The sequence below is a fragment of the Pseudomonas sp. Pseusp88 genome (assembly GCF_047303955.1).
Classification (GTDB): domain Bacteria; phylum Pseudomonadota; class Gammaproteobacteria; order Pseudomonadales; family Pseudomonadaceae; genus Aquipseudomonas.
Genome location: NZ_JBGLYM010000031.1, coordinates 1 through 54789 on the forward strand (window position 1 = coordinate 1; position 54789 = coordinate 54789).

Annotated in this window: 56 protein-coding genes and 2 pseudogenes (1 of these 58 only partly in view); 40 read left to right on the forward strand and 18 right to left on the reverse strand. The window is 59.2% G+C overall.

Features of this window, described 5'->3' with window-relative positions:
- Positions 1-84 precede the first annotated feature (84 nt).
- On the forward strand, positions 85-1149 hold the full coding sequence (locus tag ACCD02_RS26520) for a 2,3-butanediol dehydrogenase (protein WP_413308746.1): 1065 nt from the start codon (positions 85-87) through the stop codon (positions 1147-1149).
- 174 nt (positions 1150-1323) lie between these two features.
- On the opposite strand, the gene ACCD02_RS26525 is transcribed toward ACCD02_RS26520, so the two are convergent.
- Positions 1324-2220 (reverse strand): LysR family transcriptional regulator, encoded by an 897-nt coding sequence (locus ACCD02_RS26525; RefSeq protein ID WP_413308622.1) that lies wholly within the window; start codon positions 2218-2220, stop codon positions 1324-1326.
- Positions 2221-2320: 100 nt separating this feature from the next.
- Between ACCD02_RS26525 and ACCD02_RS26530 the strand changes: the two genes are divergently transcribed.
- The 8 genes and pseudogenes from ACCD02_RS26530 to ACCD02_RS26565 all read left to right on the forward strand — a co-directional run bounded on the left by ACCD02_RS26530 (position 2321) and on the right by ACCD02_RS26565 (position 7652).
- Positions 2321-3268 (forward strand): NAD-dependent epimerase/dehydratase family protein, encoded by a 948-nt coding sequence (locus ACCD02_RS26530; RefSeq protein WP_413308624.1) that lies wholly within the window; start codon positions 2321-2323, stop codon positions 3266-3268.
- 216 nt (positions 3269-3484) lie between these two features.
- Complete coding sequence (locus ACCD02_RS26535; RefSeq protein ID WP_413308626.1) at positions 3485-3760, forward strand: DUF2282 domain-containing protein; 276 nt, start codon at positions 3485-3487, stop codon at positions 3758-3760.
- The gene (locus tag ACCD02_RS26540; RefSeq protein ID WP_413308628.1) at positions 3760-4173 is read left to right on the forward strand and encodes a DoxX family protein; all 414 of its coding nucleotides are present in this window, start codon (positions 3760-3762) and stop codon (positions 4171-4173) included. Before ACCD02_RS26535 ends, ACCD02_RS26540 begins: the two co-directional genes overlap by 1 nt.
- Before the next feature lie 49 nt (positions 4174-4222).
- Positions 4223-4987, forward strand: a complete 765-nt coding sequence (locus ACCD02_RS26545; protein ID WP_413308629.1) for an alpha/beta fold hydrolase — start codon at positions 4223-4225, stop codon at positions 4985-4987.
- A gap of 202 nt (positions 4988-5189) precedes the next feature.
- Complete coding sequence (locus ACCD02_RS26550; protein ID WP_413308631.1) at positions 5190-5459, forward strand: hypothetical protein; 270 nt, start codon at positions 5190-5192, stop codon at positions 5457-5459.
- A 194-nt stretch (positions 5460-5653) separates the two neighbouring features.
- Positions 5654-6103: pseudogene (locus ACCD02_RS26555) on the forward strand (thioredoxin family protein); the annotation flags it as partial.
- On the forward strand, positions 6103-6918 hold the full coding sequence (locus ACCD02_RS26560) for a DUF692 domain-containing protein (RefSeq protein WP_413308633.1): 816 nt from the start codon (positions 6103-6105) through the stop codon (positions 6916-6918). The pseudogene ACCD02_RS26555 and the gene ACCD02_RS26560, both read left to right, overlap by 1 nt.
- A complete protein-coding gene (locus tag ACCD02_RS26565; RefSeq protein WP_413308635.1) occupies positions 6915-7652 on the forward strand; it encodes a DNA-binding domain-containing protein in 738 nt (245 codons plus the stop codon). Before ACCD02_RS26560 ends, ACCD02_RS26565 begins: the two co-directional genes overlap by 4 nt.
- A 197-nt stretch (positions 7653-7849) precedes the next feature.
- Here ACCD02_RS26565 and ACCD02_RS26570 read toward each other — a convergent pair whose 3' ends face one another.
- Both ACCD02_RS26570 and ACCD02_RS26575 read right to left on the reverse strand, forming a co-directional pair.
- Entirely contained in the window at positions 7850-9154 is a 1305-nt protein-coding gene (locus tag ACCD02_RS26570; RefSeq protein WP_413308637.1) for an ATP-binding protein, read from the reverse strand.
- Positions 9151-9891: a response regulator gene (locus tag ACCD02_RS26575; protein WP_413308639.1), complete on the reverse strand. Its 741-nt coding sequence runs from the start codon at positions 9889-9891 to the stop codon at positions 9151-9153. The genes ACCD02_RS26570 and ACCD02_RS26575 overlap by 4 nt, the downstream gene beginning before the upstream one ends.
- A gap of 111 nt (positions 9892-10002) precedes the next feature.
- On the opposite strand from ACCD02_RS26575, the gene ACCD02_RS26580 reads away from it, so the two are divergent.
- Positions 10003-10380: a DUF2790 domain-containing protein gene (locus tag ACCD02_RS26580; RefSeq protein WP_413308641.1), complete on the forward strand. Its 378-nt coding sequence runs from the start codon at positions 10003-10005 to the stop codon at positions 10378-10380.
- A 126-nt stretch (positions 10381-10506) separates the two neighbouring features.
- Here the strand turns inward: ACCD02_RS26580 and ACCD02_RS26585 are convergent, their stop codons facing one another.
- Positions 10507-11055, reverse strand: coding sequence for a TetR/AcrR family transcriptional regulator (locus ACCD02_RS26585; RefSeq protein ID WP_413308643.1), 549 nt, complete (start codon positions 11053-11055; stop codon positions 10507-10509).
- A gap of 147 nt (positions 11056-11202) precedes the next feature.
- Here ACCD02_RS26585 and ACCD02_RS26590 point away from each other — a divergent pair, with 147 nt between their 5' ends.
- The 5 genes from ACCD02_RS26590 (at position 11203) to surE (ending at position 19054) form a co-directional block, all read left to right on the forward strand.
- Positions 11203-12120 carry a LysR family transcriptional regulator gene (locus ACCD02_RS26590; protein WP_413308645.1) on the forward strand — a complete coding sequence of 306 codons (918 nt, stop codon included), beginning with the start codon at positions 11203-11205 and terminating at the stop codon, positions 12118-12120.
- A gap of 151 nt (positions 12121-12271) precedes the next feature.
- Positions 12272-13477, forward strand: coding sequence for an efflux RND transporter periplasmic adaptor subunit (locus ACCD02_RS26595; protein ID WP_413308647.1), 1206 nt, complete (start codon positions 12272-12274; stop codon positions 13475-13477).
- Between the two features lie 5 nt (positions 13478-13482).
- A complete protein-coding gene (locus ACCD02_RS26600) occupies positions 13483-16617 on the forward strand; it encodes an efflux RND transporter permease subunit (protein ID WP_413308649.1) in 3135 nt (1044 codons plus the stop codon).
- The gene (locus tag ACCD02_RS26605) at positions 16617-18107 is read left to right on the forward strand and encodes an efflux transporter outer membrane subunit (protein WP_413308651.1); all 1491 of its coding nucleotides are present in this window, start codon (positions 16617-16619) and stop codon (positions 18105-18107) included. The genes ACCD02_RS26600 and ACCD02_RS26605 overlap by 1 nt, the downstream gene beginning before the upstream one ends.
- A gap of 155 nt (positions 18108-18262) precedes the next feature.
- Positions 18263-19054, forward strand: coding sequence for a 5'/3'-nucleotidase SurE (gene surE, locus ACCD02_RS26610; protein WP_413308653.1), 792 nt, complete (start codon positions 18263-18265; stop codon positions 19052-19054).
- Here surE and ACCD02_RS26615 read toward each other — a convergent pair.
- A complete protein-coding gene (locus ACCD02_RS26615) occupies positions 19035-19601 on the reverse strand; it encodes a TetR family transcriptional regulator (RefSeq protein ID WP_413308654.1) in 567 nt (188 codons plus the stop codon). The genes surE and ACCD02_RS26615 overlap by 20 nt on opposite strands.
- A gap of 112 nt (positions 19602-19713) precedes the next feature.
- On the opposite strand from ACCD02_RS26615, the gene ACCD02_RS26620 reads away from it, so the two are divergent.
- Positions 19714-20487, forward strand: a complete 774-nt coding sequence (locus ACCD02_RS26620; protein ID WP_413308656.1) for an SDR family NAD(P)-dependent oxidoreductase — start codon at positions 19714-19716, stop codon at positions 20485-20487.
- A gap of 118 nt (positions 20488-20605) precedes the next feature.
- Here the strand turns inward: ACCD02_RS26620 and ACCD02_RS26625 are convergent, their stop codons facing one another.
- Positions 20606-21334: a DUF2092 domain-containing protein gene (locus ACCD02_RS26625; protein ID WP_413308658.1), complete on the reverse strand. Its 729-nt coding sequence runs from the start codon at positions 21332-21334 to the stop codon at positions 20606-20608.
- Positions 21335-21461: 127 nt separating this feature from the next.
- On the opposite strand from ACCD02_RS26625, the gene ACCD02_RS26630 reads away from it, so the two are divergent.
- Positions 21462-21866 (forward strand): SRPBCC family protein, encoded by a 405-nt coding sequence (locus tag ACCD02_RS26630; protein ID WP_413308660.1) that lies wholly within the window; start codon positions 21462-21464, stop codon positions 21864-21866.
- 56 nt (positions 21867-21922) lie between these two features.
- Here ACCD02_RS26630 and ACCD02_RS26635 read toward each other — a convergent pair whose 3' ends face one another.
- Both ACCD02_RS26635 and ACCD02_RS26640 read right to left on the reverse strand, forming a co-directional pair.
- Complete coding sequence (locus ACCD02_RS26635; protein WP_413308662.1) at positions 21923-22618, reverse strand: lipopolysaccharide kinase InaA family protein; 696 nt, start codon at positions 22616-22618, stop codon at positions 21923-21925.
- A 237-nt stretch (positions 22619-22855) separates the two neighbouring features.
- Complete coding sequence (locus ACCD02_RS26640) at positions 22856-23080, reverse strand: DUF6555 family protein (RefSeq protein WP_413308664.1); 225 nt, start codon at positions 23078-23080, stop codon at positions 22856-22858.
- 174 nt (positions 23081-23254) lie between these two features.
- Here ACCD02_RS26640 and ACCD02_RS26645 point away from each other — a divergent pair, with 174 nt between their 5' ends.
- The 4 genes from ACCD02_RS26645 to ACCD02_RS26660 all read left to right on the forward strand — a co-directional run bounded on the left by ACCD02_RS26645 (position 23255) and on the right by ACCD02_RS26660 (position 27556).
- Positions 23255-23683 (forward strand): low affinity iron permease family protein, encoded by a 429-nt coding sequence (locus tag ACCD02_RS26645; protein WP_413308666.1) that lies wholly within the window; start codon positions 23255-23257, stop codon positions 23681-23683.
- 170 nt (positions 23684-23853) lie between these two features.
- Positions 23854-24372 carry a (2Fe-2S)-binding protein gene (locus ACCD02_RS26650; RefSeq protein ID WP_413308668.1) on the forward strand — a complete coding sequence of 173 codons (519 nt, stop codon included), beginning with the start codon at positions 23854-23856 and terminating at the stop codon, positions 24370-24372.
- Positions 24369-25355, forward strand: coding sequence for an FAD binding domain-containing protein (locus ACCD02_RS26655; protein ID WP_413308670.1), 987 nt, complete (start codon positions 24369-24371; stop codon positions 25353-25355). Before ACCD02_RS26650 ends, ACCD02_RS26655 begins: the two co-directional genes overlap by 4 nt.
- The gene (locus ACCD02_RS26660; RefSeq protein WP_413308672.1) at positions 25355-27556 is read left to right on the forward strand and encodes a xanthine dehydrogenase family protein molybdopterin-binding subunit; all 2202 of its coding nucleotides are present in this window, start codon (positions 25355-25357) and stop codon (positions 27554-27556) included. Before ACCD02_RS26655 ends, ACCD02_RS26660 begins: the two co-directional genes overlap by 1 nt.
- A 96-nt stretch (positions 27557-27652) precedes the next feature.
- Here the strand turns inward: ACCD02_RS26660 and ACCD02_RS26665 are convergent, their stop codons facing one another.
- Both ACCD02_RS26665 and ACCD02_RS26670 read right to left on the reverse strand, forming a co-directional pair.
- Complete coding sequence (locus ACCD02_RS26665; protein ID WP_413308674.1) at positions 27653-28384, reverse strand: DUF72 domain-containing protein; 732 nt, start codon at positions 28382-28384, stop codon at positions 27653-27655.
- A 13-nt stretch (positions 28385-28397) separates the two neighbouring features.
- Positions 28398-29255, reverse strand: a complete 858-nt coding sequence (locus ACCD02_RS26670) for an SDR family oxidoreductase (RefSeq protein ID WP_413308676.1) — start codon at positions 29253-29255, stop codon at positions 28398-28400.
- Positions 29256-29442: 187 nt separating this feature from the next.
- Between ACCD02_RS26670 and ACCD02_RS26675 the strand changes: the two genes are divergently transcribed.
- Both ACCD02_RS26675 and ACCD02_RS26680 read left to right on the forward strand, forming a co-directional pair.
- Positions 29443-30543, forward strand: a complete 1101-nt coding sequence (locus ACCD02_RS26675) for a DUF3182 family protein (protein WP_413308678.1) — start codon at positions 29443-29445, stop codon at positions 30541-30543.
- Complete coding sequence (locus tag ACCD02_RS26680; protein WP_413308679.1) at positions 30533-31291, forward strand: alpha/beta hydrolase family protein; 759 nt, start codon at positions 30533-30535, stop codon at positions 31289-31291. Before ACCD02_RS26675 ends, ACCD02_RS26680 begins: the two co-directional genes overlap by 11 nt.
- Positions 31292-31428: 137 nt before the next feature.
- On the opposite strand, the gene ACCD02_RS26685 is transcribed toward ACCD02_RS26680, so the two are convergent.
- The gene (locus tag ACCD02_RS26685) at positions 31429-32346 is read right to left on the reverse strand and encodes a LysR substrate-binding domain-containing protein (protein WP_413308681.1); all 918 of its coding nucleotides are present in this window, start codon (positions 32344-32346) and stop codon (positions 31429-31431) included.
- Positions 32347-32490: 144 nt separating this feature from the next.
- Here ACCD02_RS26685 and ACCD02_RS26690 point away from each other — a divergent pair, with 144 nt between their 5' ends.
- Genes ACCD02_RS26690 through ACCD02_RS26710 form a run of 5 tightly spaced genes read left to right on the forward strand, consistent with a single transcriptional unit; the run spans position 32491 to position 36731 of the window.
- Positions 32491-33393 (forward strand): amino acid ABC transporter substrate-binding protein, encoded by a 903-nt coding sequence (locus ACCD02_RS26690; RefSeq protein ID WP_413308683.1) that lies wholly within the window; start codon positions 32491-32493, stop codon positions 33391-33393.
- A gap of 8 nt (positions 33394-33401) precedes the next feature.
- Complete coding sequence (locus ACCD02_RS26695; RefSeq protein ID WP_413308685.1) at positions 33402-34169, forward strand: amino acid ABC transporter permease; 768 nt, start codon at positions 33402-33404, stop codon at positions 34167-34169.
- Positions 34166-34852 carry an amino acid ABC transporter permease gene (locus tag ACCD02_RS26700; RefSeq protein WP_413308687.1) on the forward strand — a complete coding sequence of 229 codons (687 nt, stop codon included), beginning with the start codon at positions 34166-34168 and terminating at the stop codon, positions 34850-34852. Before ACCD02_RS26695 ends, ACCD02_RS26700 begins: the two co-directional genes overlap by 4 nt.
- Before the next feature lie 43 nt (positions 34853-34895).
- Entirely contained in the window at positions 34896-35630 is a 735-nt protein-coding gene (locus tag ACCD02_RS26705; protein ID WP_413308688.1) for an amino acid ABC transporter ATP-binding protein, read from the forward strand.
- Positions 35631-35642: 12 nt separating this feature from the next.
- Positions 35643-36731 carry a threonine aldolase family protein gene (locus tag ACCD02_RS26710; protein WP_413308690.1) on the forward strand — a complete coding sequence of 363 codons (1089 nt, stop codon included), beginning with the start codon at positions 35643-35645 and terminating at the stop codon, positions 36729-36731.
- Positions 36732-36957: 226 nt separating this feature from the next.
- Here ACCD02_RS26710 and ACCD02_RS26715 read toward each other — a convergent pair whose 3' ends face one another.
- Complete coding sequence (locus ACCD02_RS26715) at positions 36958-37317, reverse strand: winged helix-turn-helix transcriptional regulator (RefSeq protein WP_413308692.1); 360 nt, start codon at positions 37315-37317, stop codon at positions 36958-36960.
- Between the two features lie 99 nt (positions 37318-37416).
- On the opposite strand from ACCD02_RS26715, the gene ACCD02_RS26720 reads away from it, so the two are divergent.
- Positions 37417-38166: an SDR family NAD(P)-dependent oxidoreductase gene (locus tag ACCD02_RS26720; protein WP_413308694.1), complete on the forward strand. Its 750-nt coding sequence runs from the start codon at positions 37417-37419 to the stop codon at positions 38164-38166.
- A 132-nt stretch (positions 38167-38298) separates the two neighbouring features.
- Here the strand turns inward: ACCD02_RS26720 and ACCD02_RS26725 are convergent, their stop codons facing one another.
- Complete coding sequence (locus tag ACCD02_RS26725) at positions 38299-38670, reverse strand: VOC family protein (protein ID WP_413308696.1); 372 nt, start codon at positions 38668-38670, stop codon at positions 38299-38301.
- 137 nt (positions 38671-38807) lie between these two features.
- Positions 38808-39719, reverse strand: a complete 912-nt coding sequence (locus ACCD02_RS26730) for a LysR family transcriptional regulator (protein ID WP_413308698.1) — start codon at positions 39717-39719, stop codon at positions 38808-38810.
- Between the two features lie 110 nt (positions 39720-39829).
- On the opposite strand from ACCD02_RS26730, the gene ACCD02_RS26735 reads away from it, so the two are divergent.
- From ACCD02_RS26735 to ACCD02_RS26760, 6 genes are all read left to right on the forward strand, one after another.
- Positions 39830-40942, forward strand: coding sequence for an alkene reductase (locus ACCD02_RS26735; protein WP_413308700.1), 1113 nt, complete (start codon positions 39830-39832; stop codon positions 40940-40942).
- Entirely contained in the window at positions 40939-41487 is a 549-nt protein-coding gene (locus ACCD02_RS26740; RefSeq protein ID WP_413308702.1) for an ester cyclase, read from the forward strand. Before ACCD02_RS26735 ends, ACCD02_RS26740 begins: the two co-directional genes overlap by 4 nt.
- 215 nt (positions 41488-41702) lie before the next feature.
- The gene (locus ACCD02_RS26745; RefSeq protein WP_413308703.1) at positions 41703-42128 is read left to right on the forward strand and encodes a hypothetical protein; all 426 of its coding nucleotides are present in this window, start codon (positions 41703-41705) and stop codon (positions 42126-42128) included.
- Between the two features lie 14 nt (positions 42129-42142).
- Entirely contained in the window at positions 42143-42757 is a 615-nt protein-coding gene (locus ACCD02_RS26750; RefSeq protein ID WP_413308705.1) for a hypothetical protein, read from the forward strand.
- Positions 42758-42831: 74 nt separating this feature from the next.
- On the forward strand, positions 42832-43377 hold the full coding sequence (locus tag ACCD02_RS26755) for a glutathione peroxidase (RefSeq protein WP_413308707.1): 546 nt from the start codon (positions 42832-42834) through the stop codon (positions 43375-43377).
- Positions 43378-43604: 227 nt separating this feature from the next.
- The gene (locus ACCD02_RS26760; RefSeq protein WP_413308709.1) at positions 43605-43904 is read left to right on the forward strand and encodes a hypothetical protein; all 300 of its coding nucleotides are present in this window, start codon (positions 43605-43607) and stop codon (positions 43902-43904) included.
- An 18-nt stretch (positions 43905-43922) separates the two neighbouring features.
- Here the strand turns inward: ACCD02_RS26760 and ACCD02_RS26765 are convergent, their stop codons facing one another.
- A complete protein-coding gene (locus tag ACCD02_RS26765; protein WP_413308711.1) occupies positions 43923-44366 on the reverse strand; it encodes a hemerythrin domain-containing protein in 444 nt (147 codons plus the stop codon).
- A gap of 153 nt (positions 44367-44519) precedes the next feature.
- Between ACCD02_RS26765 and ACCD02_RS26770 the strand changes: the two are divergent.
- Positions 44520-44701 (forward strand): annotated as a pseudogene (locus ACCD02_RS26770) (thioredoxin); the annotation flags it as partial.
- Positions 44702-44715: 14 nt separating this feature from the next.
- Here ACCD02_RS26770 and ACCD02_RS26775 read toward each other — a convergent pair.
- Entirely contained in the window at positions 44716-45756 is a 1041-nt protein-coding gene (locus ACCD02_RS26775) for a zinc-dependent alcohol dehydrogenase family protein (protein ID WP_413308713.1), read from the reverse strand.
- A 250-nt stretch (positions 45757-46006) separates the two neighbouring features.
- Between ACCD02_RS26775 and ACCD02_RS26780 the strand changes: the two genes are divergently transcribed.
- Entirely contained in the window at positions 46007-46489 is a 483-nt protein-coding gene (locus ACCD02_RS26780) for an Lrp/AsnC family transcriptional regulator (protein WP_413308715.1), read from the forward strand.
- 149 nt (positions 46490-46638) lie between these two features.
- Here the strand turns inward: ACCD02_RS26780 and ACCD02_RS26785 are convergent, their stop codons facing one another.
- The gene (locus ACCD02_RS26785) at positions 46639-47733 is read right to left on the reverse strand and encodes a Gfo/Idh/MocA family protein (RefSeq protein WP_413308717.1); all 1095 of its coding nucleotides are present in this window, start codon (positions 47731-47733) and stop codon (positions 46639-46641) included.
- Between the two features lie 223 nt (positions 47734-47956).
- On the opposite strand from ACCD02_RS26785, the gene ACCD02_RS26790 reads away from it, so the two are divergent.
- Positions 47957-49177: an MFS transporter gene (locus ACCD02_RS26790; protein WP_413308719.1), complete on the forward strand. Its 1221-nt coding sequence runs from the start codon at positions 47957-47959 to the stop codon at positions 49175-49177.
- 2 nt (positions 49178-49179) lie between these two features.
- Here the strand turns inward: ACCD02_RS26790 and ACCD02_RS26795 are convergent, their stop codons facing one another.
- Positions 49180-50067 (reverse strand): LysR family transcriptional regulator, encoded by an 888-nt coding sequence (locus tag ACCD02_RS26795; protein WP_413308748.1) that lies wholly within the window; start codon positions 50065-50067, stop codon positions 49180-49182.
- Between the two features lie 438 nt (positions 50068-50505).
- Here ACCD02_RS26795 and ACCD02_RS26800 point away from each other — a divergent pair, with 438 nt between their 5' ends.
- A complete protein-coding gene (locus tag ACCD02_RS26800) occupies positions 50506-51612 on the forward strand; it encodes an alkene reductase (RefSeq protein WP_413308721.1) in 1107 nt (368 codons plus the stop codon).
- A gap of 543 nt (positions 51613-52155) precedes the next feature.
- Positions 52156-54789, forward strand: the 5' portion of a protein-coding gene (locus ACCD02_RS26805) for an Ig-like domain-containing protein (protein ID WP_413308723.1). It continues 2493 nt past the right edge of the window; only the first 2634 of its 5127 coding nucleotides appear in the window; it begins with the start codon at positions 52156-52158; the stop codon falls past the right edge of the window.

A 54789-nucleotide genomic window follows, 5' to 3' on the forward strand; every position in this document is an offset into this window, starting at 1 on the left:
GGCAAGCCTCGCTCCAACGGAAAGAAATTCTACTAACAAAAAAGAGAATCCAATATGAACACTCCAGTCACCCCAACCAAAAGCATGCGCGCCGCCGTCTGGCACGCTCGTAACGATATTCGCGTCGAAGACGTGCCCCTGCCAGGTTCACCTCCCGCCGGTTGGGTGCAGATTCGCGTGCAGTGGTGCGGCATCTGCGGTTCCGATCTGCACGAATACGTGGCCGGGCCGGTATTCATTCCGGTGGACGCACCGCATCCGCTGACCGGAATCAAGGGGCAGTGCATTCTCGGCCATGAGTTCTGTGGCGAAATCGTTGAACTGGGTGAGGGCGTCGAGGGTTATAGCCTCGGCGAGCCGGTGGCAGCTGATGCCTGTCAGCACTGCGGTACCTGCTACTACTGCACTCATGGCCTGTACAACATTTGCGAGAACCTGGCCTTTACCGGGCTGATGAACAACGGTGCCTTTGCCGAACTGGTCAATGTCCCGGCCAACCTGCTGTACAAGCTGCCTGCGGGCTTCCCTGCCGAAGCCGGGGCGCTGATAGAGCCCTTGGCCGTGGGCATGCACGCAGTGAAAAAGGCCGGCAGCCTGCTCGGTCAGAATGTCGTGGTGGTGGGCGCGGGTACTATCGGCCTGTGCACCATCATGTGCGCCAAGGCGGCCGGTGCGGCGCAAGTGATTGCCCTGGAAATGTCCGGCGCACGCAAGGCCAAGGCCAAGGAAGTGGGGGCCACTCACGTGCTTGACCCCAACGAGTGCGACGCCCTTGCCGAAGTCAAACGCCTGACCGGTGGCCTCGGCGCCGATGTCAGCTTCGAATGCATCGGCAACAAACGTACCGCCAAGTTCGCCATCGACCTGATCCGCAAGGCCGGTAAATGCGTGCTGGTGGGGATTTTCGAGGAACCCAGCGAGTTCAACTTCTTCGAACTGGTGGCCACCGAGAAACAGGTGTTGGGATCCCTGGCCTATAACGGCGAGTTCGCCGACGTCATCGCCTTTATCGCCGACGGACGTCTGGATATCACGCCCTTGGTCACCGGACGGATTCAGCTGGAGCAGATCGTGGGGCAGGGCTTCGAGGAACTGGTCAATAACAAGGAGCACAACGTGAAAATCATTGTGTCGCCTGCGCGGCTCTGACGAGCGATCGCAGGTTTTTGTGGGGGCGAGGCTTGGCTGCAAAGAGGCTCGTGAATACCCTGAATTTTTCGAGACCGAAAAATTGTATTCGCGGGCAAGCCTCGCTCCAACGAAATCTCCCAGGGTCGGTGGATACGCCTTAACCTGACCTGACCTGATGCTGATCGGTGCAGCCTATTGACGGGCCAAATGGGCGCTCAGCCCCGCCACCAGGGCGGCGAAGGTCACAGCACAGCGTGGGCTTTGCCGCAGGTCTTCGTGCATGGCGATCCAGGTATCCATTCTCAGCGAGAAGCTGTTCTTCAGTACCCGCACCAACGCCGGATCCCCGGCTGCCAGGGCGGCCTGACAGACGCCAATGCCCAGGCCTGCGCGTATCGCGCCCAGTTGCGCCAGGTCGCTGTCGGCACGAAAGGCCAGGGCGGCCCGGGAGAACACCGGGTATTGCTGTTGAAACTGGCGGATAAACGCGTTTTCCTGGTCGTAGCCGATGATTGAATGGCCGGGCAACTCGTCCAATGACTGCGGCACACCGCGCTTGCTCAGGTAACGCTGGTGGGCGTACAGGCCGGCTTCGATGCCACCAATCTGCCGGGCGATCAAGGCATCCTGGATGGGCCGCACCATGCGCACGGCGATATCGGCCTCGCGGTGCAGCAGGTCCTCGACCCGATTGGACAGCACCAGCTCGATGATCAGCTCGGGATGTTCTTCGTGCAGCGCGGCAAGGATCGGCGGCAGCACCTCGACACCGATCACTTCGCTGGCGGTCACCCGTACTACCCCACGCACACCACTGCCATGGCTGCTGGCCATTCGGCGCAGGGCGGCGGCAGTGGATGCCAGCTGCGTCGCGCAGGGCCGCAGTTCAAGGGCCGCGTCCGTGGGCGCGAAGCCGTCGGAGGAGCGGGTAAACAGCTTCAAGGCCAGCGCCGCTTCCAGGCTGTCGATATGTCGACCCACGGTGGGCTGGGTCAGGCCCATGGCGCGGGCGGCAGCGGACAGGGAACCCGTATCCAACACCTTGAGGAATGTTCGGTACCACGCCCAGTTGGGTTCGCTGTTGTTCATGCTATACATTTTCGTTTAGAGGGAATGCACTTGTAGGCAATTTTCATTTAATCGTCAATTGAGCAAGCTGAACGCAATCTAGTGCTTCAGGAATGTCTTCATGCCCAAAACAGCATTGTTCGGCGCCTCCGGCGTCATTGGCCAAACCGTTGCCGATGCGCTTTCGCGCAAGGGAGAAACCTATCGAGTGGTGGGCCGAAACGAAGCGAGCCTGAAACAGACCTTCGGCGGGGATCCCCTCGCCGAGATCTTCACCTGGAACCCCGATTCGCCGGAGTCGGTGCAGGCCGCAGCCACCGGCGTCGAGACTCTGATCTATATGGTTGGGGTCAACTACTGGCAGTTCGAGCTGCACCCGGAACTGATGCGCAAGACCCTCGTTGGCGCCATCGCCGCCGGGGTCAAAAATATTCTGCTGATCGGCACCGTGTATCCCTACGGCAGGGCGCTGAGCAATCCGGTGCGGGAGGATCAGCCCCGCGCGCCGCATACCTTCAAGGGCCGCATGCGCAAGGCCCAGGAGGAGTTACTGATGCAGGCCCACGCAGATGGTCATATCAATGCCACGGTCCTGCGCTTGCCGGACTTCTACGGTCCCGGTGTGACGGCCAGTCTGTTGCACGGTGCCGCAGTGGCTGCGGTCAACGGCGGCACGGCGGAGATGGTCGGGCCTCTGGACCCGCCCCACGAGTTCGTCTTTGTCCCCGACGTCGGCCCGGTTGTGGCTCGACTGCTGGATACGCCAGCCGCCTACGGCAAGATCTGGAACCTGGCGGGTGCGGGTGTCACCTCGCAGCGGCAAATTGTCCGGGAGATGGAGCGCCAGACCGGCAGGCCACTCAAACTCCGGGTCGCCGGCAAGACGTTGCTGCGCCTGATCGGCCTGTTCAAGCCCATGGTGCGGGAGATGGTGGAGATGCACTACCTGCTGAGCGAGCCGCTGATCATGGACGATACAGCCTTGCAGCAGTTGCTCGGGCCGCTGCACAAGACCCCTTACGGCGAGGGGATTCGTCAGACCCTGGCGGCGATAGGTGCACCTCGATAGGCACCCTCAGGTCTTGCCCCGCAATCCACGGGGCGTTGTGCGTTCTGCGGTCAGGTTCTTCAGCGACTTTGTATCGCAGTGTATGTCAGCGCAGCCTAGATACATCAGCAGGGAGTCCAGGGGGGGGCGGGGACACAGAAGGGATACAGCATTGCGGTTGAATCTGCTCACCGAAAGGCGCTGCCGGTTCAACCTCAATCCCTGCTGGAGAACATCATGAAACACACCTACGCCGCCCTCGCTGCAACCGTCGCTCTGTCCCTCGGCGCCATGGCTGGTGCTGCCCATGCCGAAGACGCACCCAAGGCCATGGAAAAATGTTATGGCGTCTCCCTCGCGGGGCACAACGATTGTGCCGCCGGTGCCGGAACGTCGTGTGCGGCCACCGCCAAGGCGGACTATCAGGGTAATGCCTGGGTATTGGTGGAGAAGGGCACCTGCACCCAGATCAAGACGCCCAAGGGCTATGGTTCGTTGACGGAACAGCCGTAATGGGTGGCGTGCCCAGCATGTTATTGCTGGTTGCCCGCCTGGCCATGGCCTCCGTGTTCTTCCTGTCGGGGCGGACCAAGGTCAGCGGCTGGCTGACAATCAAACCCTCGACCTACGAGCTGTTCCGCACCGAGTACGTGCTACCGCTGCTGTCTCCGGAACTCGCCGCGCACCTGGCTACTTACGCTGAACACCTGCTGCCGTTGTTACTACTGGTGGGCTTACTGACCCGCCCGGCTGCGGCGGGGCTGCTGGCCATGACCGCAGTGATCGAGATCTTCGTCTATCCGGATGCCTGGCCGACGCACCTGACCTGGATCGGCTTGCTCCTGCCCCTGGTGGTGTACGGCGGCGGAGGCTGGTCCCTTGACCGACTGCTGATTCGCCTGCGCAGCCGTCTGCGCAGCGCCTGACAGCTCAACCATTACTACTCGATAGGCCTCGCCGGCCTGGAGAAACATTATGCGTACGCTTTCCAAACTGGCCCTGGGCGTCATGGCCCTGGCCGCGCCGATCCTGGCTTCTGCCGCCGCTCCTGCGGCTCCTGTCGGGGCCAAGAATATCGTCATCGTTCATGGCTCATTCGTCGATGGATCGGGCTGGCGGGTGGTTCACGACATCCTGATTCACAAGGGCTACAAAGTCACCGTGGTGCAACAGCCCGCCACCTCCCTGGATGACAATGTCGCTGCGACCCGGGAGATCCTTGATCAACAGGTCGGCCCCGTGGTGCTGGTCGGGCATAGCTCCGGCGGCGGCGTTATCAGCCTTGCCGGCGTGCGGGACAAGGTCAAGGCGCTGGTGTATGTCGCCGCGCTGCAACCGGAAGTCGGCGAAAGCATGAGCCAGTTGCTCGGTTCCATGCCCGCGCCCAGCAATGACGTGCGCCCGACCCGGGACGGCCATCTGTTTTTTGATCGCAGCAAGTTCGCCAGCGACTTCGCCGCTGACCTGACCAGCAATCGCACGGATTTCATGGCCGCCTCCCAGCCAGCCGCTACCGCCGCCACCTTTGGCACCCAGTCCTGGGCCGCAGCCTGGCACAACAAACCCAGCTACGGGATTGTCGCCACCGATGACCACGCCCTGAGTCCGGACCTGCAGCGCTGGATGTACCAGCGCGCCGGTTCCCACATCACCGAAATCAAGGCCAGCCATGCGGTGTACATCTCCCAGCCGGAGGCGGTGGCCAAGGTGATTGAAGAGGCGGCCTTGGCTGTGAAATAGGCGTGTTGTGCAACTCATTACATGAATTGGAATGAGATTTATGGGAGCCGGCTTGCTGGCGATGGCGTCGGATAATTCACCAGCGTTATTGCGGGCGCTTCGCACTCGAACGCCACCCAGGCGGCTCCTGCGGATCTTTTTTCAGAGCCATCACGACAATGTGTATCGCTGTAAACCAACCTAAACAACCCCGGAGAACACCATGACCATCAGCACCACCTCCCGTTTCAGCCTGGCAGCCTCTGCCGCTCTGCTTGCCCTGGCGTCGGCCTCCTTCACTGTCGGCGCGTCTGCCGCCGATGCCGAGCAACTGGATCGCTGCTACGGCGTAAATAATTGCAAGGGCGAAAGCCTGTGTGCCACAGCCAAGAATGACTGCAAGGGCCTCAACAGCTGCAAGGGCCAGGGCGTGGTCGTGAAGACCAAGACCGAATGCTTGAAGGCAGGTGGCACCTGGACCGAACCGAAGTAAGCCTGGCCGCCGGGTTGCGTGTCTGGCGCAACCCGGCAGTTGTTACTCAGTCCTGCAGGTGAATTATGCAAGCTTATGTGTTCATCAAACGGGTGAAAGGACGCGCCCGCGCCTTGATCCTGTTGACCCTGGCCGGGATCAGCCTGGCCCTGGCATTGTTCGCCAGCCTGGGTGCTGCCAGCGTTTCATCAACGGGCCAGGGAGCCATGCCATCCCTGGCGGGGGCCGTCGAATGGCTGAACTCCCCGGAGCTGAGCACCGAATCACTGCGCGGCAAAGTCGTGCTGGTCGACTTCTGGACCTACGACTGTGTCAATTGCCGGCGCGCGCTGCCCTATGTAAATGCCTGGGCGAAGAAATACGCGGCCGACGGCCTGGTAGTGATCGGCGTACATACCCCCGAATATGCCTACGAAAAAATCAGTGCCAACGTGCGCCAGCAGGTGCGCCAGTTGGGAATCGAATATCCGGTGGCCATTGACAGTCAAAACCGCATCTGGAACGCCTTCCATAACCAGTTCTGGCCCGCCCATTATCTGATCGACGCCAAGGGGCAGGTGCGCTACAGCCATTTCGGTGAAGGCAGTTATGCAGAGCAGGAGCAGGCGATTCAAAGTCTGTTGCAAGAAAAGGAGGCACGCTGATGGCCGTAGTTTTTTCCGGCTACGGCCTGGGTCTGCGTCGCGAGCACTACCGCGACTTCCTCGAAGGCTCGGTAGGGGTGGATTTTGTCGAAGTCATTTCCGAGAACTTCATGGTCCCAGGCGGCCAGCCACGGCATATCCTGCGGCAGATTCGCCAACGTTATCCGGTGGCCCTGCATGGTGTCTCGATGTCCATCGGATCAGCGGATGGCCTGGATCGTGACTATTTATTGCGGCTCAAAGCCCTGGTGCAAGAGATAGAACCGCTATTCGTCTCCGATCATTTGAGCTGGTCGCGTATTGGCGCTTTCAATTCCCATGACCTGCTTCCCGTGCCCTATACCGAAGAGGCCCTGTCGATCGTCTGCGCCAATATCGATCTGGCCCAGGAGCTGCTTGGACGCACCCTGTTATTGGAAAACCCGTCCAGCTACCTGAGCTTCGCCGATGCGGCTATGAGCGAGTGGGCGTTCATCAGCGAAATGTGCAGACGCACAGGCTGCGAGCTGCTGCTGGACATCAATAACGTATTTGTCAGCGCCAGTAATCATGGTTTTGCCACCGATGCATTTCTCGACGGTATTCCTCTGGAATGCGTACGGCAGGTGCATCTGGCCGGGCATAGCCAGGGGCCTGAACTGTTGATTGACACCCACGACCGTGCTGTATGTGAGGAAGTCTGGGCGTTATATGCCCGGGCCATGACCCGGTTGGGACCGGTGGCGACCATGATCGAGCGCGACGACGATATCCCGCCCCTTGGCCAGTTGCTTGACGAACTGGCTATGGCACGGCGCATTGGAGCGGGCGTATGAGACTTGCCGAGATACAGGAGGATTTTCAACGCTGGCTGGTAGCGGCTTCACCGCAAGCTGCCGAGCGTATTGGCGCGGCTGCGGGGCTGGCGGTGTATCAGAATAACTACCGGGCACAGTTGATGGGCTGCCTGGAAACCGCCTTCGTGCACCTGCGATCCTGGCTGGGTGCTGACGAATTTCGCGACGCTGCCATCGCCCATATCAATCGCTGCCCACCCCATGCCTGGACCCTGGATGCCTACGCCGAGGGGTTTGCCGAGACCTTGCGCCTGCGCTATCCCGACAACCCCGACATTCATGAATTGGCGTGGATCGAGCAAGCCCTGGCTCAGGCTTTCGTCGCCGAAGATGCTCAGCCACTGCCTGTGCAGGCCCTGGCCGACCTGGATTGGGACAATGCCTGCCTGCCATTCACGCCGTCGCTGCAACTGCATCCCCTGACCACCAATGCCGAGGCGATCTGGTCGGCGTTATGCGCCCGGCAGACTGTCCCGGCCAGTGAGATGCTGGACAAGGCGGGCGGGGTGATGATCTGGCGCCGCGAGTTCACCTCGCGGCTGCGCACCGTCGATGCCCTTGAATATCAGGCGTTGCTGAAGGTGCAGGACGACGGCAGTTTTGCCCGGTTGTGTGAATGGCTGGTCGAGACACTGGGCGAGGCGCAAGGCGTGGCGAAGGCCGGGGCTTTGCTGGGTGGGTGGTTGGGGAGTGAGTTATTGATTTGCGGGTAAACGACCGACTGCGCTCACGGTAAACCTGGCCTTGCACTGTTATGCGGCAAACGCCGGACCCGCAGGGTCACGCCTGCTGGCGATAGCTGACGCCATGTGAGCGCCTGGTACTTGATCGCCACGGGGCGGCGATCCGACAAACCGGCTCCTGCGCAAGTCTCATTTCATGCAGATAGTTATGGGTAGTGCCCTGGCAATTACCCCGGCAGCACTACCTGCGCACATAACCCACCGCCTTCGCGGTTATACAGGCTCAGCGTACCTCCCATGGACAGCGTCAGTTGTTGGGCAATCGCCAGGCCCAGGCCGGTGCCGCCGGTGTCGCGGTTGCGTGAGCTTTCCACGCGGTAGAACGGCTTGAGTACTTCATTGAGCTCGGCTTCGGCAATACCGGGGCCGCGATCGAGGACCTGTATCGCAATATTATTATCGTGCTGGGTCAACAGCTCGATACGGGCCGCACCGGAGAATTTCAGGGCGTTGTCGAGCAAGTTCACCAGGACCCGGCGCAAGGCATGGGGGCGGGCATCGATCACCGCACCATTGGTGCTGCCCAGTTGCACATCCTTGCCCATGTCCAGATAGTCGAACACCAGGCTGTCGAGGAACGAGTCCATGTCGATCCGGTGGCTGACTTCGCTGGAGCTGTCCATGCTGCGGGCATAGGCCACGCCTTCCTGGACCAGATGCTGCATCTCGCTAAGGTCATTCCACAGTTTGTCCTTCTCGACCCCGTCGTCCATGAATTCTGCGCGCAGTTTCATGCGGGTGATCGGGGTTTGCAGGTCATGGGAAATCGCCGCGAGCAGCTGCATGCGTTCCTTGACGTAGCTGGCGATACGTTGCTGCATGGTGTTGAAGGCGACGGCGGCGTACGCCACTTCGGTGGGGCCGGTTTCATCCAGGCGTATGCCCTGGCCGTTGGGGTCAAGGTCATCCACGGCGCGGGACAGTCGGGTCAACGGACGAATGGCCGTGCGTACCGCGAGCCAGGTGCATGCCAGCAATAACGCCAATTGGGTCAGCAGCAACAGCGGCAGCCACGGTGACAGGGGCGTGATGGACGGACGCACGTCAATGGTCAACGGGCTGCCGTCGCGTAGTTGCAAATGGGCCTGATAGTGCGGATGGCTGTCGGCAATGTCGGTGAAACTCAACTCATAGTCACGGCCAAGGGTCGCCTGCATGGAGCGCACCGAGGCCAGGGCACGGCTCATGTCCATGGGCGTGCCGGGCTGCCCCGTATCCAGGCTGTAGCGGTAGTTGGGATGGTCGAAGCGCGGCAGCCAGGCCTGGCGTTCATTGGCGGGCAGGCGTTCGAGCACTGCCACACTGGTGGTCAGATCCTGCTCCAGATTGCCCAGCATCAGAGTCATTGCGCTTTGGTAACGCTCGTAGTACTGCAAGCCGAAGGAAAGACCGTGGGCCAGTACCAGGCTGATCAGGAAGATCAACGACAAGCGTGACGCCAGGGTCCGTGGCCAGCCCAGCCTGAGGCTCATGAGGCGTCCCCGAGGATTGCCACGGCATAGGTAAACACATAGCCTTCGCTGCGCACGGTCTTGATATAGGCCGGGTCGCGGGCGTCGTCCTGCAGGCGCTGGCGCAGGCGGCTGACCAGCAGGTCGATGGAGCGGTCGAACAGATCGGCGTCGCGGCCCTGGGTCAGGTTGAGTAACTGATCCCGGCTGAGGACCCGTTGCGGATGGTCGAGGAAGGTGCGCAGCAGGCGATATTCGGCGCCGCTGAGGGTGACCACGGTGCCTTGTGAGTCCAGCAGATGCCGGGCGGTGGTGTCCAGGCGCCATTTGCCGAAGCCCAGCAGCCGGCCGCTTTCGCTGACGATCAGGTTGGGCGGCAGCATCCGCGTACGCCGCAGCACGGCATTGATCCGTGCCAGCAGTTCACGGGCGGCGAAGGGTTTGACGAGGTAGTCGTCGGCGCCCATTTCCAGGCCGATAATGCGGTCGGTCTCGTCATTGCGCGCCGTGAGCATTAACACCGGCGTGGCTTTGTGTTTGCCAGCGCGTAATTCGCGACAGAGTACCAGGCCGTCGTCGCCAGGCATCATGATATCAAGCACGATCAGGTCTACCGGCGTGGACTCCAGAAAGGAGCGCATCTGCCTGCCATCTGCCACTACCGTGGTGCGCAGGCCGTTTTTCTTCAGATAGTTGCCTACCAGCTCCCTGATCTCGCGATCGTCATCGACAATCAGAATGTGATCGACGTGATCCATCTGCCTGAAACCCCTGTATTCATTGATATGCCGTGCAGTCTACCGAGGCGAAGCGGGTTTGCCTGCGGCCTTTGTATCGCACTGTATCTGCTGCAGGCACGATACAAAACAATGCAAAAAGCCGGGGAGGCCGGACACATGGTGGATACCTCACGGGTGCTCAATAGGTACATCGAGGCAAACAACGCCGCCTCGACCTACTCGTTGATTACCCGGAGAAAACTCATGAACTGGAAGAACCTCAGTATCGCCAGCCTGTTCGCTGCCCTCAGCTTCGGCGCCTTTGCCGCCCAGGCCCAGGAAGTGATCCAATCGAGTCAGTACAGGTACGGTGAACATCTGGACATCGCCAGGGTGCTGGCCATCAACGAAGGCTCGGGATCGGCCTGCGGCGTGGTCAAGTCCAGTATGACCTACCTGGACTCCATGGGCGTCAGGCAGGTGGTGAACTACACGACTATTGGCGAGAACTGCGATCGGGATAATTGATCGGCGCCGATTGTGGGACCGGCTTTAGCCGGGAAAGCACAGGTATAGCGATACATGTCTATGATCTGTCACTCCGTCTTCCCATCTAAAGCCGGTCCCACTCAAAGCACAAGGCGCGCGGCGGCTTCAACTCCATTGCTTGACCACCGCCGCCATAAGTCGATCTGTCAGCCCCGGGTCGCTGCTGGCCTTGGCGATGATCATGGCGCCGGAGATAGAGGCGAGGATCTGCAGGGCGCGCTCTTCGGAGGCGCCGTCGGCCAGGTCGCCCTGTTTCTCCATCAGCGTCGCCAGCAGGCGGTGCACGCCTCTGGTGTAGGCCTCGCTGGCGCTGCCGCCGATACGGGCAACGTCGGCGGCGAGGGTGGGGATGGGGCAGCTGTCCTGCTGGTTGTCGCGATGCTCCCGGGTGACATAGTCCTGCACCACCTCGCTGATGCTGTGCTGGTTTTGCCAGCGATCGCGGTATTCATCGAAGGTGCGATCGATGGCTTCGCTGACCAGTTGTTCCTTGCCCAACGGGAACTGGCGGTAGAAACCGCCATGAGTCAGGCCCACGGATTTGCTCAGTTCGCCGATGCCGATGCCCTCGATACCGTGCTCCCGATAGAGTCGGGAGGCGGCGGTCAGGATCTTCTCTTTGTTGAGTAAGCGCTGTTCTTTGGTGACTTTCATAGTGACCTCATGGTACGGCAGCGACCGGATTGTCAGGGCAATCCAAACCCGCGTATAGCGTGAAATCGATTGACAAGCTGTCTGGCGAACCTAAAGATTATAGTTGTAATCTTTGAAGTCGAGAAAGCGCAATGGTTCATTTTTCCCATGCTTGATGATCTGCATTCCATGGATCTGAATCTATTGGTGGTGTTTGCCGCGCTGATGCGTGAGCGCAATGTCACCCGTTGTGCCAATAAGCTGCTGGTAGGACAGCCAGCGATCAGTGCCTCACTGCGGCGCCTGCGTACGCTGTTCGGCGACCCGCTGTTTGTCCGCTCGGGTCATGGCGTGCGCCCCACGGACAAAGCCATCGAGATTGCCCAGTTGATTGGCCCGGCTCTGGAGCTGATCGATGCCGCCGTGAGCAAGAACGAACCCTTTACGGCGGTAGAGTGCCAGGCGCGGTTCGGCATTGTCCTCAGTGGTGGGGTAGGGTCGACCCTGGTGACGGGGCTGCTCAAGCCGATCCTCGCCGGTGCGCCGGGTATCAGCATTGCCGTCGAGCGCCGTGATCCGGGGTCGATCAGTGAGCGCCTGCCTGCCGAGTCGGTGTCGCTTGAGCTGGGTTATTTTGCCTTGAAGACCAAGGGCCGGGTAACTCAGGCGGCGGCGCGTTGCAGCAGTGTGCTGGTGCGGGCCAGTGACAGCGCACCGGTATTGTCGGCCGATGAACTGAGCCAGCGAGCCCATGTGGTAGTGCCTTATGGCGCCGGACTTGAACAGCAGCTCGATGAAAAACTCGCCAACGTGGGCCTGTCACGCAAGGTTGCCCTGGAACTGGCCAGCGCCGATGGCCTCGATCATATCCTCGCCGGGACCGACAGGGTGGCGATCATCCCTGATATCGAAGCCCGTCATTTGCAAGGAGCAGGCATCGTGATCGATTACTTGCCTGACCACCTTGCCGACCATTTCGACCTGCATATGGCCTGGTCGGAAGGTAAGAACCTGGCCGCGTCCGAGGTCTGGTTCCGTCATCAGTTCATCGAACAGATCAGCCGTTTTACCCCACTTTCGACCTGAATTTTCGCCCCTCGTATCAATTTCGTTGATGAGAGATCAAGTGTTTAGATTATGATCGACATATTTACACTCTTAATGATGATGGTTAGCATCAATGGTAATCAGGGCCTGGGTTGCATCCGTAACTTTTGCCGAATCTTGGATATGGGGAATGTCAGTGAAACCAGTACTGCGCAAGCGAACAATAGTCGGGGCGGTGGCAGGCGCGGGATTGTTCTCGGCCGTCATCGGAGTGGGGCTGTTCATGGTGGCGGGCGAGCGCGAGCAGGCTGTGGCCGCCGACGCGCCGCAACTGCCGGAAGTGGTGGTCAGCCGGCCACTGATCAAAGACCTGGACAGTCGGTTGGGCTTCCTCGGCCAGTTCTCTGCGGTGGACAAGGTCGAACTGCGGGCCCAGGTCGGTGGCACTCTGATCGGCATCCACTTCAAGGATGGCCAGATCGTCAAGACGGGCACGCTGCTGTTCTCCATTGACCGGGTGCCCTACGAGATTCGCCTGGCCCAGGCCAAGGCCTTGCTGCAACGCTCGGCGGCGCGCCTGGATTATGCCAAGAGCGAATTCCGCCGCGCTGACGAGCTGGCGCGCAATCAGGCCGGGTCCGTGCAGAATATGGAGCAGCGCAAATCGGACTGGCAGGAGGCCGAGGCCGCCGTCGCCGATGCCAATGCGCAGATCCGCGATGCCCAGTTCGACTTGGATCACTGCCAGATCGTCGCACCATTCTCCGGGCGCATCGGTAATCATCTGGTGTCGGTGGGCAATCTGGTCGCCGGTAGCCGCGCCGCAGGCAGCCCGACCACGCTGCTTGCCACTATCGTTTCCCAGGATCCGGTCTATCTCGACTTCGACATGAGCGAAGCCGATTACCAGCAATACAAGGGCTTCAAGAGCAAGCGCCAGGGTGATGCCGCCGAGAGCGTGCAGATCGCCGCCGGTGGCGGACATGACTATGCGACCGCGGGCACCCTGGACTTCATCGATAACAGCCTGAACCGTTCCAGCGGCACCATTCATGCCCGAGCCACGGTCAGCAACCCGGACAACAGCCTGACGCCTGGTGAGTTCGCCCGGGTGCGGGTGATTGCTGCCGCGCCCGCACCGACCATGCTGATACCCGACGCCGCCGTGCTACCGGACCAGTCGCACTTCATCGTACTGACGGTGGGTGAGGACAGTGTCGTCGCGCCACGGCCTGTCGAAGTGGGCGATATGCGTGACGGCCTGCGGGTGATCAAGTCAGGGCTCAAGGCCACTGACCAGGTCATGATCGGCGGCCTGGTCTATGCGCCGCCCGGTGCAAAAGTGAAGGTCAAGATCGCCGATATCAAACCCGACAATGCTCTGGCGAAGGACTGACCGACATGCGTATCGCGCACTTCTTCATTGATCGACCGCGTTTTGCCGTGGTGGTCAGTTGCTTCATTACCCTGATCGGACTGGGCGCGCTGTTCGTGCTGCCGGTGGCCCAGTATCCGGAAATCGTGCCGCCGACAGTCCAGGTGATTACCTCGTACCCCGGGGCCTCGGCGCAAACCATCGCCAAGACCGTGGCCACGCCGCTTGAGCAGCAGATCAACGGCGTCGAGAACATGATCTACATGACCAGTCAGTCCACCGGCGACGGCAAGCTGACGATCACGGTGACGTTCCGTATCGGCACCGACCTCAACGTTGCCCAGAACCTGACCCAGAACCGCGTGCAGAATGCAATTTCCCGGCTGCCCGACGATGTTCAGCGTCTCGGTGTCCAGGTGCGCAAGTCGACGCCAAGCATCTTGCTGGCCGTGCATCTGTTCTCCGATGACAGCAGCAAGGACACCCTCTATCTGTCCAACTACGCCACCCTGCATATCAAGGATGTGCTGGCGCGGATTCAGGGGGTAGGGGATGTGCAGTTCCAGGGCGGTCGCGAGTACGCCATGCGTATCTGGCTAGATCCGGACAAGGTTGCGGCCTATAACCTCAGTGCCAGTGAAGTCCTGGCAGTACTGCGTCAGCAGAACCTGCAAGTGTCTGCCGGTGTGCTCAATCAGCCGCCGACCAAGACCGCCGAAGCCTATCAGCTCAACGTCGAGGTGTTGGGGCGCCTAAGCAAACCTGAGGAATTCGCTCAGATCGTGGTCAAGACCGATTCCACCGGCCGGGTTACCCGTATCGGCGACATCGGCCGCGTCGAAGTCGGTGCAGTGGACTACGGTTCGACTTCCTTCATGGACAAGCGTGACGCCGCCGCGCTGCTGATCTACGCGCAGCCGGGTTCCAACTCTCTGGATGTGGAACACTCGGTGCTCAGCACCATGGAAGAGCTGAAAAAGGATTTCCCGGCGGGCGTGGCGTACAGCATCATTTATGACCCAACCATCTTCATCGGCAAGTCCGTGCATGAAGTGATCACGACCATTTTCGAGGCCATCATCCTAGTCGTGCTGGTGGTGTTCCTGTTCCTGCAGAACTGGCGCGCGACGATCATTCCGGTGGTGGCGATTCCGATCTCTCTGGTCGGTTCGTTTACCGTGCTGTACCTGTGCGGGATCTCGCTGAATAACCTGTCGCTGTTCGGCCTGGTACTGGCGGTGGGGATCGTGGTCGACGACGCCATCGTTGTGGTGGAAAACATCGAGCGTAATATTCACGACGGCATGTCGCCCGTCGAGGCGGCACACCACACCATGGATGAAGTGGGTGGGGCGCTGCTGTCCATCGCCCTGACGCTGTGTGCAGTGTTCGTCCCGGCGGCCTTCCTCAGCGGGATTTCCGGGCTGTTCTTCAAGCAGTTCGCGGTGACCATCGCCGCCTCGACGATCATTTCCTGCATCGTCTCCCTGACCTTGAGCCCGGCGCTGTGCGCGGTGCTGTTCAAGTCCAAGTCCGCGCCTGACACCGGGCGTTTCCAGGGGGTTCGCCGGGCCATGGACGCCACCTTCGGGCGCTTCAACCGGGGTTTCGACAAGCTGTCGTTCGGCTACGGCAACCTGACCCGCCGTCTGGCTCGTGGCCTGGCTCTGGTGATGCTGGTCTATGTCGGCCTGATCGGCCTGACTGCCGTGGAATTCCATAGCACACCCACCGGCTTCATCCCCGAGCAGGACCAGGGTTACCTGATCACCATCGTGCAGTTGCCGCCCGGCGCCTCCCTGGATCGCACCGAAAAAGTGGTACGCCAGGTCATGGATATCGCCCTGGAAACCCCCGGTATCGAACATATCGCGCCGTTCGTGGGGCTGGATGCGACGACCTCCACCGTAGCATCGAACTCCGGCACGGTATTTACCGGCCTGCCATCGCTTTACAGCCACGACATGCCCGGCCTGACGGCGCAGTCGGTGTTGGCGGATCTGCGTCGGCGCCTGTCGGTGATCAAGGATGCCTATGTATTGAGCATTCCACCGCCGCCAGTACAGGGCCTGGGCAGCTCGGGCGGCTTCAAGCTGATGCTCGAAGACCGCGCAGGCCTTGGGCCCAAAGCTCTGGCTGATGCGGCCAATACCCTGGTTGCGGCAGCACGCAAGGATCCGGACTTCGTTGGCATGTTCACCCTGTTCAATGCCGGTTCGCCGTCGATCTTCGCCAATATCGACCGGGTCAAGGCCGAGAAGGTCGGTCTCAAACCGTCGGATGTATTCTCGACCCTGCAGGTCTACCTGGGTTCGCAGTACGTCAACGACTTCAACTATCTGGGCCGGACTTATCAGGTGGTGGCCCAGGCTGATTCCACTTTCCGCGGTACACCGCAAGACATTACCCGTTTGAAAGTGCGTAACGATGCCGGTGAGATGGTTCCGGTAGGCAGCGTGGCCAGCATCGAGCACAACACCATTCCGTACCGAGTGCCGCGCTACAACCTGTTCCCGGCCGCTGAAGTGCAGGGTGCTGCGGCTCCAGGCGTGGCTACGGGTACCGCGCTGTTGAAGATGGAAGACCTGGCCCAGCAAGTACTGCCTAAAGGCATCGGCTTTGAGTGGACGGAGCTTGCCTATCAGCAACAACAGAAAGGCACGCCGACCCTGGTGGTGTTTGCCGCAGCAGCGCTCTTTGTGTTCCTGGTGCTGGTAGCCCAGTACGAAAGCTGGCGGCTGCCCCTGGCGATCATCCTTATCGTGCCGATGTGCATTTTGGCGGCGATCAGTGGCCTGATTTTCCGGGGCATGCCCATCGATATCCTCGCCCAGATCGGTTTTATCGTACTGATAGGACTGGCGGCGAAGAACGCGATCCTGATTGTCGAGTTCGCCAAGCAGAAGCAGGACGAGGGTTCGACAGCCGTAGAGGCCGCGGTGCATGCCGCTCGCACCCGGCTGCGGCCGATCCTGATGACCTCTCTGGCCTTCATCCTCGGCGTCGCGCCCCTGACCCTGGCCACCGGTGCCGGTTCGGAAATGCGTCAGTCACTGGGCACCGCCGTGTTTTTCGGGATGCTTGGCGTGACCGGCTTCGGTCTGTTGTTTACCCCGGCGTTCTACATCTTTATCCGCAAATACTTCCACGGGAGACGTTGATGTCCAGCTCGCTCAGTTTCAACGTTGCCGATGCCCTGAAGGTGCCGGGACGCAAGGCCTTGTTGCCACTTCTGGTTGCCCTGGCGGTGCTGGCTGGCTGCACAGTCGGCCCCGACTACAAGGCGCCCGATACCGCCCTTGCGCCGTTTCATAACCCTGTACAGGCCAAGGTCACCTCGTCGAGCGTGGACCTGGCCACCTGGTGGCAAGGCTTCAACGATCCGCAACTGGCCAGTATCGTCAATCAGGTGCTGGCGCAGAACCTCGATCTGGCGGTGTCCCTGGCACGGGTCGAGCAGGCGCGGGCCGTGGCCCAGGCCGCAGGTGCGCAGCTGTATCCCACCGTGGATGCGGTCGGTTCCGCGACCAAACAGCGGCAGAGCCTGCAAAGCCCCTTGGGCTCGACCGGGCGTAATCTGCCCGGTTACGAGCGTAACCAGAAAGAGCTGACGGCCGGTGCTTCAGCCAGTTGGGAGCTGGACCTGGCCGGTGGTTTGCGTCGTGGCGCTACGGCGGCCGATGACGAGGTTCAGGTCGCTGAAGCTGCGCATCTGGGCACGCGCATCAGCGTGGTGGCCGAGGCAGCGGATGCTTATGTGCAGATCCGTGGCTATCAGGCGCGGCTGGCCGTAGCCGCCGATCAGATCAGCACCGATGAGCATTTGTTGGGGTTGGTGCAGGTTCGTCAGCGCCTGGGAGATGTCAACGAACGGGAGGTCGCCCAGGCCCAGGCCTTGCTCAAGCAGGCCCGGGCCAGCGTGCCGCTGTTGCGCATTGCTTTGGAGGCCCAGCTCAATCGCCTTGATGTGCTGATGGGGCGCCAACCCGGCAGTTCTGCGCAGGAACTGGCGCAACCGTCGCTGATCCCGGTACTGCCGTCGATTGCTGGCAGCGTCGCACCCGCGGATGTACTGCGCCGGCGCCCGGACATAATTGCCGCCGAACGCCGCCTGGCCGCCTCAAACGAGCGAATCGGCGAAGCGATTGCCGATTACTATCCGAAGGTGTCGCTGTCCGGGGCATTGGGTTTTGACAGCATCACCGGCAATCACATGTTTACCCAGAGCGCCTTCCAACCGTCCATTGGTGGTCTGGTGCGCTGGCGCCTGTTTGACTTCGGCAAGATCGACGCCGAGGTCAAACAGGCCAGGGGCGCCAACGCCAAAGCCCTGGCCGAGTATCGCCAGTCTGTGCTCAGGGCGTGTGAGGACGTGGAAAATGCCTTGATGACGCTGTCCCAGACCGAACAGCGGCGTGACGAACTGGACGGCGAAGTCGGTGCTCTGACCCGGGCACGGGATCTGTCGGAGACCGCCTATAAGTCCGGGGCCATCCCCCTGACGGATGTACTGGATGCCAATCGTGAGCTGCTGACGGCCAGAGACGCGCTCAACAGCACACAAGCGGACTCGACCCGGGCGGCGGTGACGTTGTTTCGGGCGATGGGTGGTGGATGGCAAGGGCCGGAGTTGGCTACCGCTCGGAAATGACGGGATGTGGGACCGGCTTTAGCCGGGAAGGGGCAGGTATTGCCGGTATATTTCTATCGGCTGTCATATCGTCTTCCCGGCTAAAGCCGGTCCCACCGTGGGTTGGTTTTTGCGCTTTAATGCAAGGCTCATGTCTTTCCTGCGCGAGGCCCCCAATGCACAGCAAACCCCTTGAACGCATCCTCATCACCAACGACGACGGTATCGACGCACCGGGGCTGGCGACTTTGCTCGAGGTCGCTCATGAACTGGCCGCTGAGGTCTGGGTCGTGGCGCCTGACCATGACCAGAGCGGTATCTCCCACGCCTTGAGCATTCACCATCCGTTACGGATCACCCCCCGTGGCGAACGGCGCTATTCAGTGTCCGGTACGCCGGCCGACTGCGTTGCCATTGCCTTGCGCCATTTGATGGACAGTCCGCCGCAACTGCTGCTGTCCGGTATCAACAAAGGCGCCAACCTGGGGGTGGAAACGGTGTTTTCCGGTACTGTCGGCGCGGCCATGGCCGGGTTGTTACTGGGGATTCCATCGATTGCCCTGAGCCAGGCCCTGACCCGTCGCGATGCCGTACGCTGGGATACCGCTCGGCAATTGGCACCAGGGATTATCCGCCAACTGCTGGCAGCGGGTTGGGACGCTTCAGTCTGCCTGAACGTGAATTTCCCGGATGTTCCCGCTGATCAGGCCGGGCCGTTGCAGGTCACTGGCCAGGGGGCGGGGCGCATGGACAGCCTGAATATCACCGCCAGAACCGATATGCGTGAGCAGAACTATTACTGGTTGAATATCGAACGCCATGATCGCGGCGATGCGCCGGGCAGCGAGACCTTTGTAGTGATCAATGGCGGGGTGTCGGTGACGCCGTTGCGGTTTGAGCGGTCGGATCAGGGGGCAGCGCAATCCCTCAATTTGCGTCTGTCTCAAATCATGCTTCCAACATCTTGAGCAACGTCTTGCCGGTGTCGAGAATCTCCGCCGCCAACGCTTCATCCTGCACCGCTCGGGCCAGGCCGATGGCGCCTGCCAACGTGCACATGGTCAATAACGCCTGAGCACGCGCCTCTGGATGGTTCATCAACCGGGTCAGCATCGCCAACTCACTGCGTACCTCTTCGGTATACAACGCACGGATCGGCTCACTGCTGCGGGCGACATCGTTCATCAGCGCGGCGAGGGCGCAACCACTGCCGGGAGCGTCCTTGTGGCGCTGGCTCAGGTAACTGTCCACCAGATCGCCAAGGGATCGTGGCGTTGCCGAGTCCACATAGGCCTTGAGCGCCTCGGTGCGTTTTTCGAACACCGAAGCCAGCACTTCCTCCACCAGTTTTTCCCGTGATTCGAAATGTTTGTAGAAGCCACCACTGGTGCGGCCTGCCGCTTTCATCAGCTCGGCCACGCCAATGCCATTCAAGCCGACTTCGCGAAAACGCTCGGCGGCCAGGTGGACGATTTCTTCGTGTATGGCGGCTTTGTCAGCCTGAGACCGTGACATCCAATCCTCCAGTCAGGCGTTTTCGCCCGGTTCGATTATTGGAGTATAGACGTAATATTAAATAGGAGTATGGTTGTAATCCTATTCGCTGAGTTCGTTGAAGGAAACGACCATGACTGTCACAGACAAAACGGTACTGATCACCGGCGGCAACAGTGGTATTGGCCTGGCCACCGCACGTCTGCTCATTGAAAATGGTGCCCGCGTGGCCATTACCGGTCGCGACCAGGAGAAGCTCGACGCCGCCGTACAGGCGTTGGGCGGTGAGGTACTGGCGATCAAGGCCGATGTGAATAATCTGGCCGAGATCGATCAGGTGGTCAGCGTTATCAAGGAGCACTTTGGCAGCCTTGATGTGGTATTCGCCAACGCTGGTATTTCCGGGCCGACGCCATTGGGCAGTACCACCCTGGAAGCTTTCGAGGCGATTCTGCGCACCAACCTGACGTCAGTGTTCTTTACCGTGCAGGGTGTGCTGCCATTGCTCAAAGAGGGCAGTTCGGTGATCCTCAATGGCTCGGTCATGCGTGAACTGGGCTCGGCGGGTTCGTCGGCGTATTCGGCGAGCAAAGGCGCGATTACTTCAATGGCCAAGGTCTTTGCCTCTGAACTGGCGCCCAAGGGCATTCGCGTCAATAGCGTGATTCCCGGCGCCACCCGCACACCGATCTGGACCCGTGGCGCCCGCGCCGGGGCAACGGTGGATGCCACGGAAAAAGCCATTGCCCCGCGTATTCCCATGGGCCGCTTCGCCGAGGCGGATGAGCTGGCCCAGGCGGTGATGTTCCTGGCATCCAATGCGTCGTCGGGCATGACGGCGGCGGAGATTGTGGTCGACGGCGGCAATATCGGCGCGCCGTGGGGCATTCCTTTGTTTCGCGGGTGATGCTGGATCTGTGGGACTGGCTTTAGCCGGGAAAGCGATGAAACAGATGATAGAAATATATCGCTCCTGTCGACGCCTTCCCGGCTAAAGCCGGCCCCACAATATTCCTGTCGCCTGTCTAACTCCCTGGCGCCTGCTCGAAACTCTTCAGCGGTACGACACTGGCGCCCGCAGGGGGGTTGAAGGTAAAGGCGCTGCTGGCAGGCTGCCGGTTGATATCCCAGTCAAAATTCACGCTGTGGCGCGGCAAACCGTTGATGTCGTTGCGCACGATGACCAACCGGCATGGCAGCGGCCTAGCCCCTTCGCGGACCCAGAGCTGCCAGTCGATGCTCGGCTGCCGGTAGGCGTAATGGGTACAGGTCTGATCGCCGATACGTTCTTTGCCGATCAGCTGTGCGCCGTCAATGCCGACCTTGCTGGCGGTGCTGGCGTCCCACTGGAACAGATCGGCCAGGGGCAGGGCGATGCCATAGCGGTCGGTGAATTGGTCGAACAGCGGATCAATCCCCGCAGGTGCCTGGATAGTCGCGTAATGTCCGCTAGCGCTGTCATGCAAGGTGAAGTGTTTGCCATCGTAGAAGAACTGTTGCGCGTCAACTGTCACCTGCAACTTGTCCGGTCGTATCGACAGTACCCTTGTGCGTGAGGGCGTTTCGATGACCTGCCCGGTCTCGACTATCCGGTCGGTAAAGCTCTCGACGTCCAGGGTGAAGTAAGGCAATGCGTGCAAATAGCGACCCGTTTGTTGCAGTGCGGCCAGCGCCTTGGGATCAGGCTGCGCGGCCAGGGTCGGAGCGCTGATGCCCAGCATCAGCCATAGCGGTGCGACACAACGCTTGTCCATAAGTCGTCCACTCAATGAATACCCTGCCTACTAAAGAGCATCGACGCAGATTTGCCAACAGGCCTCGCCGTCAGCGTATCGAAGGCTATTCTTTTTATCCCTTCAAAAAATAAAAGGAAACAACGCCATGGACATCAGCGTTGAAGTCACAGTGGCTGCCCCCATCGCCAGCGTATGGCAGGCTTACACATCGCCCGAAGCCATCAAACAATGGAACGCCGCCTCTGACGACTGGCACACCACTGCCGCGACTGTCGATCTACGGGTAGGCGGCAGCTTTTCGTCACGCATGGAAGCCAGGGACGGCAGCATGGGTTTTGACTTCGCCGGCACCTACACCAGGATTGTGCAACAGCAGTTGATCGAATACAGGTTTGGCGAACGTCGTGCACAGGTTGTATTTGCCCAGACGCCTGCGGGCGTGACGGTGCGGGTGAGCTTTGATGCCGAGTCGCAGCATTCGCTCGAACAGCAGCGGCAGGGCTGGCAGAGTATTCTGGAAAACTTCAAGAAGTACGTGGAAGCGAACTAAGTTCCGGCCTGCGAGGCCGGCCTTGGCCGGGCTCGCGAAGGGCAGGTCTGACTAGACTAAGCAATTGCCCCTTTCGCCAGGCTGCGACCCAGCTCTGCTTCATAGTGTCCGAGGAAGTGTTGCCACTGTTCATTATTCCAGGGCGAATGACGACGCAGCTGGAAGATATCGTGGCGCGCGGCACGCAGTGAACTGAAGCGCCTGCGGGATTTTTCAAGATCAAGTAAGGCCAGTTGGAAGTTCGGGCCGTCACTGGTCGGTTGCACTTTGACAAATATATGTTTGGAGCGCATGCACCCGTGTTGCCAGCGCCCTAGATGCATGCGCGACAGCAGGAAGGCCAGTTGTTCAAACAAGCGCATATGTTCTTCCGGGCTATAGCGTTCATGGCCACCGGCGTCATACCAGCTATCAAGATCCTGAAATTCGCCCAGGTCCTTGGTCACCAACAGCCCCTGCCAGACGCCATCGACCTTCCTGGCGCCATAGAACACCGGGTTGGGCGCGGTGACATTGAGTGAGTACAAGCTGGCCAGGGCGTGACCTTCACGCAGTACCGTGGGCCTGCCGAAGGGATATCGGGCGCTACGATATAGATGTCCGGTCTGGCGCTTTACATAGACGATGGAACCTTCATGAGTCACCCGCTGTACACCACTGGTGCCACTACGACGTACATTCGGCTCCTCTACCCAAGGGCCTTCGGTGTTCCACCAATGGGCAAAATCGTATTGCGGGGGATGGTCCCTCATCACGGGCTCCTGATTATAGTCTTCGTGAATGTAACTGTTCGTCGCTAGTGGGTCAGTAGATAAAGTAGTGCGTTTTCTACTGAATAAATTAGAACCTGCGCGTTGATTATTCAGCATTGATATAAGGAGCGTTAGTCTTTGTTTATCGTTTTTAAATCACCCTACTGTTAGTGAGGTTTAGTCATCCTGACGCGCACCACAACACTGTCTAGCGCAGGATTTTTTACACCGTGTCAGTCAGGCTGACTTCCACTCCACATCCGTGAGCCCCAACTGCTCGGCCTGACGACGGCTGAGACGGGGGATTTTATCGGCCCGAGGCTTGGGTATCTGGCACAAGCCTGCATCGATGGTCGCCCAATGCAACGCTTCATCCTGATTCATCGCCCGGGAATGGATGTAGAAGGTTTTGTACCGACCATGGATGAGGTAGTCGATCTTGAAATGGGTGGTCTGTGTCATCGCTCATGGCCTCCAGGCAGTGCTGAAAGAACAGAACGTAGCGTGGGAAAAAAATTCCGGAATTTTATTCGCTGGCCAATGAAGAGAGACTTTTTACACAGAATGCATGTAACAAGAAATTTCAGCGGCGCGCCGTGGTCCATCCATTAACACCCCTATCACGGAGCACGCGTCATGAGATTTTCCAGGTTCTCACATGCCTTATCCAGGTGGGCTGGCAGCCCGAGGACGTTTATCGCGGCTATCTGCCTGATCGCCCTGTGGGGCCTGACGGGACCGCTTTTTCACTACAACGACACCTGGCAACTGCTGATCAATACCTCGACCACCATCATCACCTTCCTGATGGTCTTTCTCGTGCAGAACACCCAGAACCGTGACACCGACGAGTTGCACATCAAGATCAATGAACTGCTGCGCGTGACGACCGAGGCGCAGAACGCCTTGCTGAATCTGGACAAACTCGACCAGAAAGAACTGCGGATCCTGCGCAAGAAATATCAGGCCATGGGTGATTGTGGCGAGATCGACCATGAGCAGTTGGCTTCTCGGGAGGCTGCTGAGGCGAACATGACTACCGGTGCCAATAACGCTGCCGTGTAACCGTCCATACTCCGCTATATGCAGGCTCGCGAACGGGCCTGCTGCGGGCGCTGGCTGTTGTCCGTCAGGGCAACTCGTCGAGAAACTCTGAACGTTCGCAAAAACACCTCGGTCGTACCTCACAGACGCAGCCTACTGCGCGCAATTCATCTCTACCGTGAGGTTCCCCAATGAGCGCGACATTCCTTAAGGATGTTGAGGCGCAGACGATCCGTCTGACCCTCAACGGTCAGGCCCGAGAGCTTGATGTCCAGCCCTGGACTACCCTGATCGACCTGCTGCGTGATCAGCTTGACCTGATCGGTACCAAGAAAGGCTGCGATCACGGCCAATGTGGCGCCTGCACGGTGCTGCGCGACGGCAAACGCATCAATGCCTGCCTGACCCTGGCAATCATGTGCGATGGCGCCGAGTTGACCACCATCGAAGGCCTGGCTACGGGTGAGCAACTGCATCCAATGCAGCAGGCGTTCATCAGCCATGACGCCTTTCAGTGCGGTTATTGCACGCCGGGGCAGATCTGCTCTGCGGTCGGCCTGGTACGGGAAGGGCGTGCCCACAATCGCGAGCAGATTCAGGAGTTGATGAGCGGCAATCTGTGTCGCTGCGGCGCGTACAGCAACATTATCGCCGCCGTCGAAGAAGCGATGCCGCAGATGCAGGCTGAGCAGGGAGGGCCACGTACATGATGCCTTTCAGCTACAGCAAGCCCGACGACGTGAGCCAGGCTGTCAGTCTTGCGGGACCGACCACGCGGTTCATCGCCGGTGGCACCAATCTGGTCGACCTGATGAAGGAAAACGTCGTTCGTGCCGAGCGGATGATCGACATTAACGGCCTGCCGTTGCGTGAAATCGAGGAAACCCCTGGCGGCGGTGTGCTGATCGGCGCCCTTGTCAGCAATGCCGACCTGGCCTGGCATCCCTTGATCGAATCGCGCTATCCGTTGCTGTCTCAGGCGATACTCGCTGGCGCATCGCCGCAGTTGCGCAATATGGCCAGCACCGGCGGCAACCTGCTGCAACGCACCCGCTGCTATTACTACTATGACGCTGGCACCCCCTGTAATAAACGGGTTCCCGGCAGTGGTTGTCCGGCCCGGGATGGCCTGAACCGGATCCACGCGATCCTTGGCGCGAGCGACGCCTGTGTTGCCACCCATCCTTCGGATATGTGCGTGGCGCTGGCTGCACTGGAAGCAGTGGTACATGTTCAGGGCAGCGCGGGCAAACGCCGCATCGAGTTCGCCGATTTCCATCGCCTGCCCGGCGATGCGCCGCAGCGCGATAACCAACTGGCCGACGATGAATTGGTTACCGCCGTGGAGCTGCCTGCCAATGGGTTCGCCTCGCATTCACACTATCTGAAGATTCGTGATCGGGCGTCCTATGCCTTTGCTCTGGTTTCGGTGGCGGCAGCCCTGGAACTGGACGGCGATGTGATTCGTGATGTGCGCCTGGCGTTGGGCGGGGTGGCCCATAAACCTTGGCGCGACAAGGCTGTGGAGCAGGCATTGAAGGGCAGGTCGGTGTCTCACGAAGCTTTTACCGAAGCGGCCGAAGCAATGCTGCGTGATGCACAGCCTTTGTCCCATAACGGTTTCAAGGTCAAGCTGGCGCGCCGCGCCATTGTCCGTGCCTTGAGCGACGCTGCAGTCGGAGGGAATGTCTGATGAGTACTTTTACCCCGGCTTCAGGCCAACCCATGGATCGCGTCGACGGCGTGCTGAAAGTCACCGGGCAGGCGCGCTACGCCGCTGAATACCCGCAGGATGGGCTGCTCTATGGCAGCGTGGTGTCCAGCACCATTGCCCGAGGGCGCGTGATCAATATCGACAGCAGCGCGGCGTTGGCCGTGCCGGGTGTGTTGTTGGTGCTCGATCACCGCAACCGGCCGCGGCTGGCCAGCGAGGATGATAACTACGCCGATGCCGACTCGGCTGAAGGCTCGCCGTTCCGCCCGCTGTACAACGACCGGGTGCTCTATAGCGGCCAGCCGTTGGCATTGGTGGTTGCCGAGAGCCTTGAGCTTGCCCGTTATGCCGGTACTCTGGTGCGCATCGACTACCACCAGGAGGATCATCAGACCGATTTGCTTGCCGTTCTCGATCCAGCGCACCCGGCGCCCGCTGAAACACCCAAGCCACGTGGCGATTTCAATGGGCAGTTCGCTGCGGCAGTCGTCAGCGTCGATGCTACCTACAGCACCGCGAACGAACATCACAGCCCAATGGAGCCCCATGCATCCACCGTCTTCTACAAGGGCGATGGCAGCCTGGAGATTCATGACAAGAATCAGGGCCCGCAAAACTGTCAGGACTATCTGCACAAAGTCTTCGGCATGCCCAAAGAGAAGATCCGCATTCTGACCGCCTATGTTGGCGGCGCCTTTGGCTCCGGGTTGCGCCCGCAATATCAGTTGCCATTGGCAGTGATGGCGGCATTGCAACTCAAGCGCTCGGTACGGGTAAGCCTGACCCGGCAGCAGATGTTCACCTTCGGTTATCGTCCACGCACTGTGCAGCGTTTGCGTCTGGGCGCGGACAGTGATGGTCGCCTGCTCGCCATCGGACACGACGCCATCGGCCAGACCTCGCAGTTCGAGGACTTCACCGAGCATCTGGTGGAATGGAGCGGCATGCTCTATCAGTGCGACAACGTTGCGCTGAGCTACAAGCTGGCGCCACTGGATGTCTTCACACCCTTGGATATGCGCGCGCCAGGGGCGGCATCCGGGATGATTGCGCTGGAATGCGCCATGGACGAACTGGCCTGTGCCGCGAAGATCGATCCGGTGCAATTGCGCCGTATCAACTTTGCCGGGAGCAACGGCAATGAAGGCAAGCCGTACTCCAGTAAAGAGTTGCTTGCCTGTTATGCCCAGGGCGCCGAGCGCTTTGGCTGGAGCAGACGCAATCCCGAACCGCGCAGCATGCGCAACAATCACCAACTGATCGGTTGGGGCATGGCCGGCGGGGTCTGGGAGGCCATGCAGATGAAGGCCAGTGCCAAGGCACGCCTGGATGCCCAGGGCAAGCTGACCGTCAGCAGCGCGACCACCGATATCGGCACTGGTACCTACACCGTGATGACTCAGATCGCTGCCGATGCTGCGGGCATCATGCCGCGCGACGTCACTTTCGTACTCGGCGACTCGTCGTTACCGACGGCGCCATTGCAGGGTGGATCTTTCACCGTGTCTTCGGTGGGCTCGGCGGTGCGTGAGGCCTGCCTGGTGATACGGGCCAAGGTCCTGCAGGCTGCCCGCGATGTCCATCCTGAAGTGATGGATATTCCGGTTGAAGACGTTGGCTTCGGCGACGGTTATCTGCATCTGGGTGATCAGCGCCTGGCCATCTCCGACATTGTGGCGGGTTGCCCCGGCGGTGTGCTGGAAGTGCAAATCGATGCCGAACCGAACAAACAGCGCGAAAACTATGCCACGGCTACTCACTCGGCGGTGTTTGTCGAGGTGCAGGTGGACGAGGACCTGGGCTCGATCAAAGTCACTCGGGTCGTCAGTGCGGTAGCGGCGGGGCGAGTGATCAATCCGAAGACCGCACGCAGCCAGATTCTCGGCGGCGTGGTCTGGGGCCTGGGCATGGCCTTGCAGGAAGAGGCGCAAACCGACCACCGGCTGGGGCGGGTGCTTAACCACAGCCTGGCTGAATACCACATTCCCGTGAATGCGGATATCGGCGATATCGAGGTGATATTCGTCGAAGAAAACGACGACATTGTCAACGAATTGGGCTCCAAGGGCGTCGGCGAGATTGGCATCGTTGGTGTGGCCTCGGCGGTAGCCAATGCCATTTATCATGCGACGGGCAAGCGGGTCAGGGAATTTCCCATCACGTTGGACAAGGTGTTGTAACAACCATGATCAGGAATGAAATCCGGTAGGAGCTGGCTTGCTGGCGATGGCATCAGTTGAGGCTGTCATGCCGCCCATCGCCAGCAAACCCGGTTCCTACGGTGATTCCAGCCGTCGTTTCAATTGCAAAGCGTTGCCTAACGCTGCGCCCACAGCCGTGTTATCGAAAATGCACCAGACAACGGCGCCCTCGGCTCGGGCCGCAGTCAGTTGCCCGGCCAGGCGCTCAAGCGCGTCTTCGGCGTAGGCACTGTAATAAACCTGCGGCGAACCGTGCAGCCGCCAGTACCTGAAGCCCGGCCAGCCAGCGGGAGCCGCGTCGGTACTGATGTGCGAGGGATCGACTGCGACCTGGGCGATTTGCAGCTTGCGCAATAGAGGCCCGGCATTGACCCACGACTCGTGCCTGGGCTCCAACGCGACATATCCGGCAAAACGCAGCCTGAGGGCGGTAAAGAATTGCTCGGCAACTGGTGGATCAAACGCCAGCGACGGTGGCAGTTGCACCAGCAGGCAGCCGAACTTCTCCTGCAGTCCTGAGCATTGATCAAGAAATACCTTCAAAACCTCTTCGCAGCCTCGCAAACGCAGCACATGAGTGATCTGCTTGGGCATTTTTACGCTGAAGCTAAAGGCGTCGGGCACTGAAGCCGCCCAACGCTCATAGGTTGCTCGACGGTGCGGACGATAGAACGAGCTGTTGATTTCAACGCCTGTCAAGCGCGAGGCATAACGCTGCAAATGCGTACCTTGCGCAGCGAAGTCGGGCCAATACTCCCGGCCCAGACTCCACCCGGCGCAGCCGACGACGAGGCTCTGCGTGTCCACTCAGCGTCCTCGATCAGAGAATCGGCTTGCCGCCGGTAACGCCATAACGCGAGCCGGAGATATAACTGCCTTCATCCGAGGCCAGCAATACATAGATCGGTGCGACTTCTACAGGCTGGCCAGGGCGCCCTAGAGGCGTGGCGGAGCCGAAGTTTTTTACGTCATCATCGGTCATCGTCGCGACGATCAATGGCGTCCAGATCGGCCCCGGCGCAACGCTGTTGACCCTGATTCCACGTTTGCCAAGCATCTGCGCCAGGCCTGCGGTGAAGTTGGCAATGGCGCCCTTGGTGGTAGCGTAGGCCAGCAAGCTGGGGCTGGGCATGTCCGAGTTGACCGAACTGGTATTGATGATCGAACTGCCAGGGGCCATGGACGGCAGGGCGGCCTTGCAGATGCGAAACATCGCGGTGATGTTGATATCGAAGGTCTTGACCCATTCTTCGTCGGCAATTTCTTCCAGGGTCTCATGGGTCATCTGGAAGGCGGCGTTATTGACCAGCACGTCGATACGGCCGAACTGCTCCACGGTTTTGTTGACGATGGCGGTGCACTGGGCTTTTTGCGCCAGATCCCCCGGCAGCAGCAGGCACTGTCGCCCGGCCTCCTTGACCCAGCGTGCGGTTTCCTCGGCGTCTTCATGTTCGTCCAGATAGGCAATCGCCACGTCTGCGCCTTCACGGGCAAAAGCAATGGCCACGGCCCGGCCAATGCCGCTGTCGGCACCGGTGATCAGGGCGATTTTATTGGCCAGGCGGCCCGATCCCTTATAGCTGGTTTCACCGCAATCGGGGTAGGGCTGCATTTTCCCCTGGAGACCGGGCACAGCTTGGGATTGCGCCTCGAAAGGTGGTTTTGGGTAGTCAGTCATGGGCTTCTCCGAAGGTCGGTTTATGCGGCTTACCCGATATCAGTCAGAATCAAGGCACCAGGCGTTCAAAAAATTCGAAGGCTGTGGTGACGAATGGCGCACCCGCTTCCATTGATCAGGGACGGGCGAACTATCGGCGCTTCCGAGGGGTCGGCTATTGAGTACTGCCACAAGAAGGAAGCCCGGCATGTCAGCACGATTGATCCAGAAATGCGTAGTGGTCCACGCCGATAACGGCGGCACCGGACACGATTTGCAGACCACCCAGGCCCTGGCCCGGTGGCTGGCGGAAATCCTCGGTTGGTCATTCAAGGAAAATGGACAACAAACAGATGACTCACAAGAACCCTTGTATTGGGTTCCCACGCAAACCCTGATCGGCAAGCAGCTCGACGAACTTCGGGTCAGCGGTGCCGACGATCTGCTGGGTGGCTATGTTCAGCACGCCTTCGTCGCCACTAAAGCCATCTCGCACCCGTTGCTTGCTCAGTCACGCCGTCAGCCAGACGGCTGGAATCCGCAATTCTGCGAGCGGGTGCGGGATGTGGTCCTGCCAGGGGTAACCGTATTTGACCTCGAGGACGCTCGTCAGGCAGCCATGACCGGCCTGCGCAAGGGCGCGCTGCGGGTCAAGCAGGTCGAGGCCTGCGGTGGCTCGGGGCAGTCGGTGCTGCATAACCAGAATGATGTTGAAAAATGGCTGGGCAATCTGGATGCCGATACTTGTGCCCATGGCATCGTCCTCGAAGAGAACCTCAAGGAAAGCGTGACTTACAGCGTCGGCCAGACCCTGATTGACGGCCTGTTGATGACTTATGTCGGTCAGCAGGAGCAGAAGCAGAACAGCCGTGGTGAAAGCGTCTACGGCGGCTCCGAGCTGTTGCTGGTGCGGGGTGATTATGTCGAGCTGTTGGCCCGCGATTTAAAGCCCGATGTGCGCCGCGCCATCGAGTATGCCCGTACCTACGACACTGCGGCGGCCTTGAGCTTCCCCGGTTTTTTTGCTTCCCGGCGCAATTACGATGTGGTTCAGGGGCAGGGCAGTGACGGCACGTTGAAAGTAGGCGTACTTGAGCAGTCCTGGCGAGTGGGGGGTGCAACCGGGGCCGAGCTGGCCGCGCTGCAAGCTTTCCGCGAGCGTCCACAAACCAGCGCGGTACGCGCCAGTACCCATGAGAAACACGAAGAGCAACCAGTGCCAGAGGGCGCCCGCGTGCTGTACAGCGGGCCCGACGGCAATGGCGACTTCCTTCTTAAATTTGCACGGATCGATGCTTATGACTGCTAATGCCGAACCGGTCTCGATCAGCGTCGACGGGGATGCGATTGCCGGTAACTTTCTCACCCCCAAGGCCAAGGTGCCGGGTGTCCTGTTCGTCCATGGCTGGGGCGGCAGCCAGGAGCGCGACCTGATTCGCGCCAGGGGCATCGCCGGTCTGGGTTGCGTATGCCTGACTTTTGATCTGCGCGGCCACGGCGCTTTCAACGATCGCCAGGCCAGCGTCAACCGCGAGGACAATCTACGCGACCTGCTGGCGGCCTATGATCACTTGCTGTCACACCCGGCCATCGATACTTCATCCGTGGCGGTGGTGGGCACCAGTTATGGCGGCTATCTGGCCACCATCCTCAGCCAGATGCGCAAGGTGCGCTGGCTGGCCCTGCGAGTGCCGGCGATGTACCGCGACGCAGACTGGCTGATGCCCAAGCGTGAACTCGACCGTCGTGACCTGATGCAATACCGCTCCAGCCACATAGACGCCGCCGACAACCGCGCCCTGCGTGCCTGCGCGGCGTTTCGCGGCGATGTGTTGATCGTCGAATCCGAGCACGACGAGCATGTGCCCCACGCAACGATCATGAGCTACCGTGCCGCGTTCCAGCAGACCCACTCGCTGACCCATCGGATCATCGATCATGCGGACCATAGCCTGAGCACCGAGGTGGCCCAGGAGGCCTATACCTCGATACTGGTGGACTGGATCACCGAGATGGTGGTGGGCGAGCGCTTGAGCATCAATCAGATGTCCAGGTAATCAAGCTTTATGCCCAGAAGGCCGTGACTGGCTGAAATGAGAGCGCTTTTTGGGGGAAGCGATTTCACTCGCGAAGCGCACGGCAGCGTCGATCTATCAATTGCAGGTTTTGTTCGAAGGGCACGCTGATCCGGTCATCAACACAATGGCGAAAGCTCGGCGAGCATCACTTCCCGGGCACATTGGGCAAAGCTGCTGACCAGCCTCGATTGCGGGTGGTGTGACGGGAACAGCAGGCCAATCACCACCGGAATACTGGCGGTGAAGGGGCGCGACTCGATGCTGTGAATCGTTGCCTCTTCGGAGGCGGCGACCGGGTTGATCAGGCTGACGCCCATGCCCGCGCCGACCAGTGCGCAGATCGATGCGCCAAGGCTCGCTTCTGCAACGATTCGGCGCTTGACTCCGGCCTGCTCGAATATGTCATCGATGCGCTCGCGCACCGGGCTTGCGCTGGGGAAGGAGATATAGCGTTCATTGGCGAAATCTTCTGGCGTGACCCGTTCCAGTTGCGCGAATCGATGGCCCTTGGGAAAGACCGCGACGCAGTTGGAGGTGATCACCGGGTCGACATGGATGCCCGGGGTCTGGTTATAGAGCATGGCCAGGCCGGTGCTGCACATACCGGAACGAATCCACTCGTTGACGGTGCTCTCGTTACCCGACTGGATGGTGACCAACACATCCGGGAATTCCAGCTTGAATCGGGCAACTATTCGCGCCAGCAGACCGCCCGCCAGCCTGGGCATGGCTGCCAATACCAAGCGATCGCGACCGAATGAGCGTATCACCGCCGCCGCTGATTCGAGGCTGGTCAGGCCGGAAAATGTCTTCTCTACCTCACTATAAAAACGCTCGCCGTCCACGGTCGGCTTGAGCTTGCTGCCGTGGCGTTCGAACAACGGGAATTGGGTGAGGGCTTCCAGCTGACTGATCAGACGGCTGACTTGCGGCTGCGAAGTGTGCAGCTTACGAGCGGCGATTGTCATCGATCCGGTCATCATAATGGCGCGAAACGCTTCGATCTGGCGAAGCTTCATATACCCTTCGCTCATATCAATCCTGTATCCAGCAATACGTAAGAGGTATTGGGCTTAAATATATTCTTCATGGATACTTTTTGCCACTACCGATCTCCTGCTCTCGGTCAGTTCGCGACACCTGATGATGTTCTCTGTTTCGATTACCGAGGAAGGACTATGAAAGTGATCAGCGCTGTAACGGCGATTGCGGCATTTGTGCTCAGTGCACAGGCGTTTGCAGATGGACGAATCGACAGGATTCGCGAGTCGGGCTCAATTACCCTCGGCTACCCGGAAAGCTCGGTACCGTTCGGTTATCTGGACGCCCAGCAGAAACCGGTGGGCTATACCGTCGAGATTTGCGAAGCCATTGTCCAGAAGATCAAGACTGCACTGGATCTGAAAACCCTGGCCGTGCACTACAACCCGACGGCTTCGGCGACCCGTATCCCGTTGTTGGCCAATGGCACCATCGATCTGGAATGCGGCAATACCACGAATAAAGCCGATCGCCATTCGCTGGTGTCTTTCGCCCCGACTACATTCGTCGCCCAGGTCGTGCTGCTGGCACGCAAGGACGCCGGGGTAGACGTCAATGACCTGTCGTCCTTTCGCGGCAAGACCATCGCCGCCCAGGCGGGTGGCCAGACCTTCAAGCTGATCTCGATGCTCAACGCCAAGTACGGCTACGGTATTTCCGTGGCGCCAGCCAAGGACACCGCAGAAACCTTTCTGATGGTTTCCAGTGGCCGTGCCGCCGGTTCGGCCAACGATGACGGGCTGGCGTACGGTGCCGTAGCGTCGTCGAAGAATCCTGAAGACTTCATCGTCGGCAGCAAAGGCCTGGAGCTTGCCCCTTACGGCATTCTCGAGCCCAAGGACGATCCGCAGTTCAAAACCCTGGTCGATACCGCAGTTGTCGAGCTGATCAAGGACGGCACGGTGAACAAGCTGTACGACAAGTACTTCACTTCGCCGATTCCGCCGCACGGCATCAACCTGAATTTCCCCATGAGCGCTGCCCTCAAGAGAGCCTTGGCCAACCCTACCGATTCGGCTGATCCGGCCCTTTACGAGTAGGCGGTCTCATGAACTATGACTGGAGCTGGGGAATTTTTCTTGAGCTGTCCTCCAACGGCGTCGACACCTATCTGTACAACCTATTGATCGGTGTTGGCTGGACCCTGGCCCTGTCATTGTCGGCGGGAGCCGTGTCGCTGGTGATGGGGTCTCTGGTGGCGGTATTACGCACGGCACCCTCGGTGCTACTGCACTTTATCGGCACCTTGTACGTCGAGATCTTTCGCAATATCCCACTGCTGGTACAGATGTTTCTCTGGTATTTCGTCCTTCCCGAGCTGTTGCCAAAGGACTGGGGCAATGCCTTGAAACAGATGGGCCAACCGTGGGGGCAATTCATCCCTGCCGTGCTGTGCCTGAGCTTTTATGGGACGGCGCGGCTGGCCGAAACCCTGCGTGCAGGCATCCAGTCGCTGCCGCGAGGGCAGGGCCAGGCGGGTATCGCCATGGGCCTGACGCCGGTACAGGTGTATCGCTACGTGATCATGCCCCAGGCGTACCGGATCGTGATCCCGCCGCTGACCTCGGAATTCATGGGTATCGTCAAATACTCCTCCGTGGCCCTGACCATCGGCCTGCTGGAACTGACCGGCCAGGCGCGGGCCATGCAGGAATTCAGCTTTCATATCTTCGAGGCGTTTTCAGCCGCGACGGTGGGCTATCTGGTGATCAATGGCTGCGTGGTATTGGCCATGCATTACCTGGAGCGACATTTCGCGTTGCCGGGAAGGATTGGCGGGAAGACCCGGGTGAAGTTGAGCGGGAGCGCCTCATGAATTTTGATTTCGCAGTCGTCATCAATGCCATTCCGTATCTGTTCGGCACCGGCATGACCTTTACCCTGACCCTGACCGCCGCAGCCGCCAGCATGGGACTGCTGCTGGGCACGGTGTTGGCGGTGATGCGCCTGTCACCGTATCGCCTTGTGTCGATCCCTGCCGGTTTTTACGTCAATACCATGCGTTCCGTGCCGCTGCTGCTGGTGATCTTCTGGTTCTACTTTCTGATGCCGTACATCGGCGCCTGGGTAACGGGTGCTTCACGGCCGATGAATGTAGGGGCGTACAAGTCGGCGATCATCACTTTTACCCTGTTTGAGGCCGCTTATTTCTGCGAAATCATGCGCGCCGGCATTCAGTCGGTATCGCGCGGGCAGATGTCGGCGGGGCTGGCCATCGGTCTGACTTATCGCCAGTCGATGCAGAGCATCATTCTGCCCCAGGCGTTGCGCAACATGCTGCCGTCGCTGGTGACTCGAGTGATCATCCTGTTCCAGGACACCTCGCTGGTGTACGTGCTGTCGTTGACCGACTTCCTTGGTGCGGGCGCGAAGATTGGCCAGCGCGATGGCCGACTGGTGGAGTTGTATGTGTTTGTCGCCCTGGTCTACCTGGTGATCTGTTTCAGTGCCTCGCGGATCGTCAAGTTGCTTGAGAGAAGAACGCTGGTCGCTCGCTGAGCCGCCCATTGGTTAGTGTCAATCCAGTTACGGGTTATCCAAGATGATTGAGTTCAATAACGTCAGCAAATGGTACGGCGAGTTTCAGGTGCTGGACAGTTGCACCACACAGGTCAGCAAAGGCGAAGTGGTGGTGGTTTGCGGGCCCTCGGGCTCAGGCAAATCGACCCTGATCAAGACCGTCAATGCACTGGAATCCTTCGAAAAAGGTACGGTTTCGGTCAACGGCATCAGTGTCGGTGATCCCAGGACCGATCTGCCGAAGCTACGGTCGCAGGCAGGCATGGTGTTCCAGCATTTCGAGCTGTTTCCCCATCTGACCGTCACGGAAAACCTCTGCATGGGTCAGATCAAGGTGCTCAAGCGCAATCCGGAGGAGGCCAGGGTAAAAGCTCATGCGCTGCTGGATCGGGTTGGTCTGTTGGCACACAAGGACAAGCATCCCGGCATGCTGTCGGGTGGTCAGCAGCAGCGGGTGGCCATTGCCCGGGCCTTATCCATGGACCCTGGGGTGATGTTGTTCGACGAGCCGACCTCGGCCCTGGATCCGGAAATGGTCAACGAGGTACTGGACGTCATGACCGACCTGGCCCGTGAAGGCATGACCATGATGGTGGTCACTCACGAAATGGGCTTTGCCCGGCGCGTGGCCGATCGGGTGATTTTCATGGATGGCGGCAAGATCATTGAGGACTGCGTCACCGCCGAATTCTTCGACAACGTCGAGGCGCGCAGCGAGCGCACTCGCCAGTTCCTCTCCAAAATCCTCCAGCACTGACAGGGGTTTTTCATGTCTGGTTTGAATTCCCGCGACGGCGGGGCGGGCACCGCCTTGCCGGTTGATTTGCGCAGCGACACGGTGACTCGTCCTACCGAGCAAATGTATGAGGTCATGCGCACCGCACCGATCGGTGACGACGGCCTGGATTTCGATCCTTCGGTCCGCATGCTGGAGGAGGGCGTTGCCACACTGCTGGGTAAGGAAGAGGGTCTGTTCGTGCCCAGTTGCACCATGGCCAACCTGCTGGCAGTGCTGGCGCAAACCGGGCGCGGCGAGCAGGTGGTGCTGGAGTCCAGCGCGCACATGTACACCTCCGAACGCGGCGCGGCGACCTTCACCGGGCTGTTTTATCTCGGCGTGCCCGGCCTGCACGGCGAGATGGATCTGAATCACACCGAAGAAGCCCTGAAGGCCGGCAAGCACAAGCTGCACACCGGCGTGCTGGCCATGGAAACCTCCCATAACAATGCCGGTGGCGCAGTGCCGGGGCTGGCCCATATGCAGGCGGTATATCGGTTGGCGGAAGCGCAAGGCGTGCCGGTGCACCTGGACGGCGCGCGGCTGTTCAATGCGGCAGTAGCCCTGGGCGTCAGTGCGCAGACCGTGGCGCAGCATGCCGATACGGTTTCCGTATGCCTGTCCAAAGGTTTAAGTGCACCAGTCGGCGCCGTGCTGGTCGGGCCGTCCGCCATGATGCAGCAGGCTCGACGGCTGCGGCGCATGCTGGGCGGCACTCAGCGACAGGCCGGGATCATGGCTGCGGCAGGGCTTCATGGCGTGCAGAACATGGTCACCCGGCTGAGCGAAGACCATCAGCGCGCGCAACTGCTCAGCCACCGGATCAATCAGCTGGGCCTGCCGATCAGCGCCTCGCAGCCGCAAACCAATATCGTCCAGATCGACATCTCTCAGACGGGTCTGGACAGCAACGCCTGGACAAACAACCTCGAGACTTTGGGTTTGCTGGTGCGGCCGTGGGGCAAGGATCGCCTGCGTTGCGTGACCCATCGGCATATTACGGATGAGGACATTGAGCGGGCGGTGGACCGCTTTCGACAGGGAGTGACACTAGTGGCCGGTGCATCCCAGAGTCGCTGACAACACACTTGTGGGAGATTCTATGTTTGCTGTAAAGCCAGAGCAGCCCCTTCGCGGATGAATCCGCTCCCGCAGATCCGACGATATGCACAGCGCTATTGTGGGAGCGAATTCATTCGCGAAAGCTTTATTCCGGACACCACCAATGTGTTGGATGTATTGGCCTCTTCGCGGATGAATCCGCTCCCACAGATCCGACGATATGCACGCGCTACTGTGGGCGAATTCATGACTGGGTGAGGACCGCTGTACGTCGCTCATTGATTCGCTCAACCGTGGCCATATGCTCCGTACCCCAGGCACACAGTGCCCCCAGTGCCGTGGCCAGAGACTGCCCGAATGGCGTAAGGGAGTATTCGACCTTCGGCGGAATTTCCTGAAAGTCGATTCGGGCAATGATTTCATCCCGCTCCAGCTCTTTGAGCTGCTGGATCAATACCTTGTCGGTCACACCACCAATCGCCCGGCGCAACTCGCCGTAGCGGTGAACCTTCTGTGCCAGGTGATAAAGGACCAACGGTTTCCATTTCCCGCCGATCACCGCCAGGGCGGCGTCCAGCCCGCAATTGAAAGGGTTGTTGGGCATGTTGCATGCTCCCGGATCAGGCACTTACTAAAAGGTGCATACTATGCAAATTAATAGAGCGGATCTACAGTCGGGCCTCAACTTTATTGAGGAACAGTCATGAGCAGGCTCAACGGAAAAATCGCAGTAGTTACCGGCGGCAATAGCGGCATCGGCCTGGCAACGGCCATACGCTTTGCGGCAGAAGGTGCAGAGGTCGTCATCGTAGGGCGCCGCCAGGAAGAACTGGACAAGGCGTTAAAGCTGATCGGCCATGGGGCGATCGCGATTCAGGGCGACATCTCCAGTCTGCAAGACCTTGACCGCATCTATGCCCGTATCAAGGATGCCAAAGGCCGGGTCGATGTGCTGTTTGCCAACGCGGGCTTGGGTGATTTCCAGCCGCTGGGCTCCATCACCGAGGAGTCCTTTGATCGCACATTCGGCATCAACGTCAAAGGCACGCTGTTCACAGTGCAGAAAGCACTGCCATTGATGCAGGAAGGCGGTTCGATCATTTTGACCGGCTCGACGACAGGCGTCATGGGCACGCCAGCGTTCAGCGTCTACAGCGCCACCAAGGCTGCGCTGCGAAACTTTGCCAGAAGCTGGGCGCTGGACCTGAAGGGCAGTGGCATTCGTGTCAACGTACTTTCACCTGGGCCAATCGAAACGCCGGGCCTGGATCTGGCGCTGTCGACCACCGGGCAGAAAGAGGCAATCGTAGACTCGATGGTCGAACAGTTACCCCTCGCACGTATCGGTAAACCGCAAGAAGTTGCCGCAGCGGCGCTGTTCCTGGCGTCGGATGAAAGCAGTTTCATGACCGGCAGCGAGATGTTCGTGGATGGAGGGTTTGCGCAGGTTTGATCAACCAGCGCGGTTAACACTGGATAACCCCATGATGCATGTCAGGTCAGCGTGTCATGGGGGAGTCTGTGCAGGTGAGACAGGCAGGCCCGTGTCAGATCGAGCACGGTTGTGTTGTGAGCGTGCAGCGTTTCATTGCACGACGATGAATTCAATGATCACGCCAGGCGCAACCGCTACCCACAACTGGATCTCGTTGTCGGCAGTACGAACATCGAGCTGGTAATCGGCGTGGTGATCCTTCAAGCGAGCAAGCAGAGCGGTCAGCTCATCAAGGTTGGCGAGTCGCAAGGCTACATGATCGATGCGCGGCGAGGTCTTGCCCACTGGCAGGGCAATGGTCGCCTGAGTCAGATGGATCAGCGGGCGCCCGTCACTGTAGAGCCAGCACCCGGGCACCTGGAAGTTCGGGCGTGGGCCGATAGTCAAGCCAAGCACGTCGATAAAAAAGCTGGCGGTGGCAGCCAGATTCGGTGTGACGATGTTTGCGTGATCCAGATACATGACAGTGCCTAGGGATGCCAATGAAGAGCGCTCATTGTGCAAAATGGGCAGGGCATTGAGAATCAGGCTGACATTTGATGGATTATCAAAAAATACTGAAGTATTGCCGTGTCAGAGCGACGCTGCGGGCATTCTCCTCACAGTCCCATCTGCGCTGAGGCTTCCTCGAAACGGTCATGCAAGAAATCCAGCAACGCCCGCACCCGCGGCGCCAGGTAGCGGCTGCGCGGGTACAGGGCGTGCACCGGCGCTTCGGCCGTTTGCCACTCGGGCATCAGCAACGTCAGGCGTCCAGCGGTGAGGTCCTCTGTCACATCCCAGATCGACTTCAGCACGATGCCGTGACCATCCACGGCCCATTGCCGGGCGAGGGCGCCATCGTTGGTTTCCCTGGCCGCCTCCAGCGGCACCTTGAACAGCACTTCCTCGTCTCCACGACGCAGGCGCCATTCATTCGACCAGCCTGACTGCCCTGCAACGATATGATCGAAGTCGGCCAACTGCCGTGGATGTTCCGGAGTGCCTTTGCGCGCCAGATAGCTGGGCGCCGCACACAGCACCCGGCGATTGGCCGCCAATGGCCGAGCAATCAATGAGCTGTCCGGGGGCACGCCGAAACGGATCACCAGGTCGACATCGTCGGCGATCAGGTGCGAGAGCGAGTCAGACAACTGCAGTGCGGGCACCACCTGTGGATACAGGCGAGTGAACGCGTCGAGCCACGGATTGAGCACGTGGCGGCCAAAGTCCGAGGTGGCTGAAATCCGGATTTTGCCGCGAATCTCCTTTTTCTCCGCCGACAGCGCCGCACGGGCGTCATCCAGTGCCTGGAGTGCCTGGCGGCAGTGCTCCAGGTAAATCCGGCCCTCATCGGTGAGCCGCAGTTGCCGGGTGGTGCGCTCGAACAGGCGGGTGGCCAGAGAGGCTTCCAGCTTGAGCAGTCGCGCACTGGCCGCTGCCGGTGACAGACCTAGTTTGCGGCCCGCCAGTGACAGTCCGCCCAACTGAGCCGCTTCGACAAACAGCCGGATGTCACCCAGATTATCCATGATTATTCCAATACTTTTGAAAATCCATCCAAGGTTAGCCTAATTATCAATTTACGTCCCTGGTTGCACACTGGCCCCATCACCTTTCATTGGCCCAGGAGACCTTCACCATGAATTCATCCAACACACTGTTCAGCCCGATCTCGTTCGCTGGCGTCACGGCGCCTCATCGCGTCGTCATGGCGCCCATGACCCGCGCCCGCAGCAGCCAACCCGGCGATATTCCCAACGCCCTCAACGCACAGTATTACGCTCAACGTGCTTCGGCAGCGCTGATCGTCACAGAAGCCGCGCAGATTTCACCCCAGGGCAAGGGCTACTCGTTCACACCCGGTATTCACAGCGAAGCGCAGGTGCAAGGCTGGCAGGGCGTGACCGAAGCGGTGCATGCCAAGGGCGGTCGCATCTTCCTGCAACTGTGGCATGTCGGGCGCTTGTCCCACCCGGACTTCCATAACGGCGAGTTGCCGGTTGCGCCATCCGCCGAGCCTTTCGAGGGGCAGATCTGGAAAGTCGATCCAGTCACAGGGCAGGGCGCGATGTTCGATAGCCCGACACCTCGCGCACTGAGCCACGCCGAAATCAAACAGATCGTCGACGACTTCCGTCAGGCCGCACGCCGGGCAATGCGAGCAGGCTTCGACGGCGTGGAAATTCACGGGGCCAATGGTTACCTGATCGATCAGTTCCTGCGCACGACGTCCAACACCCGTACCGATGAGTACGGTGGTTCAAGAGCCAACCGCCTGCGCTTTCTTCAGGAAGTGGTCGATGCAGTCAGTGAGGAGGTCGGTGCCGAGCGTACCGCTATTCGTCTGGCCCCGTTTTTGACCGCTCGCGGTATGGCGTGCCCGGACATTCTGCCGACCATTCTTGACGCCGCTGAATATCTGCAAGGCAAAGGCATTGGCTATCTGCACCTGGTGGAAGCCGACTGGGACGATGCTCCGGTGTTTACCGAGTCGTTTCGCCAAGCGATACGGGCTCGCTTCAGTCGCCCGATCATCGTGGCGGGCAACTATGACCGTGTACGCGCCGAGTGGGTCATCGCACAGGGCTACGCCGACCTGGTGGCTTTCGGCCGGCCTTTCGTCGGCAACCCGGACCTGCCACTACGCCTGATGCAAAACCTGCCCCTGGCGCCCCTTGATCATTCGACCCTGTTTGGCGGCACCGCCAAGGGCTACAGCGATTACCCAACTGTTAACGCCGGAGAAGCATGATGCGCACTTTGATTTCGGGCCTGCTGGTTGCTGCCACGTTGACTGCCACCGTCTTGGGTTCAAATGCCATGGCTGCCGAACCAACGCTGATAACGCCCAGGGTGATCATTACCGATTCTGCCGCCAAACCTGCGCAGATTCAGGCGCAAACCTTGGCAGCGCGTCGCTACGCGACCTTCTGGCAATCCGGTGATCCTGCGCTGGCTCAAGAAGCACTGGCAGCGGATTTCATGGATCGAGCATTGCCGCCGGGTCGTCCCCAAGGTATCGCCGGTCCGTTGGCGGCCTCCAAGGCTTTCCATGGTGCCGTGCCTGACCTGCAATGTGAGATTCAACAAATGATCGTCAGCGGTGATCGCGTGGTATCGCACTTGCGCTTCACCGGACACTTCACCGGCACCTTCAACGGCGTGCAAGGGCAGGGGCAGGCAGTCAACTTCATTGCCACCGATATCTACCGCATCGCCAACGGCCGGATAGCCGAAAACTGGCATCTGGAGGACAATCTGACCTTCCTGCAGCAGATTGGCCTCGTCGGGCACTGAAACCTGGCGCAGCGGGCTCTGTGCTTGTCATCTGCTACAGTGCCCGCTCTTTATCCCAGCGTACCTGCCATGACCGACCGCCGATTCAGCTGCGAAATGACACCTCAACTCCTTATCGACAACAACGCGGCCAGACTTGCGCTTGAAACATATGGCAGGTCGGCTTCGAGGGTTTCTATTGCTGATCGGACGCAGTTGATGTGCAGCGAGGCAATATGAAAATCATCCTGACTGCCGTGTTTTTGTTTCTTGCGAATGTTGCTCAGGCGGCGGAGCGGGTGGAAGGTTTTGGTATTAACGCAGGCGCTATTGTCGACTGTGTGCCGACGCCGGGCACTGCCGTTATCAAATCGGCGATGTACCTACGCGAAACGACCGAGCCTCCTTATCCCTTACCTGTCAACTGTGAGGTCCAACCTGGCCAACCAGTGCTTGCCCGGTCGATTTTCATCGGTGAAGTGCGCAAAGTTTCAAGGACACGTTTTGCCATTGTCTGGCTACAGTTGAGGCTTGGAAATGTCGGTGATGCGATAGCCTTGGATATCAACAATGGTGAGTTGATTACGTCTGAAGTCCGCGACACAGGGTCACTCCGATTGACCTTCATGCGCAGTGTTGGCACCGGTGAAGTCATGAAGTGACATTGGGGATAGTGATGAAAAGCACGTCGAATACGTTCGGTTCCAGCCTCTTCAATAGATTCATTACCGTCGCCATTTGTTTAGCGGGGCTGGCAACAATAGGGTCCCTGGTTTGCATGCTGCCTCACGCCGGGAAGCCTACATTCAACGTATTTCAAACTTTCCTGGTGGCCCTTGCGATTCTGTGCCTCGCCATAGGTTACTTGATGAGGCGGCGCAGACGGGCAAAAGCACTTGTGGCAGCTGTTAATCTGAAAGAAGGTCTGAGCCTTGACGATACCCGGTTGCTCGGTTATCCAGGCCAAACGTTTTTCGTCTTTGACCACGCCAGCCGGAAACTCGCTCAGTGCCAAAGCGCCACCGGCGATTATCACATCCGAGACTTCACCTGGGTGACAGGCTGGCAGTGTGAATGGCTACAGATTGAGAGGAGATTCTCGGGCGGGGTTGCTCGAATACTCACTGCGACAGGCATGAGCGTTCCAGCCTTTGAACCCACGCGTCAATTTATAGATTACGTGCTGGTTTTGGCGGTGGCTGATGCAAGTCAGCCAGTCCTGCGTTTCCCGATGAACCGGACAGCCGCACAAGCGTGGTGTACCCGGTGCGAAGTGCTTTTCAATGACTGAATACGAACCCTCGCAATCAATCGCTTCAAGGTGTGTCGCTGGACGACACTACCGCTCACTCAAAGGAGATACACATGACTGCCGCTCTTTACGACATTACGCTCAAGCAAATCGATGGGACTTCAGCCACCCTGGGCCAGTACAAAGGCAAAGTCCTGCTGGTGGTCAACGTCGCGTCCAAGTGCGGGTTGACGCCGCAATATGAAGGTCTGGAACGTCTCTATCAGAGCAAGAAGGCCGAAGGACTTGAAGTGCTGGGCTTCCCGGCTAACAACTTCAAGGAGCAGGAACCGGGCTCCGACGAGGAAATTCAGTCGTTCTGTTCCGCCACCTACGACGTGCATTTCCCGCTGTTCTCCAAGATCTCCGTTGCGGGCGCCGACAAGCATCCGTTGTACAGCGAGTTGACCTCGGCCCAGCCAGCAGCAACCGGCGACGGCCCGTTCCGTGAGCGCCTCAAGGGCTACGGCATCGAGAGCGGCGAAGGGCAGGAAGTGCTGTGGAATTTCGAGAAATTTCTGGTGGGCCGGGACGGCCAGGTCATCGGCCGGTTTGCCCCGGATGTCGCGGCGGATGATCCGCGCTTGACTGCGGCTATCGAGCAGGCCCTGAGCGCCTGAGTGACATTGCCTGGCTTGATGCAGCCTTTCAGCGGCGCTTATCCTGCTGACTGTCTAGTTCGGCTTTGGCTCGGTTTCTCCAGCCTTTGGCCATCGCTTTGCCCAACGAACGGGCAATGACACCGTCGTTGCCCAACGCCACTGGCGCGGTTGAACAGCCGACGCCGGGAACGACCTGCTTTGCCTGTAAGTCTACCTGTATCTACTCATTGGTAAGGTACAGCGCGATGGACAAGATCATCACCGCGGATCAACTGGTTTCAACTGACCTTGGACCCATCAACGAGATATGGCTCGGCGGGACCCACACCCAGCTATGCCTGTGGCGTGGCGAACAAGTCTTCACCCACGAAATGCTCAGCGAGGGCACTCACGATCAGAATGTCCAACGCCTCTGCCTGCAGTTGGTCAACCCTGACGATCAGGCCGCAGTGGCCAGTGTTGAACTGATCGCGCGCGAACGGCTGAAAAAAATGGGGAAGGAGGGCGAGTTCTATCCGGCAGAAGAAACGGACACTCATCGATAGCAGCTTGGCAACGCCACGTCAGGCAGTGGCCATCTGCTCCCGATATTCAGCCAGGTATTGTTCAGCCAACGCCTTTTTTTGCTGATCATCCAGCAGCTTGCCTGCTGCCTGAAAAAACTTCTGCTCTTCTTCCTTTAAATGATGATGCACCTTGTGTGTGAGTTTTTTAGCCGTCACTAACCAGCCAGGACTCGACATCTCGGTTTCATCGAGCGTCTCCATCATTTCGTCCATTTCATGGTGTTCTGAAATGGCGTGCCGACTCAGATCAATACCGTTGTCATGGGCCATCAGTGGTATGTAGAAACAGCGTTCCTCCGCAGTTTCATGAGCCTGTAGCTCTGCTTTCAAGCGTTCGTAAGCCTCTTTGCGTTCGTTGCTGTCACCATGAGTCATCGTCAAGGCATCGGCATAGCTGCGCTGACGATCGTGGCTTTCTCGCAGGGCTTCAAATATGTTCATGGTTATTCTCAATAGAGCTTCAGGTAGTGTCAGATAGACACAGGAGCGCGCTCGGGGTTCACGCTCTCGAAGGTTCATATTAAGTTCCGGGATCAGTTGAACAGCGAACACGTCCAATGATCGAAAAGCTCCTCGAGGAGCAAGGGCTGCTGCATCCGACTGACACAGTCCCAACCCTGGCACAGGTTTTCCGGGCCATCGTGCGCTGCATACTCGCGGCAGCGACGCTGGAAGGCGCAAAGGAAGATGCCAAAGCAGTGACGACCGCCGTGGCCTCCCATCGTGAGGATTTCGAGTTCGAGCACCTTGCCACTGGAGCGAATATGGATGCGTCTTAGTCCTCCGGTGATTAAAACTCCGTTATGACCGTTACACCTGTCGTTTCGAACCGATCCATGTTCATCAGTGCGTCGATGGATTGCTCCAGGCTGATGGTTTTCCCCACAAGTTTTTCTGGCGCCAGCTTGCCGGAGGTGATCATCTCGATCATGGCGGCATAGCGATACGCCTGCATGCCGTGGCTGCCGTAAATCTCAAGTTCGTGCGCTATGACCTTGCTCATCGGGATCGACGGCGTGGCATGATCGGCGAGCATCAGACCCACCTGGACGTGTTTGCCGCGACGACGCAGGTTGTTGATGGAATTGAAGCAAGTGGTTGGATGACCCAATGCATCCAGCGATACATGGGCGCCACCCCGAGTGATTTCCAGCACGGCTTCGGCGACGTTCGCGACGCGGTGGGCATTTACAGTGGCGACTGCACCGAGCGAGCGTGCCAGCTCGAGTTTTTCCTGTGAAATATCGATGGCTACGACGTTCGCGCCGATGGCTTGCGCGATCATCACCGCAGACAGGCCGACCCCTCCGCAACCGTGAATCGCTACCCACTGACCGGCGCTGACTTTGCCTTGGTCAACGACCGCACGGAACGAGGTAGCGAAGCGACAGCCCAGGCTCGCAGCGGTAGCGAAGTCCATGCTCTCAGGCAGTGCGACCAGGTTCAGGTCGGCTTGATGGATGCCGACGTATTCGGCAAAAGAACCCCAATGAGTGAAGCCCGGTTGGAACTGCGTGTGGCAGACCTGTTGATTGCCGCTGTTGCACTCTGCACAAGCCCCACATCCACCCACGAACGGCACGGTCACACGGTCGCCGACCTTCCACCGCGTGACGTCCTTGCCCACCTCGGCGACGACGCCCGCGAGTTCATGACCCGGTACATGCGGAAGTTCGATGTCCGGGTCATGACCTTTCCAGCCGTGCCAGTCGCTGCGGCACACGCCGGTGCCAAGAACCTGGATGACAACACCGTGAGGTTTCGGGGTCGGATCCGCCACGGTCATCAAGCGCGGCGGTTTGGAAAAGGCTTCGTAGACGACTGCTTTCATTCAATTCACCTATGTTGGGATGCGCTATGCGATGTATGTCCTGCGCCCGTCGATGCGGGCTCAACTGGTTACCCGTGCAGAGTCATTCGGCCTCGCTGTGTACCTCATCCTCGACTTGCTTCGAAGCGGCACGATCCAGTCATTTCCATTATGAATAAATGCCTTGAAATTACCTTTCAAGTTGCGATTGACGGAATGCGAGAATTGAAATTAATCTTCATTAATTTGTTTAAATATGATGGGTTATTTCATGGCTGAGCAGTTCGATAAAATAGATATCGCAATATCGGAGCGTCTGCAGCGCGACGGTAAGCTATCGAATGTCAAGCTGGCTGAGCAGCTTTCCCTCAGCGAGGCGTCCTGTTGGCGCAAGCAACGACGTCTTGAAGAATGCGGGGTAATCGAGGGATACCAAGCCATTCTGAATCGAAAGAAACTAGGGCTAGGCTTAAAGGCCTTTGTTCAGATCTCTTGCACAGATCACAGTGAAGAAGCCACCGCAACGTTTGAGAAAATTATCCAGTCGGCCCCGCAGGTACTGAGTTGCCACAACACAACGGGCGAGGCGGACTTTCTACTTGAAGTGGTTGCACGGGATTTGGATAGCTATAGCCGCTTTGTCGAAAAAGTACTGAGGAAGCTCCCAGGCGTTTCCAGTATTCGCTCGAACCTCTCCCTGCGTGAGATGAAGACCACCAATCGACTACCCGTGACCGAACTCTTGAGTATCTGAATTCTGCGGGGCTGCGATGATCCAATAATGGCCCCTGAGATTAAATGGCGCTTCGGGGCGGGTAGGTCTCCGCCCCGGCGGCCCCAACGATGTCCCATACTCGATAGTTCAATATCGAAGGATTCCACAAACATGAGTCGTCACACGATTCATTTTAGGGGAATTTGAGTCCCGCTTTTTGCCGCATCCAGCAACTGATGCAGGCGCAATGCATCGTTGAACGTCGCCGCCGCATGGGTGCCCTCGACAACATCCTGCGCATACACGTGATAGAGCTCTGCCAGTTCAAGCACGGCTGACGGCAATGACGAGGCTGGCAGGCGCTGATAATTTTCAGGCACGGGCAACACTTCCAGCGTCAGGTTATCGCCATGCGCGCCCTCGACGACATAGTCGTCGCCGACATCGCCAAATGCCGAACGGTTGGTGATTTTCAAGTCGCCCTGATCGCCAGTGATATCAATTTGGACGCCGGAGCCGTTACGTTTGCCGCCTTCGATGTGGATTGAAATCACGCCGCCGTCTTCGAGCATGCCGCTGAGTACGAGCTGGTCGGGAGCGGTGCTGTCAAGCACTTCGCCGGTTTCCTTGATGGTCACTTGCGGGAACTGGTTGACCATCAGGCCCGAGACTTTCACTGGCCAGCCGGTAGCGGTGAAGAGCATGTCCAGGAAATGTCCGGCATAGATGGCGATGACGCTGGAGAAGTTTTCCTCGGGGGCGGTCCAGCGCAGGGCATTGGGGCGCAGGGCCTGGAAGTAATTCATGCTGACGTGCATCCGCACGGAGCGCACCTTGCCGACGTAGCCTTGTTGCAGCAGGTCTTGCAGGTAGCGGTTGTGCGGAGCGTGACGGCGTTGCAGGCCGACAATGTGGCGCACGCCGGCATCCTTGGCCAGGCGCAGCAGTCGTTCGGAGTCTGCGGTGGTGGTGGTCAGCGGCCATTCGCAATACACGTCTTTGCCAGCGGCGATGGCGGCGCGCACGGTTTTTTCGTGTTGCGGGGCGGTGTTGAGCACCACGACCAGATCTACTTCAGGGTTGTTGACCAACGCGTCAACTGAGCCGGCGACCTGGCTGATGTCGTACTCGCTGGCGGCGGCTTCGGCGCGTTCGCTGCGTTCGCTGTACAGCGCTTGCAGGTGATATTGCGGTAGCAGATTGAGCACGCGCAGATGGCCGTGGCGAGCCCAGTTGCCGACGCCGATGATACCGACGCGAATAGGGGAGTGTGCAGTTGTCATGGGAATGTCCTCGTAGGGTTTGGCTGACGAGGTGAAGTCTAGGGAGCGAAGCTGCGCGGAAAAACCGGCCAAAAGGCCGAACACTGCGGACAGGAAAGTCGCTAATGGCGGTACGCCTGTTCGATTGCGGAACGATTGATCCGCAATGATCGGAGCTGCACACTGTTTTTCCGAAGTGATCAGATACCTAGCATGGCGCCACTCATTACTGTGGCGCTTTGCCATGAACGATCTGTCTGCATCACCGGCCACCGCTGCGCTCGTGCCAGCGGAGCCGTCCTCCTGGCGCGACTGGCTGTCGGTGTACGCGGTCGCCCTGGGCGCTTTTGCCTTTGTCACCACCGAATACCTGCCGGTCGGCGTCCTGCCACAAATTGCCAATAGCCTGAGCATCACCGATGGGGTGGCCGGGTTGATGGTCACTGTGCCGGGCATGGTGGCAGCGGTAGCGGCGCCCGCGATCATGCTCGGCGCCGGGCGCATGAATCGGCGGCATTTGTTGCTGCTGTTGACACTGCTGCTGGTGGCTTCCAACGTCGTTTCGGCTCTGGCGCAGTCATTGCCGATCATGTTGTTGGGGCGCGGCTTGTTGGGTGCGGCGCTGGGTGGTTTCTGGGCGGTGGCGATTGCTGCTGCCGGGCGTCTGGTCAGCGAGTCAAAAGCGGCGAAAGCGACGGCGCTGATCTTTGCTGGAATTACCTTGGCGACGGTGTTCGGTTTGCCGTTTGGTACGTTTGTCAGCACGCTGTTTTCGTGGCGGATGTCGTTTGCCGTGACCGCGGGGTTGGCGTTGCTGGCGTTAGCCGCACAGTGGCTGACGTTGCCTTCGTTGCCATCCCGAGAGGGCTTGCAGGTGCGCGCGTTGTTGGCGTTTCTGTCACGCAGCAATGCCCGTCGCAGCATGCTGTTGCTCGGTACGGTGGTGGCGGCACACTTCACCGCGTACACCTACATTGCGCCGTTCCTTGGGCATGACTCCGGTTTCTCGCCTGGTGCGATCACCGCGACTCTGTTGGGCTTTGGCCTGGTCGGCATGTTGGCGAACTTCGCGATGGCCGGGAGTATCACTACGCACCTGCGTGCGTCGCTGGGCGCTGTGGTGTTGCTGATGGTGATCGCGCAATGGGCCTTGCCAGGGTTGCAGGGTTGGGGCGTGACATTGGCGGTGCTGGTGTGGGGCGTTGCCTACGGCGCTATTCCGCTGGGCGTGAGCAGTTGGATGCAACTGACGTCGCCGCAATTGCCCGAAGCCAGCTCCGCCATGCTGGTGACCACGTTTCAGGTGGCGATTGCTTCGGGTTCACTGTTTGGCGGCTTGATGGTTGATCACGCCGGCGTGTCTTCAGCATTGCGGCTGGGCGCCGCCATCGGTGTGCTCGGTTTGGCGGTGATGCTCAGTTTCGGTCTTGGCAAAGCGCCGATTGCCGAGGCGCTGCAACGCTGAGTTCAGGCTTTGAGAATGTTGTCCTTGAAGTAATCTATCAACACTCGCAACCTCGGTGCCGTCTGCTTCGACGCAGGCCAGAGCATCCACAGGTTGCCGGTGTGGTCGGTGTAGTCCTCCAGTACCACCTTCAACCTGCCGTCGGCCAATGGCTGACGGATTGAAAAGTCCGGCAGGCAGGCAATCCCGACCCCATCGATCGCCAGGTACGTCAGCGGGTCCATCGTGGTGCAGGTCAATGCCCGCGTCAGGTTGGGCTCGATGTGCGTATCGTCGACGCGCAGCGGCCAACGCTCGATCATCCCGGTGGCCGGAAACTTGTGCAGCAGGCACACGTGGCGGATCAAGTCGTCCGGGTGTGCCGGATCGCCATGGCGCTCCAGATACGCTGGCGATGCCACCAACTGCAATTGATACCCCCCCAGCTTGCGCGCCATTAGCCGCGAATCCTGCGGTGCGCCCGTGCGGATCACCGCATCGAACCCTTCCTCAATCACGTCCACCATGCGGTCAGACATGTCCACATCCAGTTCGATGTCCGGGTAGGCACGCATGAAGCCGGCCAGTACCGGCATGATCAACACGTTCTGGATCGGCACGCTGATGCGCACCTTGCCGCGCGGCGTGGCGGACAGTTCCAGCAATTCCATTTCAGCCGCTTCCACTTCGCTGAGGATACGCTTGCAGCGGTCCAGGAACAGCTCGCCTTCGGTGGTCAGGGTGACACTGCGGGTGCTGCGATGAAACAGCCGCACCCCCAGACGTTCTTCCATGCGCGCCACGCTCTTGCCTACGGCGGAGGAGGATATCTCCAGCAAGCGACCGGCTTCGGTAAAGCTGCGGGTTTCGGCCACATGAATGAAGGCCGTGATGCCGCTGAGGCTGTCCATCATTTGAGGTGTGCTCAGTGCTGGGAAAGGATCAAGGCAGAGTAGGGGTGGGCGGGGAAATTGGAAAGGGAAGTAATAGCGAGCGAGGCGTTGGCCGCGTTTTTAATACGCCCCTTCGAATGCTGAACCAGGATCAACAGCCAGTACCGTAGGTCCCGTCACCGAGTTCAACACACAGATTTGGAATCTTTATGCCCAGTGAGCACCCAGCGGCGCTTGCATGAGTGCGGGCGCCTTTATCCGGCCATCGACAGTTCGATCTCCGTGATCGCCAGCATTACAGCCAAAAAGTCCGGAGTGTTGGGAAACACAGCCCATTTATTCAATCCGGTAAATCACCTTTACTGATGCCAAGCGCCCCGACCCCGAAAGCCCACATGGCTATCGACCCGGGCAGATATCCAATGGCTCTATACATACACTTCAGTCGAGGCAATCATGTCCAAACTTCATTCCCCAGTTAAAGTCGGGCGGTTCACCTTCGCCCACCGCATTGTATTGGCACCGCTGACCCGCATGCGTGCCGAAGATGGCGCCCGTCCTGGCGCTCTGATGGCCGAGTACTACGCCCAGCGCGCTTCCGAAGGCGGTTTCCTGATCGGTGAAGCCACCATTGCCGCTCCAAACGGCAACGGCTATCTCGGCGCACCAGGCCTGTTCGACGACAGCCAGATCGTGGGCTGGAAACACGTCACCGACGCCGTGCACGCCAAAGGCGGCAAGATTTTCCTTCAGCTTTATCATGCGGGTCGCCAATCCAATGTCGACGTGCAGCCTGCAGGCAGCATTCCCGTCGGTCCATCAGAAGTCCTGCACGGCGGCGTTGCTTACACCACCGAAGGTTGGGTACCCAATACCCCGAACCGCGCCCTGACCATCGAAGAGATCGCAGGCCTGGTAGAAAACTTCCGCACCGCTGCCGAACGCGGCGTGAAAGCCGGTTTTGACGGCGTGGAGCTGCATGGTGCCAACGGTTATTTGATCGACCAGTTCCTGCAGGACAACAGTAACAAGCGCACCGACATTTACGGCGGCTCGTTCGAAAACCGCGCACGCTTGCTGCTAGAAGTGACCAACGCGCTGATTTCAGTTTGGGGCAGTGACCGCGTGGCGGTACGTGTCGGCCCGAGCGGCACCTGGGGTGACATGGGCGACAGCGATCCAGAAGGCCTGTTCACCTACGTCGCGCAACAACTGGCGCCGCTGAACCTGGCTTACCTGCACCTGATCGAGCCGCGCATCCTGGGCAACATCGAGGACGAGAATGCGGACCCGGCACCGGTGGCGGCCCAGCTGATGCGCAAACACTACAAGGGTGTGATCATCGCCGCCGGTGGCTTTGACGGAGAATCCGCCGAGGCCATCATCCAGGCTGGCGACGCCGATCTGGTGGCCTTCGGGCGCCACTTCATCGCCAACCCGGACTTGCCGGAACGCCTGCGCCACAATCTACCGCTGAACGCTTATGACCGTCCGACCTTTTTTGGCGGTACCGAGGTGGGTTACACCGACTACGCGTTCTATAAAGAAGAAGCGATTGCGTAACGTCTTTCGCCAAGCTCGAGTTGCTTTAGCGCAGAGACCAAACGAAGCCCCCTCGCGGGGGCTTTTTTATGTGTACACGCGATCAAAAGGGCGCTATCACTTTTCCACGGCTGGAATACCATAAACTTAACCCAATTCATCAAACGCAACCGGCCGCTGTATTGGCTGGGCTTGGCACGTTTGCCGTATTCGCCGAACTGGTCAATCCCGGCAGAAGAAGAGTTAAGTTTTTAGAAGTGCATTGAGTTAATGTGCTGCTCACTCTCGACTTGATTGTAGGTGCGTGCTTTTTATTAGATATAGCAGCGGTGTCGCAATGGCAGACCGTGTTTTTCCGAACGCCCCACACAGTGACTCATGCGTTGCTGAATGCTCGTTAGTTATCGCGCGGCTCCAGGGGTTTTCATCGGATGAATACATGCCCGCAAATCTTCGCGCGCTTAACGTCAAAAATTTTAGCTTTTGGATATTTTGTCCACCGTCCCACGCCGGTATTATGTTGGCTAAAGTCAGTTTTGTAAGACATGCCTGTGGGAGCGAAGGATGAGCAAAGGCAAATCGGTTGTTTTCATCGATGGTGGTGTAGAAGGCGCGGCAAGCCTGCTGGAAGGCATCCCGCCAAGTGCCGAGGCATTCATCCTCGATGGCGAGTTGGACGGTTTGAGCCAGATAGCAGCTGTCCTCGGTGAGCGTAATGAAATCAGCACTGTCCATGTGCTCTCCCATGGCGCTGAAGGTATGTTCCAGTTGGGCTGCCTGAAACTCACCGATACCAATATCGCCTCCCGCGCCACTGACCTGAATGCAATCGGTTCCGCGCTGGGCGAGGGCGCGGAGATTTTGCTTTACAGCTGCGATACAGCAGCTGGCACGCGGGGGCCTGCATTGGTAGATGCATTATCGATGCTGACCGGCGCAAGCGTCGCGGCTTCCACCACTCCAACAGGCCACGCCTCACTGGGAGGCGATTGGGCGTTGCAATATCAGACCGGCGTCATCAATTCCCAGCCACTCGTAGTGGCGAGCTACCAACACGTATTGTCCAGTCAAACATTTAACTTCGAGACTGTTAGCCAAGGCACGGATTCGAAAACCATTAGCCAGACGATTGGCTCGGACACGATGGTTATCGTATCAACCGATGCCAATATGCTGGTTGATACAGAGCTGACTGCCTTTGGCTCTGATGTTGCCAACGCCTCAGGCCTTGTCATGGCAACCGGGGAGGGTGGTGTATTTACAGAGTCGAGCCTCAATCTCAGCGTTGCCGGTGGAAAGACCTTTGACCTGACCTCTTTTACCCTCGCTCAGCTTGCTCTAGATGGTCAGACCATTACATTGACGACCAGCAAAGGCAGCGAGACATTGACGGCTTCGTTTGTCGGGAATTCCTGGGTCGCTAATATTTCATCGGCGACACACCCCGAGTACTTTCAAGGTGTTAGTAGTATCTCCATTACTACCGCAGATCCCGTAGGATTCTTTGAGTGGGGCTTTGACAATATTGTTTTGAGTAATATCACTAACCCTGGTGCCCTGCCAACAACCACTGTATCCACCGTAGCCTTGGGTCCCGATACCGGCAGCAGCAATACTGACCTCATCACGAACACCGCCGCGCAAACCATCACGGGCACGCTTTCGGCCAATTTGGTCGCTGGGGAAAGTGTTCAGGTGTCACTCGATGGCGGTGCAAGCTGGAGCACCGCGACCAGCGTAGTCGGCAACAGTACCTGGTCATTTGCTACCACACTGACCGGCTCCAATACCCTCGAAGCTCGCGTCACGAATGTTAACGGCAGCAACACTGCCTACACACAGACCTATACCCTCGATACTACCGCACCCACCAACACGTTCAGCAACCTGTCGTTTTTTTTCGATACAGGCAGTAGCAACACCGACTTCATCACCAATACTGCGTCACAGACCATCAAGGCAACGCTCAGCACGGGAATTGCGGGTACTGATGTTGTCTATGGCTCATTGGACAATGGTGCGAGCTGGACCAATATTACCAGCAAGGTCTCCGGCACCTCCCTGTCCTGGAATGGCGCAACGCTGAGCACCAGTAGCACGCTTAGGCTGAAGGTAACCGACATCGCCGGGAACGACGGCACGATAGCGAGCCAGGCCTATGTACTGGACATTACAGCGCCGACCACGACGTTCAGCTCACTGAAATTTTCTGTCGACACCGGTAGCAGCAGCACCGACTTCATTACCCAAACACCCGCGCAAACTATTACCGCAACGCTGAGTTCTACACCCGCAGGCAGCGATGTGGTTTATGGGTCGTTGGACAATGGCGCGACCTGGAGCGATATCACCAGCAAGCTCTCCGGCACCGCGCTGACCTGGAACGGCGTGACGCTGAGCGGCAGCAACACACTACAGCTCAAGGTAACGGACATTGCGGGCAATGACGGCACGATCAAGAGCCAGGCTTACGTGCTGGATAACTCGGCCCCAGCGACGCCCGCAGCTCCAGTGCTGGCCAGCGCCAGCGATACTGGCGCCTCGAACAGCGATCGCATCACCAACAACACGACCCCGACTATCACCGGAACAGCTGAATCTGGCAGCACGGTCACCCTGTACGACACAGACGGCACAACGGTTCTGGGCACTGGTGTTGCGACCGGTGGCGCATACGCCATCGCCGTATCGGCACTGACCAGCACAAGCCATACCATCACCGCTAAGGCGACTGACGCCGCAGGCAATACGTCGACAGCCTCCTCGGGCACCACACTGACCATCGATACCAGCGCCCCAACAACGGTTGCTCTCAGTGCTACTTCGGCCAACACAGTCAATGCCACTGCCGGTGCGACGCTTGCCAGCCTTTCTGCGACGGATAACAGTGCCATCACCTACAGTCTGGTCGCAGGCAATGGCACAAACGACTCGGGCAATAACCTGTTCACCGTGACAGGCGGCGTCCTTAAGCCGGTCAGTAACCTCGCGGCGGGTTCCTACAACATTAATGTCAGCGCTACAGATGTGGCGGGTAACCATTCAGAGCAAGCGTTCACCTTCAGCGTCAGCAGCGGGCCGAGCGTTGGCTCTATCGTTCGATCCGGTGGCGGGTCAACAATCGTTGATCACGCGGCCACATCGCTGACTTATACGGTTACCTTCAACGAAGGCGTTACCGGCGTCGATAAAAACGAT

What these genes read in the sequence shown, in the direction of transcription:
- ACCD02_RS26605 (WP_413308651.1), top strand. Translation starts at nt 16,617, where the DNA reads ATGTCCAGCTCGCTCAGTTTCAACGTTGCCGATGCCCTGAAGGTGCCG.
- ACCD02_RS26540 (WP_413308628.1), top strand. Translation starts at nt 3,760, where the DNA reads ATGGGTGGCGTGCCCAGCATGTTATTGCTGGTTGCCCGCCTGGCCATG.
- ACCD02_RS26560 (WP_413308633.1), top strand. Translation starts at nt 6,103, where the DNA reads ATGGCCGTAGTTTTTTCCGGCTACGGCCTGGGTCTGCGTCGCGAGCAC.
- ACCD02_RS26580 (WP_413308641.1), top strand. Translation starts at nt 10,003, where the DNA reads ATGCAAAAAGCCGGGGAGGCCGGACACATGGTGGATACCTCACGGGTG.
- ACCD02_RS26695 (WP_413308685.1), top strand. Translation starts at nt 33,402, where the DNA reads ATGAACTATGACTGGAGCTGGGGAATTTTTCTTGAGCTGTCCTCCAAC.
- ACCD02_RS26630 (WP_413308660.1), top strand. Translation starts at nt 21,462, where the DNA reads ATGGACATCAGCGTTGAAGTCACAGTGGCTGCCCCCATCGCCAGCGTA.
- ACCD02_RS26575 (WP_413308639.1), bottom strand. Translation starts at nt 9,891, where the DNA reads ATGGATCACGTCGATCACATTCTGATTGTCGATGACGATCGCGAGATC.
- ACCD02_RS26785 (WP_413308717.1), bottom strand. Translation starts at nt 47,733, where the DNA reads ATGACAACTGCACACTCCCCTATTCGCGTCGGTATCATCGGCGTCGGC.
- ACCD02_RS26700 (WP_413308687.1), top strand. Translation starts at nt 34,166, where the DNA reads ATGAATTTTGATTTCGCAGTCGTCATCAATGCCATTCCGTATCTGTTC.
- ACCD02_RS26725 (WP_413308696.1), bottom strand. Translation starts at nt 38,670, where the DNA reads ATGTATCTGGATCACGCAAACATCGTCACACCGAATCTGGCTGCCACC.
- ACCD02_RS26780 (WP_413308715.1), top strand. Translation starts at nt 46,007, where the DNA reads ATGGCTGAGCAGTTCGATAAAATAGATATCGCAATATCGGAGCGTCTG.
- ACCD02_RS26570 (WP_413308637.1), bottom strand. Translation starts at nt 9,154, where the DNA reads ATGAGCCTCAGGCTGGGCTGGCCACGGACCCTGGCGTCACGCTTGTCG.
- ACCD02_RS26765 (WP_413308711.1), bottom strand. Translation starts at nt 44,366, where the DNA reads ATGAACATATTTGAAGCCCTGCGAGAAAGCCACGATCGTCAGCGCAGC.
- ACCD02_RS26710 (WP_413308690.1), top strand. Translation starts at nt 35,643, where the DNA reads ATGTCTGGTTTGAATTCCCGCGACGGCGGGGCGGGCACCGCCTTGCCG.
- ACCD02_RS26640 (WP_413308664.1), bottom strand. Translation starts at nt 23,080, where the DNA reads ATGACACAGACCACCCATTTCAAGATCGACTACCTCATCCATGGTCGG.
- ACCD02_RS26625 (WP_413308658.1), bottom strand. Translation starts at nt 21,334, where the DNA reads ATGGACAAGCGTTGTGTCGCACCGCTATGGCTGATGCTGGGCATCAGC.
- ACCD02_RS26735 (WP_413308700.1), top strand. Translation starts at nt 39,830, where the DNA reads ATGAATTCATCCAACACACTGTTCAGCCCGATCTCGTTCGCTGGCGTC.
- ACCD02_RS26795 (WP_413308748.1), bottom strand. Translation starts at nt 50,067, where the DNA reads ATGGACAGCCTCAGCGGCATCACGGCCTTCATTCATGTGGCCGAAACC.
- ACCD02_RS26730 (WP_413308698.1), bottom strand. Translation starts at nt 39,719, where the DNA reads ATGGATAATCTGGGTGACATCCGGCTGTTTGTCGAAGCGGCTCAGTTG.
- ACCD02_RS26635 (WP_413308662.1), bottom strand. Translation starts at nt 22,618, where the DNA reads ATGAGGGACCATCCCCCGCAATACGATTTTGCCCATTGGTGGAACACC.
- ACCD02_RS26670 (WP_413308676.1), bottom strand. Translation starts at nt 29,255, where the DNA reads ATGACTGACTACCCAAAACCACCTTTCGAGGCGCAATCCCAAGCTGTG.
- ACCD02_RS26685 (WP_413308681.1), bottom strand. Translation starts at nt 32,346, where the DNA reads ATGAGCGAAGGGTATATGAAGCTTCGCCAGATCGAAGCGTTTCGCGCC.
- ACCD02_RS26680 (WP_413308679.1), top strand. Translation starts at nt 30,533, where the DNA reads ATGACTGCTAATGCCGAACCGGTCTCGATCAGCGTCGACGGGGATGCG.
- ACCD02_RS26745 (WP_413308703.1), top strand. Translation starts at nt 41,703, where the DNA reads ATGAAAATCATCCTGACTGCCGTGTTTTTGTTTCTTGCGAATGTTGCT.
- ACCD02_RS26545 (WP_413308629.1), top strand. Translation starts at nt 4,223, where the DNA reads ATGCGTACGCTTTCCAAACTGGCCCTGGGCGTCATGGCCCTGGCCGCG.
- ACCD02_RS26760 (WP_413308709.1), top strand. Translation starts at nt 43,605, where the DNA reads ATGGACAAGATCATCACCGCGGATCAACTGGTTTCAACTGACCTTGGA.
- ACCD02_RS26550 (WP_413308631.1), top strand. Translation starts at nt 5,190, where the DNA reads ATGACCATCAGCACCACCTCCCGTTTCAGCCTGGCAGCCTCTGCCGCT.
- ACCD02_RS26645 (WP_413308666.1), top strand. Translation starts at nt 23,255, where the DNA reads ATGAGATTTTCCAGGTTCTCACATGCCTTATCCAGGTGGGCTGGCAGC.
- ACCD02_RS26595 (WP_413308647.1), top strand. Translation starts at nt 12,272, where the DNA reads ATGTCAGTGAAACCAGTACTGCGCAAGCGAACAATAGTCGGGGCGGTG.
- ACCD02_RS26800 (WP_413308721.1), top strand. Translation starts at nt 50,506, where the DNA reads ATGTCCAAACTTCATTCCCCAGTTAAAGTCGGGCGGTTCACCTTCGCC.
- ACCD02_RS26535 (WP_413308626.1), top strand. Translation starts at nt 3,485, where the DNA reads ATGAAACACACCTACGCCGCCCTCGCTGCAACCGTCGCTCTGTCCCTC.
- ACCD02_RS26755 (WP_413308707.1), top strand. Translation starts at nt 42,832, where the DNA reads ATGACTGCCGCTCTTTACGACATTACGCTCAAGCAAATCGATGGGACT.
- ACCD02_RS26790 (WP_413308719.1), top strand. Translation starts at nt 47,957, where the DNA reads ATGAACGATCTGTCTGCATCACCGGCCACCGCTGCGCTCGTGCCAGCG.
- ACCD02_RS26740 (WP_413308702.1), top strand. Translation starts at nt 40,939, where the DNA reads ATGATGCGCACTTTGATTTCGGGCCTGCTGGTTGCTGCCACGTTGACT.
- ACCD02_RS26600 (WP_413308649.1), top strand. Translation starts at nt 13,483, where the DNA reads ATGCGTATCGCGCACTTCTTCATTGATCGACCGCGTTTTGCCGTGGTG.
- ACCD02_RS26565 (WP_413308635.1), top strand. Translation starts at nt 6,915, where the DNA reads ATGAGACTTGCCGAGATACAGGAGGATTTTCAACGCTGGCTGGTAGCG.
- ACCD02_RS26520 (WP_413308746.1), top strand. Translation starts at nt 85, where the DNA reads ATGCGCGCCGCCGTCTGGCACGCTCGTAACGATATTCGCGTCGAAGAC.
- ACCD02_RS26615 (WP_413308654.1), bottom strand. Translation starts at nt 19,601, where the DNA reads ATGTCACGGTCTCAGGCTGACAAAGCCGCCATACACGAAGAAATCGTC.
- ACCD02_RS26525 (WP_413308622.1), bottom strand. Translation starts at nt 2,220, where the DNA reads ATGAACAACAGCGAACCCAACTGGGCGTGGTACCGAACATTCCTCAAG.
- ACCD02_RS26675 (WP_413308678.1), top strand. Translation starts at nt 29,443, where the DNA reads ATGTCAGCACGATTGATCCAGAAATGCGTAGTGGTCCACGCCGATAAC.
- ACCD02_RS26750 (WP_413308705.1), top strand. Translation starts at nt 42,143, where the DNA reads ATGAAAAGCACGTCGAATACGTTCGGTTCCAGCCTCTTCAATAGATTC.
- ACCD02_RS26660 (WP_413308672.1), top strand. Translation starts at nt 25,355, where the DNA reads ATGAGTACTTTTACCCCGGCTTCAGGCCAACCCATGGATCGCGTCGAC.
- ACCD02_RS26655 (WP_413308670.1), top strand. Translation starts at nt 24,369, where the DNA reads ATGATGCCTTTCAGCTACAGCAAGCCCGACGACGTGAGCCAGGCTGTC.
- ACCD02_RS26590 (WP_413308645.1), top strand. Translation starts at nt 11,203, where the DNA reads ATGCTTGATGATCTGCATTCCATGGATCTGAATCTATTGGTGGTGTTT.
- ACCD02_RS26585 (WP_413308643.1), bottom strand. Translation starts at nt 11,055, where the DNA reads ATGAAAGTCACCAAAGAACAGCGCTTACTCAACAAAGAGAAGATCCTG.
- ACCD02_RS26530 (WP_413308624.1), top strand. Translation starts at nt 2,321, where the DNA reads ATGCCCAAAACAGCATTGTTCGGCGCCTCCGGCGTCATTGGCCAAACC.
- surE (WP_413308653.1), top strand. Translation starts at nt 18,263, where the DNA reads ATGCACAGCAAACCCCTTGAACGCATCCTCATCACCAACGACGACGGT.
- ACCD02_RS26775 (WP_413308713.1), bottom strand. Translation starts at nt 45,756, where the DNA reads ATGAAAGCAGTCGTCTACGAAGCCTTTTCCAAACCGCCGCGCTTGATG.
- ACCD02_RS26650 (WP_413308668.1), top strand. Translation starts at nt 23,854, where the DNA reads ATGAGCGCGACATTCCTTAAGGATGTTGAGGCGCAGACGATCCGTCTG.
- ACCD02_RS26705 (WP_413308688.1), top strand. Translation starts at nt 34,896, where the DNA reads ATGATTGAGTTCAATAACGTCAGCAAATGGTACGGCGAGTTTCAGGTG.
- ACCD02_RS26620 (WP_413308656.1), top strand. Translation starts at nt 19,714, where the DNA reads ATGACTGTCACAGACAAAACGGTACTGATCACCGGCGGCAACAGTGGT.
- ACCD02_RS26690 (WP_413308683.1), top strand. Translation starts at nt 32,491, where the DNA reads ATGAAAGTGATCAGCGCTGTAACGGCGATTGCGGCATTTGTGCTCAGT.
- ACCD02_RS26720 (WP_413308694.1), top strand. Translation starts at nt 37,417, where the DNA reads ATGAGCAGGCTCAACGGAAAAATCGCAGTAGTTACCGGCGGCAATAGC.
- ACCD02_RS26715 (WP_413308692.1), bottom strand. Translation starts at nt 37,317, where the DNA reads ATGCCCAACAACCCTTTCAATTGCGGGCTGGACGCCGCCCTGGCGGTG.